Genomic DNA, 57,671 nt, shown 5'->3' with positions numbered 1-57,671 from the left:
CGGCAATAGGATTTCCATCTCCTCTTCGGTAAAGAATGGGGATGAATAAGCCCTTACACCAGCGTAAAACCAGTTTAAGTTTCCGGTCAGGGTGTTGATCTCCCCATTGTGCGCAATCATGCGGAATGGTTGAGCCAGTGACCATGAAGGGAAAGTATTGGTGGAGAACCTAGAGTGGACCAAGCCAAATGCCGATACCACACGCGGATCCCTCAGGTCTTCAAAATATGACCCTACCTGGTAAGTAGTTAATTGTCCTTTGTAAATTATGGTTTTGCAAGATAGAGAAGCGATGTAGAGTGGAAGGGGGTACTCTTGGTGAAGTTTGATTTTTTGGATGATTAAGCGTCTTAAGACAAATAATTTCCGTTCAAAATCTTCGGTGTTTGCCACCCCTGCCGGCCTGGAGATGAAGAACTGAACGATTTCTGGTTCTGCACCTAAGGCGGTTGGACCTATGCCTTCTCGATTTACCGGAACAGCTCGGAACCCCAATAGTTCCATGCCTCTTTCATTTGCAGCTTCGGCAATGACATCACGGCAGATACGGTTCATGCTCTCCTCCTTCGGGAGAAACAACATTCCTACTCCATAATATCCTGGTTCCTGAAGTTGGATGCCCAACTCAATACATTCTTCCCAAAGAAATTCATGAGGTAACTGGATCATGATCCCCGCGCCGTCGCCCGACTCTGGATCGCAACCACAAGCTCCACGGTGTTCCATGTTCTCTAACATGGTAAGTGCATCTTTAACCTGTTGATGTGACTTCTGACCCTTAATGTGGGCTACAAATCCAACACCACAGGCATCGTGCTCAAACGCTGGGTTGTAAAGTCCTTCTTGCTGCATTGTAATATGATAATTAGATAAAATAACAAACGAGTTTGCTAATATATGAATAAAAACATAAAATATTTGCAATAATGATAAAAAATAATCAAAAACGTTGAGGTTAATATAAATTTAACGCTGTTTGATAATTGAAATTGTATTTGTTTCGCCATTTGCTTATAAAAATGGAATATCATTCGTTACATTTGCTATTTGAACTAATAAATTATGTTGATCAAAGAAATTGAAATTTATAGGTTGAGTATTCCCATGGAACCCTTTGTCATTGCAACGGGAGTGATGGAGTTTGCTCAGAACACTTTTGTGAAGGTCATTTCGGATGAAGGCCTTTACGGAGTGGGTGAATGTTCTGCCTTTCCGATGATTGTTGGGGAAACGCAAAACACCTGTATCGCTGTGGCCCAGGATTTTGCAAAGATCTGGATCGGTAAGGATCCTTTGGCAATTGAAGAGCGATTGGCCGAACTACATCTGTACATTGCCAAGAATGCCACCATTAAATCGGCCTTTGATATGGCCCTTTATGACCTAGCTGCTAAGAAAGCAGGTGTGCCACTTTATCAATTCCTGGGTGGAAAGCCAAGAGAGATCGTAACGGATATTACCATTGGTATCGCTAGCCCGGAACAAATGGCGGCTAAAGCCAAGGACCTGCACGATCATGGTGCCGTTGCCTTAAAAGTGAAATTGGGCAAGAAACCTCAGGATGATATTGCCCGCATTAAAGCTATCCGACAAGCTGTTGGATTTGATATCCCTATCCGGATTGATGCCAACCAGGGCTGGAGCTATGAAGAGGCCATGGAAGCATTAAAAGGGCTTGAACCTTTGAAGATCCAATTCTGTGAACAGCCAATGCGTACCTATAACGATCATCTATTGCCCCAGTTGAGGTCTGAAACCATCGTTCTGATCATGGCTGATGAGTCTGTCTATGACCATCATGATGCAGAACGCCTATGCAGGACAGACAGTTGTGACTATATCAATATTAAGTTCTCCAAATCCTCGGGGATTGCGGAATCCTTAAAGATCCAGGCGGTTGCGCAAGAATTTGGTATCCCTTGTATGATCGGAGGCATGTTGGAAAGCCGTTTGGCACTTGCCGCTAAGACCCATTTTGCTTATGCTGCGCCTAACGTGAAATTCTTTGACCTGGATACCTGCATGGTAGGACATCTTGAGGATCCTGTTATTGGCGGAATTCAATATGATGGCTATTCCATCAAGATTACCGAAGGACCAGGTATAGCAGCGGATATTGACCCTGCATTCCTGGAGAAATGTGAAAAATGGACAATTTCCTAAAATCATACCGATATGCTGAATAATGACACCTGGAACCTAGGAACGAATGAGATCATCATATTGTTTATCCTGATCGTAATTGTCGTTTTTTTCTTTTGGCTTTTTTCCAAGCTGTTAAAGAGAAAATAACAAGCAAAATTCTATAAGAGAAAACAGCTCCAAAAAATTAAGGTTTGGAGCTGTTTTTCTTCTGACCAGCTCGGTCTGCAATCAACCTCTTTTCACAGGCCGATTTTTGCAGTTCAAATTCTAACCATTTTAGGGGTTTCATTCGAGACACATTCGAGACACATTCGAGAGATATTCGAGAATGCTTCGGAGATCGGAGCACATTGCTGGCTTCATCTTTGTGAACATTTTGCGAATTTTCGGAATATGTCTCGAATAAAACCAACTTAAGTCCTCGGAATTTCCATTGCTGGTTAGTATTAAAAATGCTTCAAATGTAATCGAAGGGATTACTGTTTGGGTCTGTCTCCACCTGCATGAGCCTTTGGATTGGTTATTTCATAGCCTCCAAGCCTAATTAAGAGCATTTTTTAACATTTGTTAAAAAACAGGCTTATAAGCCGAATTAACTGCTTTTTTGAATGCCTATCGAATGGATATTATTATAGCTTCCGCTCAAATTTCTTTGATTGCAGGAGATTCGGGGCGTTTAGCATGCATAGCGCTCAGTAATTCTTGAATAAATCAGTACCTTTGTGAACATTTATTTGAATATAAGATTATGAGTACACAAAGAGGTCCTATTTCTCAATTTATTGAGAAAAACTATCTTCACTTCAATGCCGCTTCCTTAGTTGATGCCGCAAAAGGTTATGAAACCCACCTAGCAGAAGGTGGTAAAATGTTGGTTTCACTAGCAGGTGCTATGAGTACTGCTGAGCTTGGAATTTCATTAGCTGAAATGATCCGTCAGGACAAAGTGGCTATCATTTCCTGTACTGGTGCAAATCTGGAAGAGGACGTGATGAACTTGGTAGCGCACTCACACTATAAACGTGTTCCTAACTACCGTGATCTTACTCCTCAAGACGAATGGGAATTGTTAGAAAACCATTACAACCGTGTTACTGACACCTGTATCCCTGAAGAAGAGGCTTTCAGAAGATTGCAAGTTCACCTTGAAAAGGTATGGAAAGATGCTGAAGCTGCTGGCGAACGCTATTTTCCACATGAATTCTTATACAAAGTAGTATTATCTGGCGTTTTGGAACAACACTATGAAATTGATCCAAAGAACTCTTGGATCTTGGCTGCTGCAGAAAAAAACATTCCTATCATCGTACCGGGATGGGAAGACTCCACAACAGGTAATATCTTTGCTTCATATGTCATCAAAGGTGAATTGAAAGCGCATACAGTGAAAACTGGTATCGAATACATGATCTATTTGACAGAATGGTACCGTGCTAACTCAGGTGGCAAAGGTGTAGGTTTCTTCCAGATCGGTGGTGGTATCGCTGGTGACTTCCCAATCTGTGTGGTTCCTATGATGTACCAAGATCTTGAATGGCATGATGTTCCTTTCTGGTCATACTTCTGCCAAATCTCGGATTCAACAACTTCTTATGGTTCCTATTCTGGTGCAGTGCCAAATGAGAAAATCACTTGGGGTAAATTGGATACCGAATCGCCTAAGTTTATTGTAGAATCGGATGCTACGATCGTGGCTCCATTGATTTTTGCTTGGGTATTAGGTCAATAAGATAATTACAACGGCGCAAGGAAATAGGATGGACAAGAACCTTACAACAGATAATCCAATAGCGATTCAGGCCTTGATGTCTGAAACGGTATTTGCTATCCCCGGTTCTGTCATGCCCATCGTAGAGACCCAAACCGTTGGCAACCAACATACATCTCCTCAGCAAGGGCATTTTGAAGCCTCTGCTGAGGAGTTTGTCTATCAAGGGGACAAGTCGACCGGCGTGCTGTTTATCCTGCGTTATCCGGACTATCCTTACTTCTCGCCACAGGCAGAAGAAGCATTTTTGAAAACCATCGGTGCCCTACAATTGAATGCGGATAATGTTGCGGTGCTGAATCTGGCAAACCCCCATAACCCAAATGAGTGGAAGCAGATCATGCAGTTTTTCCAACCCAAGAAAATTACGCTTTTAGGTGTGGAACCTACCTCCCTAAAGCTTCCAGAAATCGGCCATAACTCCTATATGCGCGGTAAGATCGCGACCGTGTTCAATACCTTCAGCTTTGAAGAGATGTTTGCTGATGTCCAGAAAAAGAAACTGTTCTGGAATGAGTTCAAGACCTTTATTCAATCCTAGTTTTTCCCATTTTTTCTTTCTTCCTTTCTTGATTGCTTAAATAGAATGCTATTTTTGAAGCTTAAATTTAGAGCTATGGAATTGGTATTTGCTACAAACAATGCGCATAAACTGGAAGAAGTACAACAGATGGTGGGAGGTAGGTTTGTCTTGAAATCATTGGCTGATATAGGTTGTGATGATGATATTCCTGAAACTGGAGTTACTTTTCAGGAGAATGCCCAACAAAAAACAGATTACCTATTCCAAAAGTATCAAGTGAATTGTTTCGGAGACGATTCGGGTTTAGAAATTGACGCCTTGAATGGGGAACCTGGGGTATATTCTGCCCGTTATTCAGGGTCTAGGGATATGGAAAAGAACATTGACCTGGTTTTGGAAAAGCTACAAGACCAAGAAAACCGCAGGGCAAGATTCAAAACGGTTATTTCCCTGTTCTTAAATGGAGAGCAGCATTTCTTTGAAGGTACTGTAGAGGGAAGGATCATTGCAAGTCGGACAGGAACGGAAGGCTTCGGTTATGATCCGATCTTTATTCCGGAGGGTTATGATCAGACCTTTGCGGAAATGAGTTTGGAAGAAAAAAACAAGATCAGTCATCGCTCGCAAGCCGTGGCAAAGTTGGTTGTTTTTTTAAACTCAAAAGAATAAATATTAATTATAAAATAATCGATGAATTACGGGTATGTTAAAAACCATGTTTTTTCACATGTTAACATACTTTTAACATAATTAAGCAACAAAATCTATTTTTGATGCAGAGTAGGCGGATAATTAGCGGATCCGCCTATTTTTTATGTCTTAATTAACAATTTTCTCATTGTTTAATTACCTAATCTTTTTATTGTGTTAATGTTACCTTAAATGTGCGGGGCTACTTTTACGGCAAAATATTAACCCACATTTCAATGAGATTAATTAAAGCTCCAAAGCTGTATTTAGCGGCTTTTTTGCTTGTAGGATTTCAAATCCCAAGCTCCCATAGTATGGGTGAGGTTCTATCCATTGTCCAGGACCAGGAGGTCTTTACGGGCAAAGTCATGGATGAATCTGCTCGCCCAATCCAAGGTGCCACTGTAAAGAATCTGAACGCTGGAATTTCTACCCAAACCGATGAAAATGGCCAGTTCAGTTTGCGGGCAGCTAAAGGAGAGTCCATCCAGATCAGCTCCATTGGTTATGACAGCAAAATCTTCGTCATTGCTGATCAGAACAATTTTACCCTGAATTCCAATTCCTCAAATCTGGAGGAACTGGTGGTCATCGGTTATGGCTCCCAAAAGAAAGTCAACCTTTCCGGAGCTGTTGATTATGTCAGTGGTAAAGAACTGGAGAGCCGTCCTATTGCCAACGTTTCCCAAGGATTGCAAGGTTTGGTGCCCAACTTAAATGTACAGTTCAATTCTGGTGCTCCTGGAGAGGCTGCAAAGATCAATATCCGTGGTATCACGTCCATCAATGGTGGGGACCCATTGATTTTATTGGACAACGTGCCTATCAGTTCGGCAGAACTGAACAGGATATCACCACAAGATATTGAATCCATGTCGGTGATCAAAGATGCTTCTGCTGCTGCGATTTACGGAGCTAGGGCATCCTTCGGGGTTATCTTGATTACCTCTAAATCAGGTAAAGGAGCCCTAAAAATCAACTATAGCAATAACTTTACCTGGAATACGCCGACAGTCATTCCAGATAAGATTACAGATCCCTACGTTTTCTCACGTTTATTGGAGACATCAACCGATAATACACCTTGGGATAACGTGAATTTCTCGGAGCAATATTATCAATATGCCAAGGAAAGGTCGGATAACCCTAGCATCGCTGATGTAAGGATTGACCCTAGTAACCCAAAACAATGGGAATATATGGGAAATAGAGATTGGACCCGTTATTTCCTGTCCGACTGGAACAATACCCATAACCATGACCTTTCGATTTCAGGATCCAGTGATAAGGTCAATTATTATATCAGTACGGGCTACAACCGTCAAAATTCTCCCATTAAAATCGCTGATGATTATTTTGATCGATACAGTATCCGATCCAAGGTAAACTATAAGCTGAACGATTACCTTTCTGTGGGTAATAATACGGTTATCGGATTGAACGAAAGGGTAAATCCATCCTTGTACAGTTCATCCAGTTCCATGGCTGAAATCTACCATGTTTTCCCAACGAGCACCTTGAAAAACCCGGATGGTAGTTGGGCGTATTCCGATGTGGATCGAAATGTTGGTGCAGGCCGTATTGCCGCCAAAATGGTCGATGGGGGACAGATGAGGACCAAACGCAATGACTTACAGTCTACATTCAATGCTGAATTGCGTTTGTTTGAAAACAAGTTTAAGATCAATGCAGACTATACGTTCCAAAGGAATACCAGGAACTTAAACAGATACACGACCAGATATAAAATTGGTTATGGTCCGGATGATATCCGTGAGGAAGGAATTTCATCAGCCTATCGTGAGGCGGGATTCTCTTACTATAATGTCTACAATATCTTTGGAACCTATAATCAGACCTTTGATAAACATCAGGTAACTGCCGTCCTAGGTTTCAACCAAGAGGATTATCGATGGGAAAATATCGTTGCAGAGAGACAAGGATTGATCTCTGATCTCTTCCCTACCGTGGCATTGGCAACCGGTACTGCTGAAGTAGGAGAGGAAATCGACAAGTATGCCCTGCGAGGAGCATTCTACCGCTTGAACTATATCTTTGATGATAAGTATATCTTGGAATTGAATGGTCGTTATGATGGTTCATCAAGATTTCCAAAGGCTAGCCGTTTCGGTTTCTTCCCGTCGGGGTCCGTAGCATGGTTGATCAACAAGGAGAACTTCTTGTCGGATGTCAATTGGTTAAGCCAATTGAAGGTAAGAGGTTCATATGGTGAATTAGGTAACCAGGCGGTATCCAACTTTGGTTATATCCCAACTATGGAGCCTTTTGAATCTCCATATTTGATCGGCGGCAAAGTGAATCCATCGATAAAAGCGCCAGGTTTAGTGTCTAATCATTATACATGGGAGAAGGTAAAAACCTACAACTTAGGTTTGGACTTTGGCTTTATGCAGAATAAGTTTAATGGTTCATTTGATATCTACCGTAGAAATACCATGGGCATGTTGACCTTCGGAAAGGAGCTTCCTAAGATCTTAGGGGTAAAGGAGCCGAATGAAAATGCGGCCGACCTGGCAACCAACGGCTGGGAATTGACCTTGTCCTATAATGATTCGAAAGATGTCTCGGGCTCAATCCTGAATTTCGGGGCCACTTTTGTGCTATCGGATTCCTACGCCAAGATTACCAAATTTGACAACCCGAACCAGAGAATTACCCAATTCTATAAGGGTATGGAACTGGGCGAAATCTGGGGATTGGAAAGCGATGGTTTCTTCCAAAATCAAGAAGAGATCAATAAGCTGGACCAAACCTCGATCATTCCATGGGGTGCCTTATCGATTGTTCCGGGATGGCCAAAGTTTGTCGATCAAGATGGTAATGGCAAAATTGAAAAAGGCTATGTATTGGGTGATACCAAGGACTTGAAAATTATTGGTAATTCTACCCCACGTTACAATTTTGGTCTGGACCTGAATGCCAGCTGGAAAGGATTTGATGTGCGGGCATTTTTACAAGGTATCGGGAAGCGAGATTATTATCCTCTGGATTACCTTTACTGGGGTGTTTACCAACAGCCTTATGGAAATATCTATTCCCATCTCTTGGATTTCTATCGTCCTAACAATGATTCTGATGCTGACCGTGCGAAACATTCCGCTTCCTATTTAGCCTTAGGTTTGGCAGACCAGAATCTGGATGCCAAATATCCTGTCCTTCAATCTTGGTTGGCGGATCTGAACTTAGGAACGCGTGTCAATGAGGCTCAGGGTGCTGCTATTCCACAGACACGATACTTATTGAACGCGGCATATTTGCGATTCAAGAATGTCACCATTGGCTACACCATTCCAAATCATTTGTTGGAAAGAGCTAAAGTGAAGAACCTTAGGGTTTATGTCAGTGCAGAAAACCTGATGGAATGGTCGGCAGTAAAGAGATATTTTGACCCCGAGGTTTTGAACATCAACACCTATACAGATCCAACCGTAGCAAGAACGAGGGAGGGTAATGGAGCCATGTATCCATTCCAACGTAGTTTTTCTGCTGGTCTACAATTAACCTTTTAAAATAATGAAACGATATATCAAATTAAGTTTATTGACTGCCTCCTTGCTTACGTTTGCAGGGTGTAATGACAGTTACCTTGACCGATTGCCTGAAACGATGGTGCAGAAGGAGAATTTTTTCAAGACGGAGTCCGATCTGGACATGTATGCCTTGAACCTCTATGATTTTCTGGACAACGGTTTTTATGAGCAGGATGCAACTACCGACAATGCGAGTACCACAGGTAATAAGGAGATCAAAAACATCATGCTCGGAACAGCTTCAGCAGCAAATATTACCGAAGGATGGAATTGGGAGAAGTTGAGAGATATCAACTTTATGTTGGAGAATCTTTCACAGGCGAAGATCTCAGAAGCGAAGCTGAAGCATTATGAAGGTTTAGCAAGATATTTTAGGGCTAGGTTCTATGTGAATAAAGTGCAGCGCTTTTCGGATGTGCCTTGGGTAGATAAGGTGGTTAAGGTGGAAGATCAGGCAGCTTTGTTTGGCAAAAGAGATCCTCGAGAATTGGTGGTGCAGAAAATCATGGAGGACTTTAAGTTTGCCTTTGAAAATGTGGAAGCAACCAAGGTTCCTGGAAAAGTGAATAAATGGGTGATCGGGCAGGAATATAGCCGCTTTGCCCTATTTGAAGGAACCTACCGTAAATACCATAAATACTTAGGCTTGGACAAGACCGTGGATAACTTCTTGACCATTGCATATCAAACTGCCGAAAACATCATGAGCAATGCTGGTTATGCTATTCATAACACAGGGAAGGCCGAGTCAGATTATGCCTCCTTGTATAATAATCCAAATCTTGAAAATAACAGCGAGGTAATTCTGGGTCGATTTTACGCCAACAATGTCATCAATCGTTCGGATTGGCCCGGGATGTTTGGGAATTATGAATACTATCCACTCCGGAATGTGGTACAGAGTTACCTGATGAAGGATGGTTCGATCTATACCAATAAGGCGGGTTATGAGAAGTTCTCCTTTGTGGAAGAGTTTAAGGATAGGGATCCTAGGCTGGCCCAAACCTATGCTGCACCCGGTTGGAACCTGGTATATGTCAGTACCTATTCGCAGGGGCCAGGTTTATATGTACAGCAATTGAGTAAGAACTTTTCGGGATATCACCAGATCAAGGGTTTCTTAAATACCAGTGTTCAGGAAGAGAGATACAATGTCGATATCCCACTTTACCGCTATGCAGAAGTCCTGTTGACCTTTGCAGAAGCTAAAGCCGAATTGGGAATCTTGAACAACCAAGCGGATTTAGATAAATCGGTAAACCTATTGCGAAAAAGAGCGGGTATGCCGGATATGACCTTGAACCCGGTGTTGGATACAAAAATGGCCAACGATTTCAAGGAGACTGCTGGACCTAACCAAAGTTTGATCCTGGAAATAAGAAGAGAACGTAGGGTGGAATTGGCATTTGAAGGATTCCGTTTCAATGATTTGATGCGCTGGAAAGCAGGTAAGCTTTTGGAAAGAAAACCACAGGGAATCTATTTCAAAGGATTGGGCAATCACGACGTGACGGGTGATGGAATTGCGGATATCAAATTGATCGGAGCCAGTGAATCCTTACCTGAGGTTAGAGAAAAGAACAGTTTAGGGGTCACCTTAAGATATTATAAGGTAGGCAGAATAGGACAGGATGTTTCTGTATTTTTAAGTGACGGAAATTCTGGATATATTGATGTCGTAGATAAGGTTGGTGGTTTTGAAGAACCTAAATATTATTATAGGCCCATTCCTAAAAACGATGCAGATATCAATACCAATCTCAAACAGATCTTTGGGTGGTAATATTATAAAAGAATCATTATGAAAAAAATCAGTTTGATCCTTGCTTGCCTTTGTAGTATCAGCTTGATCTATGCGCAAGCTCCGAAAGCTAAAAAAGCAATCGTCATCATCGTGGATGGTATTCCGGCGGATGTTAAGGAAAAGGTAAGTACGCCATTTATTGATGCCGTAAGCCAAATAGGTGGCTATACTCGTGCGACCATGGGCGGCGAGAAGTCGGGTTATTCCCAGACGCCTACCATTTCAGCGGTTTGCTATACCAGCATGATCACTGGAACCTGGGGTAACAAGCACAATGTTTGGGACAATGGTCTGGAAGACCCAAACTATAATTATTGGACCATGTTCAGGTTTCTGAAGAATGACCAGAAAGACAAGAAAATCGGGATTTATTCCACTTGGTTGGATAATAGGACAAAATTGATCGGTGAGGGCCTACCGCAGACCGAACATTTGAAGTTTGATTATCATTATGATGGTTATGAATTGGATACCGTTCGTTTTCCGCATGATAAACAATCAAAATATATCAACAATATTGATGAAGAAGTAGTGAAGGAAGCGAGCCAGAGCATCAGGAAAGATGCGCCTGATTTCAGTTGGGTCTATCTTCAGTACACCGATGATATCGGTCACCATTTTGGGGATAGTCCTGAAATGGAGAAGGCGGTACAGATAGCGGACCGTCAGGTGGGTGACCTATTTGCAGCAGTGCAATATAGAGAGCAGTATTATAATGAAGATTGGATGTTTGTCGTGATCACGGATCATGGTAGAGATGTGGCAACCGGTGAAAGCCATGGTGGTCAGACCGATCGTGAAAGGGGAATCTGGATAGCAACAAACAAAAAGGAGTTGAACAAGCATTTCTATGCGCATACACCTGAGATCGTTGATATTTTGCCTTCCATGGCAAGACATTTAGGTGTGAACATTTCCAAAGAGCAGCAATATGAATTGGATGGTGTGCCATTTGTAGGTGAAGTTTCCATTGCGCATCCAAAGGCTATGCTGAAAGATGATAGTTTGATACTCAGCTGGACCAGTCTTCAAAAAAATGATAAAGTGAAGATACTGGTATCAGGAACGAACAACTTCAAGCAGCAAGGCGTAAAGGGGAATGATAAGTATATTGATTTAGGTGAGTTTGAGCAAAGCTCAGGAGCAGTGAAAGTCAAATTGCCTAAGGAGTTGAAAGACAGCAAAATGTTGAAGGTAGTGTTTGAAGGGAAAGACAATACCTTGAACCGCTGGATCGTGAGATAATAAGTAAAAAGGATGATCAATAACAAGAAAGAGGCTGCATCATGCAGCCTCTTCTAATTTACTATTAACTTAATATTTATTATTTACTTACTCCAGGGTTGGTGATTGTTTCCCCTAGTGGAATTGGGAAAACATAACGCTCGTCAGAAGGTTGAACCAAACGGCCGGCACCTTCGGAATTGATTGGCATATTTCTACGCTGTAAGTCTGGTACACGTAGACCTTCACCCAAGAACTCAATTCTACGTTCTAATAAGATGGCATCTACCAAAGCCGCTTTGTTTGCAAAAGCAGGGAAGGTATAAGCCGCATCAGAACGATTACGAACCGCTTTCAATAAGGCCAAGGCTCTAGTTTGAGAACCCGCTTCTGCTTCAGCTTCTGCCAAGTTCAAGAGTACCTCTGAATATCTGATTGCAGGGATCCAGTCCAAATAAGGTGAAGCACTGGAGAACTTCGTTAAGATATTCAACTTGCCATCTGAAGATTTTCCGGTCAAATCTTTCTTACGTGCATCGGTTGCTGGCCAAGCAGCGTTCGAAAAGATACCATCTGCAGCCAATGAATACTCGATATTTCCTTCGTTGTAGTAATAACCCAATTGGTTTTGTGTTCCAGGGGCATTGTTAGCTTCAAAAGGGAAACTTAAGATACGCTCGTTGATCGTGAAGTTCGAAAATACATCGGTAATGGCAGGTGCCAATTGATGTTGGACACCAGAGCTAGCCTTGAATGGTGCTGCGGCACTTACGATTTTGTTTGCTTCCGAAATTACCTTTGCATAATCCTTCATGGCTAGATAGACACGGGTTTTGAAGGCAATAACGGTGTTTTTATGCGCACGGGTACTTTGAGATTCTGCATCTCCATAAGTAGCTGGTACCGCGGCTTCCGCTTCATTCAAATCTTTTAGGATCTGTGCATAGATGTCCTTTACAGGGCTTGCTGCTAAATCATTGTTATCGGAGTTTCTTTCTGCCAATAAACGCAGTGGAATTCCTCTAGAAATACCATTGTCCGCTGCATATGGCTTAGCAAATAACTGCACCAAGGAATAATAAGTCAGCGCACGGATGAATTTAACCTCCGCAATCAATTGAGTTTTCTTGTTGGCATCCAAGATATCGGTACCAATTGGCTCCACACCTTCCAAAAAGATATTGATGCGGTTGATGGTCAAATAACCTCTTACCCAAAAGTCTGAAACATAGCTGTCTGTTTCATCATTGGAGAATTGATAGGTCGAATAACCCGTTACGTTATTCTGTCTTTGATTGACAAATTCTTCCGAACGGATATCATTATAGATTAAGTAACGGCCGCCATAAAACTGACCATTCTTGATCGATGAATATATACCTACTACTTGAGATTCGATACGGTCTGCGCTAGAGAACACGAATTCACTAGGTATCGATAGTTCAGGGGATAGTTCCAAAAAGTCCTTTTTACAAGAGACGGTACTGAACAACAGTGGCGTTAGAACTAATAGCCCTGCTAATTTATTTTTGATTTTAAATCTTCTCATGACACAATTAATTAAAAGCCTAGATTAATACCGAAAGTGAATGTACGTCCATTAGGCATAGAGTTACGCTCTACCCCTGAGTTTAAGTTTCCATTACCATTGGAAGAGATCTCAGGGTCAACACCAGTGTATTTGGTGATCAAGAAAGCGTTGTTTACTGATGCATAGATCCTTAAGCTTGAAATACCTGAATTTCCAAAAATGGTTCCTGGAAGACGATAACCTAATGATGCAGTCTGTAACCTGATAAAGTCACCTTTTTCGATGTTCGATCCGATTGCGAAAGCAGAACCATTAGAAATGTTGTCACCATAGATTGCTCTTGGGATATCCGTGTTTCTATTCGTCGGGGTCCAAGCGTTCAACATGTCTACTGAGTTGTTCCAGATACGTTGGTCTCTTAAACCAGCTCTTGAACCATTGTAGATATAGTTACCTCCAGAGAAGGTGAAGTTAATGGTCGCATCAAAGCTTTTGTATTGGAAGTTGTTGTTGAAACCACCGAAGTAGGTAGGTAATGTGTTACCTGCTGCTACGGCATGACCTGCTACTGATCCAGCTTTTGTGCCGTCCATATAGCTGTATGAGTAGAAGCCTTCTGTGTTAGGCGCATTGTGTAAGTATTGGACTTTCTCACCATCCAGATTGACAAAGATTCTTCTACCGTTTTCTGGGTTGATTCCAGTGGTAGGCACGGCATAGATCTGTGCTGCAGATTTTCCAACTTCGGTGATACTTGTGGTTTCAAGTCCTGAAGTTGTTGCGATCAAAGGTCTGCCTTGGTTATCCAAAGCTGTTACCTCGTTTTTATTGGTAGAGAAGTTTAATGTCGTTGTCCATTTGAAATTCTCTTTTTCTACCGCTCTTACATTCAAGGCAAACTCAAATCCTCTGTTGTACATCGAACCGATGTTCATCAAGATGCTGTTACCTGGGATACCTTTTGAAGGAGTCTGCGGAACGGCAAGGATTAATCCATTGTGGTCTTTGTTGTAATAGTTAGCTTCTAAGGAAACTCTATTATTCCAGAATCCTAAATCTATACCGATGTTTGTTTGGTCTGCTGTCTCCCAAGTCAGTTCTCTGTTACCTGCTTGTGAGAATACCATACCACCTACATTTCCATATATTGCTGGATCATAAGTATCGAAAGATCCGTAAAGATTGGAGATAGCACTGTTACCTACGCGTCCCCAGCTTCCTCTTAATCTGAAATTAGAGAATACATTGCTTAAAGAACTTGATTTAAAGAATTCTTCTTCAGATACGGTCCATCCAGCAGATACACCACCGAAGTTACCCCATTTTCTACCTGGTGCTAATGATGATAGACCGTCACGTCTGAAGTTAGCCGTAAAGAAATATTTATTAGCATAGTTATAGTTCAGGGAAGTGAAGTAAGATTCCAAATTAAGTTCGCCAATTCCATTACCACCTGCATCGTTGGTTAAGTAGTTACCTTGGAATTGATCAAAGAAACCATCAGTTAGGTCATAGCGAACGGCACCCCAGTTCTCGATACGTGTACTTTGCGCTTCATGTCCTGCTAATGCTGTAAGGTTGTGGTTTCCAAAAGATTTGTTGTAAACCAAGGTGTTGAAAATTAGCCAGTTGTTGTTTTTCGCTTGGTTGTTGTAAGCATAACCATTGTAGCTATATCCATCACCATTGATTGGGTTCCAGAATTGTTGGTTGGTCGTATTTCTTAAATCCCAGTTGAAATTGTTGTTTAAGGTCAGTCCATCCAATAATTTAATTTCGGCACTCACATTTGCGAAGAAACGGCTAGTTTCTGAAGTGTTTTTGTCCAAATCTCTGATAGGAAGTGGGTTAGGGTAGTTTGGTGCTAAGATATTGGCTCCTTTTCCGATGGCACTACCTGAAACGTTGTAATCTCCATTAGGAAGGAATGCTGGAACGTTTGGTGCTTGTACCATGGCGATACGACCAAGACCTGAAGTATTGAAGGCAGCACCCGCAACTGAACCTGAGTTTGGTGATCTGTTGTCACTGTTGGTGAAAGTTAAGTTCGTTCCTAATTTGATCCAGTCATTTAGTCTGTGATCTAGGTTTGCTCTTACACCTTTACGTTTGAAGGTGTTATTGAACAAGATACCGTCTTGGTCAGATAAGTTACCTGAGAAGAAGTACTTGGTTTTTTCAGTACCACCACTTACACTTAAGTTGTGGTTGTGCGAGAATCCATCTCTATATACATAGTCGTACCAGCGTGTATCTACTGGATTGCCATTTTCGTCTAAAGTTGGGAAGAAACCACCACCTACTGGATAAGATCCTGTTGATAGTTTAGGGTTGATTTCCCTAGCATTTGCTATTGCACCATTTTTATGGGCAATATATTGAGCTGCGTTCAAAAGTTCAGGAAGACGCACGGCTTTGGAAGTTCCAAACCAGCCATCATAAGCAACTTTTGCAGCACCTGATTTACCTTTTTTCGTTGTGATTATCATCACCCCTGATGCACCACGTGATCCGTAAATAGCTGTTGAAGCAGCATCTTTTAAGATGTCGATGGATTCAATGTCCTCGGGGTTGATGTCCCCCAATGGGTTGTTTGCTGAAGAGTTTGCAGAAACGTCACCCGTAGCGATAGGAATACCATCCACAACGACCAATGGGAATGAGTTCAAGGAAAGTGAACTTAATCCGCGAACACGTACAACCGGAGGGTTGTTCAATACGCCTGAAGGCTGGATAATGTTTACCCCTGAAGCCTGTCCGGTAAGACCTTGTGTAAAACTTTGCAATGGTCTGTTGGCTACGGTTTCACCACCTACTTTTGCAGAAGATCCTGTAAAGTCTTTTTTCGATTGAACCAAGTAACCAGTTACCACCACCTCGTCCAAGGTCTCATCATCTGAGCCTAGTTCTACGTTGATTACCGATCTGCTTCCAACAGCGACTTGGAAAGTTTGGTAACCGATGTAAGTAAAGGATAGGGAACCATTGTTGTCAGGAACCGCGATGGAATACGTACCATCACCGCTGGTTTGAGTTGCCGCGGAAGTCCCAACAACTCGAACGGACACTCCAGAGATCGGAGCGCCATCTGCTGCAGACGTTACCTTACCGGTAACCTGCCGATTTTGTGCATAGGAACTGCCAATAAGCAGCACGCACAGCACAAGCATGCTAAGTAATCTTTGTTTCATGTGTTTGTTTAGTTAATATTAGTTAGTAAATAATGCCAAGCAGACCATAACTTACTGGTTTGCAAAGAATCTCTAGAATTTTCTCTGCGGCTTCAAGATGTTTAATAATTTCAACTAATCAAACGTGTGCATTCAAGAAAATAAAGTAAAAATTAGGAAAGTTTCATTTTTTGTTAATGTTTAATTAACAATAGCGTGGGTGTTGTTAATAATATAAATTGCTGGTTTTTATATTTTATCTATCAATGTGATTTATGGTTAATTAAGATAAATTGAGGAAATAATTTAAATCGACAAGGTTAAAATTATAATTAACGTAATAGTTTTTTAAAAAATTATTTAGAATAATGCTCTATTTTCCATTTTTTAATAGATTTAGGGTTCGATTGTAACAATAAGGTTGATATAGGGGGTTATTTTCGGGAGGGATTGAAAAAATTGTAATAGAATGTCTGATTGTTTAAAAAATCAGTTCAAATGCATGTGATTTGATTGTTTGTTTTCATTTTTTTGTTGCTGATTATTTTTGATTGATCGGAATTTCTTTTCGGTACTTGTAAACACCATAAAAAAGGCCGCCCGAAGGCAGCCTCTTTCCGAAGTAATTAATGAAATTTAATTGTTAACACCTGGATTTGTTATAGTCTCTATTAATGGAGTTGGGAAAATATATTCAGTATCTGTGGGTTGAATTAATTTTCCAGCTCCTTTTGACGGGATTGGCATATTCCTGCGCTGTAAATCTGGGACACGCCTACCTTCTCCCAAAAATTCTATCCTTCTTTCGAGAAGAATGGCTGCTACCAGCTCATCTTTATTTGAAAATGCAGGAAAATTATAGGCAGCATCTGAACGATTTCGAACTGCTTCTAGTAACGCCAATGATCTCGCTTGGGATCCAGCTTCAGCCTCTGCCTCTGCCAAGTTTAACAAGACCTCAGAATACCTGATGACAGGTATCCAATCTAAGAAAGGAGAGGTGTTGGAGAACTTGGTTAATAAATCGAGTTGATTATCTGATGACCTTCCTGTTAATTCACTCTTTCTATCATCAGAGGCTGGCCAGTTTGCATTTCCGAGAATGCCTGCTGGATCTAAAGAATATTCAATGTTTCCTTCATTGTAATAAAATCCCAATTGGTTTTGTGTGCCTGGGGCGTTATTGTTCTCAAATGGGAAGCTCAATATCCTTTCTGGGTTATAAAAGTTGGAGAAGACATCACTAATAGATGGAGATAACTTATGATTAACTCCTGAGCCTGCTGTAAATGGAGCAGCGGCGCTTACTATTTTGTTGGCTTCGGTAATGACTTTTGGATAATCTCTCATGGTCAAATACATTCTGGTCTTAAGAGCGATGACTGTGTTTCTGTGCACGCGTGTTGCCGTTGCTTCCTGATCTTGGTAATTTGCGGGTACTGCGGGTTCTGCTTCATTCAAGTCTTTCAATATTTGTGCATAGATATCCGCAACAGGACTTGCCTGTAGGTCATTGTTCTCGGAACTCCGTTCTGGCAGTAAACGCAATGGAATTCCTTTGGAAGCTCCATTGTCTGCTGCATATGGTTTTGCAAATAATTGCACCAAGGCTGCGTAGGTTAATGCACGGATGAACTTGACCTCGCCGATTAGCTGAGTCTTTTTTTCAGCAGAGATAATGTCTGTACCTACCGCTTCTATGCCTTCTAAAAAGATGTTAATCCGGTTGATCGTTAAATAACCAACAACCCAAAAGTTTGCTATATAGGAATCCGTTTCGTCATTTGTAAATTGATATACTGAATTACCGGTTACATTGTTGGGTTTTTCGATGCTGAATTCCTCTGAGCGGATATCATTATAAATTAATAACCGGCCTCCATAAAACTGACCGCTTTTTATGGTCGCATAAATACCGGTAACCTGTGACTCTATACGTTCTTCACTCGAAAACACAAACTCGCTCGGAATAGATAGTTCCGGAGAGAGGGTTAGAAAGTCCTTTTTGCACGAATATGTGCTGAATAATAGGGGGATTAGTACGAATAACCCCAAGTAATTATATTTTATTTTTAATCTTTTCATGACCGAAATTTTAAAAGCCTAAATTGATACCGAAAGTGAATGTCCGACCGTTTGAGATCGAGTTACGTTCTACACCTGAGGACAGGTTGTCATTACCATTGGTTGATATCTCAGGGTCGACACCGGTGTATTGCGTGATAAGGAATGCATTATTTACTGATGCATAAACCCTCAAGCTTGATATACCAGACTTACCGAAAACGGTAGCAGGCAGTCGGTAACCTAATGAAGCGGTTTGAAGCCTAATAAAATCTCCTTTTTCAATATTGGATTGGATTGCAAATGAAGAGCCGTTAGAAATATTGTCGCCGTATATTGGTCTTGGGATATCAGACCCTTTATTTTCAGGGGTCCACGCGTTTAGCATGTCCACGGAATTGTTCCAGATCCGTTGATCTCTTAAGCTTGCCTTCGATCCGTTGTAGATATAGTTACCTCCAGAGAATGTGAAGTTTAGCGTGGCGTCGAAATTCCAGAATTCAAAATTGTTGTTGAACCCTCCAAAATAGGTTGGGATGGTGTTTCCAAGTGCAATAGCTGATGTTGCTACGGAGCCAGCTTGAGTTCCATCGAGATAGGTATAGGCGAAATTTCCAGGAGTTCCTGGTGCACTATGTAGATATTGGACCTCTCTACCTTCCTTGTCTACGAATATCCGTCTGCCGTTTTCTGGATTGATTCCATTGGTTTGTACAGCGTAGATTTGAGCGGCGGATTTACCTACTTCGGTGATGTTTGTTACCTCTAGAGATGCTGTGGAGGCAATCAAAGGTCTGCCTTCGTTGTCTAATGCAGTGACTTCATTTTTATTGGTCGATACATTTAGTGTCGTTGTCCATCTGAACTTTTCCTTTTGGACTGCCCTGACGTTTAAAGCAAATTCAAATCCTCTGTTGTACATGGAGCCGATATTCATGAGGATGGAGTTTCCTGGGATACCTTTGGAAGGTGTCTGTGGAACGCTCAGGATTAAGTTATTGTGATTTTTGTTGTAATAACTTGCTTCTAAATTGATGCGATCGTTAAATAAACCCAAATTAAGTCCGAAGTTGGTCTGTTCGGATGTTTCCCAGCCCAACTCTTTGTTTCCCGCTTGGCTAAAGCTCATGGAACCAACGCTGCCGTAAATGGAAGGGGAGTAGATGTCAAATGATCCGTAAGCGTTAGGAAGGTTGCTATTTCCAACTCGGCCCCAGCTCGCATTTAATCTAAGGTTTGTAACGACATCAGCAATTGAGCTCGATTTGAAGAACTCTTCTTGGGAAATGGTCCAGCCTCCGGATACTCCTCCGAAATTACCCCATTTATTGCCCTCTGCCAAGGCTGATAAACCATCGCGTCTGAAGTTTGCGGTTAAATAATACCGATGTGCATAATTGTAGTTCAATGAAGTCAGATAAGATTGGATCCTGTTTTCTGAGATTCCATTTCCATTGGCAACATTGATTAGGTAATTACCTTGGTATTGGTCAAAGTAGTGATCTGAAAGGTCGTATCTTGCACCACCCCAAGATTCCCATCTTGTAGACTGAGCTTCTTGACCCGCTAATAACACAAGGTTATGGTTGCCAAATGACTTGTTATAAACCAAAGAGTTTAGAATTAACCAATTGTTGGTTTTAGCTTGTCTATTAAATGCAATACCGTTATAGGAATATCCGTCACCATTCAGTGGGTTCCAGAATTCGATGTCTTCTGTGTTTGCTAGATCCCAATTGAAATTGGTATTGAAGGATAGTCCGTCCATTAGGTTGATGGAAGTGTTGAAATTAGAGAAGAAACGATTGGATTCTGAAGTGTACCTGTCATTGTCTATGGAAGGCATTGGGTTAGAGAATGTAGGCGGTAGGTTGTTTTCTCCATAGCCAATTGTGTTTCCTGCTAAATAATAGTCGCCATTCGGTAAATAAGCCGGTAAATTTGGAAGCTGAGTTACGGCCAATCGACCAAGTCCTGAGGAGGCAAATGCAGACCCTGGTACTGAACCGGAATTCAAGGAATTATTTACGCCATTAGTGAAGTTGAAATTTCCTCCTACTTTTAGCCAGCTGATTAGTTTATGGTCAAAATTTGCACGAACTCCCTTTCTCTTAAAGCTATTTCTAACTAATATTCCGTTCTGATCAGACAAGTTTCCCGAGAAATAATAGGTTGTCCTATCATTTCCGCCTGATACATTAAGGTTATGGTTGTTAGAAAATCCGTTCTGGTAAATGTAGTCATACCAACGGGTGTCAATGGTGTTTCCATTTTCGTCTAACATAGGTGCAAAGCCAACCTGAGGTAAGTTTGCTGCTGCAAAAGTTGGATTTGACTCGTATACATTTGTGATGGCTTTGTTCTTGAAGGCAATATACTGTTCAGCGTTAAAGACTTCTGGTAACCTAACTGCCTTGGTTGAACCGAACCAGCCGTCGTAGCTGATTTTAGCCACACCTGATTTTCCTCTTTTGGTGGTGATCAGGAGTACGCCTGCCGCACCTCGGGATCCGTAAATTGCCGTAGAAGCCGCATCTTTTAAGATGTCCATGGTTTCGATATCTTCCGGATTGATGTCTGACAAAGGGTTGTTTGCAGCTGCGTTTGAGGAGGCATCTCCTGTAGAGATTGGTATTCCATCAACGACAACCAATGGAAATGAGTTTAGGGATAAGGAGCTTAGTCCTCGAACACGAACCACAGGTGGGTTGTTTAAAATACCACTAGGTTGGATAATGTTTACCCCTGTAGCCTGACCAGTTAGACCTTGGGTAAAACTTTGCAATGGACGGTCAGCAATAGCTTCTCCAGAGACCTTCGAGGTGGAACCTGTAAAGTCCCTTTTACTGGTAACCATGTAACCTGTTACCACAACTTCTTCCAAGCTCTCTTCATCTGGAAGTAATTGGACGTTGATCACGGACCTATTGCCAATTGATAGTTCGGCGCTTGAATATCCAATATAAGAAAAGGATAGGGAGCCATTGTTGTCAGGAACCTGAATGTTGTAGTTACCATCAGCAGCGGTCTGTGTGGAACTAGATGTTCCCGAGACTCTTACGGACACTCCTGCTATAGGAGATCCATTGCTGGCGGAGGTTACCTTTCCAGAAACCTGCCGATTTTGAGCATAAGTACTGCCAATAAGCAGCATGCTCAGCAAAAAAATGCCAAGTAATCTTTGTTTCATATATTTTGGTTTTAGTTAAAAATTAATCTGCATACAATATTATGTAGGTTAATATTTATTGGTCGTTATTTAAATGTCCTGTAAGGACTTATGAAATGAAGATGTTTAAAATATTTAATTTATCAAATGCTTAATTTTAAATTATTTAATAAAAATAAGCCTAAAAGGATATTTGATTTCTTTAATAATTATGATTATTAACCATGTACACTTTAATATTTCTAAAAATATTGCAATATTTTCCGCTAATTAAAACCTTTAGTTTAATAATGGAATGATAGGAGATAAAAAGAGTCGAATTATTTAAATCACAGCACTTGATGGCGTTTTTTATAGTTTTTGTGTTATAATTTCGCTTTAATTCAAAAATTAACTAATTAATACCATAAATGTAACATCGGGAAAAAATAATATGTTTTTTGAAGTTTTGGTTTTGTTTTTCAGGTATTTATATAGGAAAAGCAATACAATGGGGTGTAGGTTAATTATTTGGCAATAATAAGTGTGCTATGTTAGGAAAAAAGAAAGGAGAAAGAAATTCCTGATTATTTTTTGATTGTACTGTCTTGCTTTGCTTTAATTACCGAATCTGGTTGAACTTTCAAAGTGCTATCAGGCTTCAGTTTTAAGGTACTATCCGCTGGAGTAGCAGGTTTGCTTTGAGGCGTCAGCGTTGGTTTTGAGTCCTGAGTAGGAGCCAAAGGTTTCTTTTCTGAACTCGTTTTTGGAGTTGCAGTATTTCCATCGGCCTTTACATCGGGCTCAGATACAGTATCCACATTAGTGTTGCCATTCTCTCCAGGACTTCCTTTTTGATCGGTTACAGGGGCTGCTTTGGTCCTCTTGCGGTTCAACATATCTTCTACAGATTTCGGTCGATCCTCCGGCTTCCATTGGAATCCTGGTAATACCTCTATTTCTTGGGTGACTAACCTAAATGGATAGACTTTTTGGTCTACTTTACGGATAGATACATAGTCAATTACTTTCTTGCCCTCCATCTTGACCTTAATACGGCTACTTCGGTCATGGAACATCTCTGTAATCGTATTAGTTTTGTCATTGGTGGTAAAGACCAAGTTTTCCGCATTCCCGTCAACGAAAAGGCGGTCGATATTATTATTGGCAAAGAAGGCCGTGATTTTCCTTCCCTTAAGCTGGTTGAATTTCAAAGTATCCAACACCGCATTCACCATAAATGCATTGTCCTTTAATAGGGCATTGTCCATTTTATTATTCTTGATCTGCATATAGATGGTGTCAGCATTGATCTGTGATCCCTCTGACCAGATCATCGGGGAGCCCATAAATCGGAACATGGAGTCTACCATACCATAATAAACAGAGTCTGCTACAGCTTGTAAGTCAGATTTGAATACCCGCACATTATAATAGGCCTTCACAATTCTGGTTCTTGCCGTATCGGCGTAGATTTCGGTCGAGTCCTTCAATAATGTATCAGCAGTTTGGGCGGACTGCAGAGCTTTCCGCATCAGGCTATCTTGTTCTTGTCCCGTTGGCATGACGGCATTTCTACGCAATACGCTATCGGCCTTGCTAGTGGCTTGGATGGTTGCGGCATCCACAGGCTTTGGTTTTGCTGCAGGTTTATTGGCAGGTTTCTTTGCTCCCTGTTTATTGTCCGCAGGTTCTTTTTTAACAGGGCCAACTTTCGTCAATTCCTTCGTTCCCACATTGCCAACTTCGGTAGAATCACCGGTTTCAAATAGATCAACCTGATCGATGTCGCCATAATCCACTTCCGTAGTATCTTCCAGTTGGCCACCATCCCTATCTAGCTTAAGGTCCAGGGGTTTATAATCCCTGACAAATATGACTTTAGAAAATAAGGTGTCCGCGGTCATATAAGCTGTATCAATTTTACTTGTCTGTCGGACTGGAGGAGGGGCTATACTATCGGTTTCCACCGGTTTTATTGCCGCGTTTTTTAATTCCTCTTGTTTTTCCTTCTCTGCTTCTTCTATTTTCTCGCGTTCCTTCTCTTCTGCCTTTTCAAGTCTTCTTAATTCTCTTCTGGATAGGTTTTCCCGGTTCACAGTATCCACCTGTACAGAGTCTTGGGAATTATCCGTTGAATCAGTCCTGACCACATATTTGATCAATGGCTTATCGGTCATCAGGATAGATTGGTCGCTCTCTAGGTATTTTCCGTATTCCCCGCTGGCATAGAATTTATCTAAGGTATCTACAAACAATACATTTCGAAAAGCTTCACCAATACCTTTGTCTCTATCGTAAAACAAACTGTCGCCTTTTAAGAACCGGCTACCTTCCGTATAAAGATTGTTCTTGTTGAATTTTGCAACTCCAAAAGCCGTATTGTAGGTTCCTTTTTCTGTGTAAAGTTTTTCGCCTTTTCTACCATTGATGGTCGTTGGGCCAAAGAAAAAAGCATCTCTGTACATGGTATTATACTGCATGGAGTCAGTATAGATAATGGTGCTTTCATTTCTTACAACGACTTTGTTGTTGAAATAGGCATCCTTGGTATTTTCAAAGTAGTAAGCCCTTTGGGAAGTGATGGTGTCACCTTGCCCAACAATCCTACCGCCACCGGTATATGTTCCTTGCTGGCTTCTTAGGTTGTAAGTCAGGTAGTTGGTGGTCAGTGTACTCTGGTCATCGACCATTTTCACGTTTTTGGTCAAAACGGCATGTTGTGAAGATGCATCGTAATGAAGATGTGTACCTTGGATTACAGTACCCGAAGGCTGGGTAATCACGATATTTCCATGAGCTTCAAAGAACTCATTTCCAATATCATCTTTATAAAGGTCACCACTATCAGCAGCCAAGGTCGAACCCTTGTGCTCATACACCGCGTTGTAACTCCTTAATATTTTCTGATTTATAAATCTACTGCTGGATGAAGATACCAAGCGCATGGGGGCATTGTCCGCGCCAGCATTCACGGGTGTAAACTCGTCCTGTGCATAGGCAGACAGGCATATCATGCTTATTAATAGTACTAATAGGTATCTCACAAGCGCAAAAATATAGAATTAATTAGCAAAAAATTGTTAAACAATAAATTTTAATGCCTCTAACACAAGATTATTTATAATCTGTAATTTTGGACTATGTCAGTTTCAGAAAGATTAAAACAGTTTATCATCGAAAAGGAACTCCTTGACAGGAATGATAAGATTCTCTTGGCCGTCAGTGGCGGAAAGGATTCCATGTTGATGGCTAGGTTGTTTCATGATTTAAAGATGAACTGCATAATAGCCCATTGTAATTTTCAATTGCGCGGAGAGGAATCTGACAAGGATGAGGCATTAGTCGTAGATTATGCAAAAGAATTAGGATATCCAGTTTTTGTAAAGAAATTTGATACGGAAGATTATGCCACTCAACATAAAGTCTCTATTCAAATGGCTGCTCGGGAACTGCGATATCAATGGTTTGAGGAATTGCGGATCGAAGAAACTTGTCAAAAGATTGCCGTTGCACAGCATGCCAATGACCATCTGGAAACCATGTTGTTTAATTTAACACGATCAACCGGAATCCAAGGGCTTCTAGGTATACAAGCTAAGCGAGGGCTTATTATTCGCCCTATCCTTTTTCTTTCGGCCAATGAAGTCGCTCTTGAAGTGCAAAGCCTACAAGTCCCCTATAGAGATGACCAGTCCAATTTCTCAACCAAATATGCGAGGAACAAAATAAGGTTGGAGATCATTCCTAAGTTTAAGGAGATCCAACCAGACTTTGAAGCTATCCTAGAACAGAACATCAAACATTTTGAGGAAAGCCAACGCTTTGTCCAGAATCAGGTGGACGCTATCCGAAAGCTCATGTTCCGAAATGAAGGAAATCAAATAAAGATCCGACTTGAGGCCCTGCAAGTCCATGCAAGCGACCCCTTTCTCATCTTTGAACTATTCAGGCCTTATAATTTCCAGAGAAATGTAACCGATGATCTCATCACAGTCCTTAATAGGGGAATGGGACAGATATTTGAATCATCTAGTCATGAACTTCTCTTGGATCGAGATGAGTTAATCCTTAGGGAAAAGGTCATTGACAGTCCATTTACTATAACCATTGAAAACCTTCATGCTAAGGTGAATTATAACCACAAGGGCTTTTTCATTGTCGAATCGCAAGGAATGGAAATTGAGCGAGATGAAAACCAAGTCCAAGTCGATGCGGATTTGATCAAGTTTCCATTGGTATTAAGGCCTTGGCAAATAGGAGATACCTTTAAACCCTTGGGGATGGAAGGTTCAAAAAAGCTAAGTGATTATTTCATCCAGAAAAAGCTGAACCGCTTTCAAAAGGAGGAAGTCCCAATTTTGGTCAATGCCGATGGGCAATTGATTTGGATAGTGGGTATGCGCTTAGATAATCGCTTTAAAGTGACAGAAAATACAAAGAAAGTACTTACTTTAGTATACAAATAGCAAATATGGAAGAAGAACAAATCTTATTTCAAGAAAAACAATATCTAGGAAGGGATTGGACTTGGATTAGCGTACGATTGATCTTAGCATTGTTTTGCTTTGTTGCCTATTACATCAACTGGGAACATGTTGTCTCTCAACAACTGTTCTTTATCGTGGGGGTAGGAATCCTGATCGTTTCCATCATCATGCTCTACATGGTCAGTTATCGGACCACAGTTACCAAGACTCATATCATCTTAAGCGGACTCTGGACCACCAGTTTGGTGAAGATCGATCTTAACTCCATCAAGAAGATTGAAAAGGATAGGTATTCCACCTTCTTTTTTAACAACCCCGTTTATAACCTGCACAAGAATGGCAAAATCAGATTCTATTCAGGTGGTAAGGAAGCATTATGGCTTACAGATAACGACGGATTGGTTTATGTAATTGGTTCACAGCATCCTACCCAGCTTCTTCAGGCTGTTTTGAAAGCTAAAGCAGAAAAGTAAAAAAATGTTAACTGAGATTTACTTGACAATCTCTTAAACTTTCATTTCGATTATTTGTTAAATTTGATGAAAAGCATTTAAAAATGACATTTATATATTTCCTTATATCAGCAGTTATATTTTACTACCTATTTAAAATTGGTGTGCGTCTTCTGATGCCTTTCTTTATGAAGAAGGTGGCAGAGAAAATCATGAATGGCGCTCAAGGACAATATGCTAATCAAGGTCCAAATCAACAAAACTATAACGATCCTTTTTCACAGTTTAAGCAACAGCAACGTCCTGACGGAAAAGTTCGTGTGGAATATACTCCTCCGAAAGAAAACAATTCCAGAAAAGGTACGGAAACTGCAGGTGAGTTTATTGACTTTGAAGAGGTAAAATAAAGCATAGCCCGACGAAAAAGCATATCTTTGTGTTGCTATGTGGCTAAAACATCTATCCGTTTTAAATTTTAAGAACTACACTGAATCTTCATTAGATTTTCTGCCAGACACCAATGCCTTTACAGGGCAGAATGGTTCGGGGAAGACTAATCTATTGGATGCTATTCACTATCTATCACTTTGCAAATCCTATTTTAATCCCATTGACTCCCAGCATATCAAAAAAGGAGAGGATTGGTTTATGGTACAAGGGCAATTTGATAAGGAAACCGTATTGGATGCCGTTTCCTGTAGCATCAAAAGAAATCAGAAAAAGCAGTTCAAGAAGAACAAAAAAGAATACGGGCGTTTAGCCGATCATATTGGGCAGTTCCCTTTGGTCATGATCTCACCGAATGATAGCTTTATTATCATGGATGGGAGTGAGGAGCGAAGGAAGTTTGTCGATAATGTGATATCGCAAACCGACAATCAATACCTTGACATCCTGATTACCTACAACAGGATTCTATTGAACCGCAATATCATCCTAAAGAACATCCGTGAAACTGGCGTTTTTGACAAAGGACTACTTGAAGTTCTCAACCTACAGCTCGTGGAAGCCGGGGAAAAGATATTTTCACGCAGGCAGAAGTTTATGGAGGAGTTCCTTCCGGAATTTCGTCGCTACTATCAATTTCTTTCCGATGATGTCGAGCAGGTAGACCTAGTCTATGAATCTCAACTTCAAGACCAAGATTTCTTGGATCTTCTCAACAAGCATTTGGAAAAGGATAGGGCTTTGGAGCGCACGACTGTCGGGATTCACAAAGACGATCTACAGTTTAGCATCCATGAAGGGATGCCATTAAAGAAGTTTGGCTCCCAAGGGCAGCAAAAGTCTTTCTTGATCGCTCTGAAGTTAGCTCAATATGCTTTTCTGAAAAACAGGAAGCAATATAAGCCCCTCCTGTTGCTGGACGATATCTTTGATAAGCTGGATGAACAGCGGACCAAAAAACTGATGCAATTGGTGTCTGAAGACGAATTTGGACAGATCTTCCTGACTGATACGGACTCCGACAGAATAAGGAAAATATTTCAAGAAATAGGAAAGCCAATTCGTATCTTTGACATACAAGGAGGTCAGATCAATGGCGAAGTATAATGATGATGCATTTAGGAGAAGTGATGATGTAACCATCAAACAAGCAGTGGAGAAGTTATTGGATGTATACCGTCTCAGACGTAAATTCGATGAAACCTCAATTGTTACCGCCTGGCCTGAGCTTATTGGAAGTGCAATCGCCAACCGAACCCAACAGATTTATATTAGAGATAAGAAATTGTTTGTACGCGTAGAATCAGCGGTCATCAAGAATGAACTGGCCATGATGCGCAGACAGATTATCGGACGTGTCAATGAATACGTTGGAAAGGTGGTCATCGAAGAGTTCGTTATTCTTTAAGGCTTTTTACTCTTTATCTATAATATGAAATATTACCTGTCAGCATTGACAGGCTTTATCATCTGGGGAACATTCGCCTTGGTCTTGAAGCCTCTCAGTGACTATGGAGCCCTCGATATATTAATCCACCGTGTCCTATTTGCTTCAGTCTGCATACTATTGGCCTGTTTTATCTTCCGAAGAAAACAGACCCTAGCCAGTATACAATACCTTAAAACCAGCAATTCCACAGAAAGAAAACAACTCCTTGTCAATGTACTGGCAAGTGCCGTCCTCTTGGGGATGAACTGGTTCCTGTTTATTTATGTGATGAATGCAGTCAGCGTCAATGCAACTTCCTTGGCCTATCTCATTTGCCCCATATTGACAACCGTATTGGCCAGTATTTTCCTCAAGGAACGACTCAACAAAGGACAATGGTTTGCTGTAGGCCTCAGCATCGTTAGTTGTATCCTATTGGCTTATGGGCATTTTCTTGACCTTTTCTATAGCTTCATCATCGCACTTTCCTATGCAGGCTATCTTGTCCTTCAAAAGAATAAATTCAAGCTTGATAAATTCTTTACCCTGACCATCCATATTTTGGTCAGCACTATTTTATTGCTGCCAATCCTTTATGTTGTGGACAGCTCCGTTCCCAAGACCGATGAGTTTTATACCTATATCCTCATCATTGCCATTGGATATACCATTATTCCACTGTTCTTGAATATCTATGCCCTGAAGGGGCTAGACTCCTCTGTAGTGGGTATATTGCTGTACCTTAACCCGATCATCAGTTTCTTTCTGGCAGTTCTATATTACAAGGAGTCTATCAACACGGCCCAAATCATAGCCTTTGGGATGATATTTATAGCTGTAGTCATTTTTAATATTGCCTATATTTATGAAAGAAGACGTCAGACTCAACTTAAAATGGAAGGCTCATGAAATTTAAACAGCAGTTATTACAGATGTTCGAACTCTCTGATGAACAAGCCGAATTGATTATCTCCAGGTTTGTCCCCGAGGAGCTCAGTAAGAATGAATTGTTCCTGGAAACAGGAAAATCCTGTAAAAAGCTGAGTTTTATCGAAGAGGGTATCTGTAGGGTTTTCAAATGGACAGATAGCAAGGAAGTGACGCAATGGATCGGAGGTGATGGCTATTTTATCACGGATTTAGCTTCCTTCTTTTTCGACAACCCTTCCAACTGGTCGATTGAAGCATTGACACCTACCAAGCTATGGACCTTAAATAAGTCAGATTACCTCGATATACAGCAGTCCATACCCAATTGGAATGTGATCGAAAAAAGATTCATCGCGAAATGTTTTATGCAGATCGAGCATCGGGTATTCGATTTTATAGCTTTATCTGCCGAAGAACGCTATCAAAAGTATTTTGAACAGAATAAACAACTGTTCAATCAGGTTCCCTTACAATACATTGCCTCTGTATTGGGCATGAGCCCAGAAACCTTAAGCCGCATCCGGAATAAATTATCTTCTTGATAAATGTCAAGTGCTTCTGACTACCCCAAGGCTAACTTTGAGGTATGAAAGAACAGATAGAATCACAGATTATCATAAATGCTCCTGCAGAAGCTGTATGGGCTATATTGGCCGATTTCAAAGCTTATCCGGAATGGAGTCCTAGCATCGCTGAATTTTATGGAACCCCTCAAGTTGGCAAACGGACCCAGGTCCTGCTGACCCAACCAGGTGGTACCAGCATGAAAATGAATCCTATCTTTTTAAAGATAGAAAGCAATCAGGAACTTCGTTGGAAAGGAAAGCTTTTTATCAATGGGTTATTTGATGGCGAGCATTATTTTATCCTGAATAGGATTTCAAACGATCAAACACAGCTTATCCAAGGGGAAAAGTTTTCAGGCATACTGGTGTCACTCTTCAGGAAAATGATTCATGGAAATACCAAGAAGGGCTTTGAACTCTTCAATGCCGCCATTAAAGAAAGGGTGGAGTCTAGGCTATAGATATTGTTCTAGATCTCCTTTACCTTCACGGATGATTTCAAAGTCGCCTGAGGTCACATCAACAACTGTCGAAGGAACGTTGTCGCCATACCCACCGTCGATTACTAAATCTACCTTTTCCTCGAATTTCTCATAGATCAATTCAGGGTCGGTAGAATATTCGATGATCTCATCATCGTCATGGATGGAAGTAGTGACGATTGGGTTACCCAATTCCTTGACGATATCACGGACAATATTGTTGTCCGGAACACGGATACCTACAGTTTTCTTTTTAGAGCTCAACAGCTTAGGGACTTGGGAGCTCGCATTGAAGATAAAGGTAAATGGACCAGGCAATGCTTTTTTCAATACCCTAAAAACGGTGGTGTCAAAAGGTTTGGTATATTGAGAAATATCTGTCAGGTCATAACAGATAAAGGAAAGGTTAGCCTTGTCCGGTTTCAGTCCGCGGATAGAGCACACGCGCTCTATGGCCTTCTGGTTTGTAATGTCGCAACCAATACCATATACCGTATCTGTTGGATAGATAATCACGCCTCCTTTTCTTAATATCTCCACAGCCTCTTCGATAGCCTTTGGATTCGGATTGTCATTGTAGATTTTTAGTAACATGGATTAGTTTATTAAATTGTTTCAATATTACTGAATAAACAAAAACCGTCAAAATAATGTTTGTTTTGACGGTTTTTTAAATTTATCTAGTTTTTAAAACTCTGCGTTATTTGGTGTTCTTGGGAAAGGAATGACATCACGGATATTGGTCATTCCAGTGGTAAATAATACCAACCTTTCAAATCCAACTCCAAAGCCAGAGTGAGGAACCGAGCCAAAACGGCGGGTATCCAAGAACCACTCCATCTCTTCTGTAGGAATTCCAACCTCACCCATTCTGGTGATCAGTTTCTCCAAGTTTTCTTCACGTTGTGAACCGCCAACCATTTCACCGATTCCTGGGAACAAGATATCCATGGCGCGAACGGTTTGTCTTCCGTTAGCATCTACTGGGTTCTGTTTCATGTAGAAAGATTTGATCTCTCTTGGGTAATCAGTAAGGATGACAGGTTTTTTGAAATGCTTTTCAACCAAGAAACGCTCATGCTCCGACTGTAGATCGGCACCCCAACTTTCTATCAGGTATTTGAATTGTTTCTTCTGGTTAGGCTTGCTTCTCAACAAGATCTCGATGGCTTCCGTGTAAGTCACGCGCTCAAAATCATTGTTGATGACAAAGTTTAGTTTCTCGATCAGGTTCAATTCAGAGCGTTCGTTCTGAGGTTTAGATTTCTCTTCCTCCAATAAACGGTTGTTCAAGAATTCAATCTCTTCCGGACACTGCACCAAGGCATAACGGATAACATATTTCAATAGATCTTCAGCAAGATCCATGTTGTCTTCCAATTCATAGAAAGCCATTTCCGGCTCGATCATCCAGAATTCAGCCAAGTGACGTGTCGTATTGGAGTTTTCAGCTCTAAAAGTAGGGCCGAAGGTATAGATATTTCCAAAAGCCAATGCCGCCAACTCACCTTCAAGCTGTCCAGAAACAGTCAGGTTAGTAGATTTTCCGAAGAAATCTTCTTTAAAATCGACATCACCGTTTTCTGTACGTGGAATATTGTTCAGGTCCAAAGTTGTAACACGGAACATTTCCCCAGCACCTTCAGCATCCGAACCTGTAATGATTGGCGTATGCATATAAACGAAGTCACGTTCTTGGAAGAACTTGTTCACTGCAAATGCCAGGGCATTACGTACTTTGAAGATGGCGTTGAAAGTTCCGGTACGGAAACGCAAATGTGCAATCTCACGAAGGAATTCCAAGCTGTGTTTCTTCGGTTGCAAAGGGAATTTTTCAGGATCCGAGTCTCCAATGATAGAAACATCGGTTGCTTTGATCTCTACTTTCTGTCCTTTACCCAATGATTCTACCAAATTTCCTTTTACACGCACAGCCGCACCGGTAGTAATCCTTTTTAGGATTGCATCCGATGTGTTTTCAAAATCAATGACCGCTTGAATATTATTGATTGAAGATCCGTCATTGATAGCTATAAATTGATTGTTACGGAAGGTACGAACCCACCCTTTAACAATAACTTCTTTTCCGAAATCCTCTGATTTTAATAATTCTTTAATTCGTGTATGTTCCATTTTGTAGAAAAAATATTTTAATGGTCGCTTTATAGGCTTACAAAAATAGCCAAATAATTGATTTATGGTCTATTTTACCCAGCCTTTTTCAATAACTTCTTTTGCATGGTAGGTCAAGATCGATGTCGCTCCTGCTCGCTTGAAACTCATCAGGGTTTCCAAGATAACCTGCTCGCTCAACCAACCATTTGCGATGGCAGCTTTCAGCATGGCATATTCACCGGAAACATTGTAAGCTGCAATCGGTAGGTCAAAATTATCGCTCAACAACTTGATGACGTCCAAATATGGCAATCCTGGCTTTACCATCAAGAAGTCAGCTCCCTCTTGGGTATCCAACTGAGCTTCGATCAAGGCCTCCTTGCTGTTTGCAGGGTTCATCTGATAGGTTTTTTTATCGCCTTTTTTAGGGGCAGAACCTAAGGCATCACGGAAAGGACCATAATATGCCGATGCATATTTTGCCGTATAGGACATCAATGACACATTGCTGAATCCATTCTCGTCCAAAATATTACGTAGGTAACCAATTCTTCCGTCCATCATATCCGATGGAGCAATGATATCAGCACCACTTTCTGCATGTGCCAACGCCATTTTACCCAATACTTCTAAAGTTTCGTCGTTCAGGATCTCTCCATTTTCAACAATCCCATCATGACCATCAGAACTATAAGGGTCCATCGCCACATCGGTAACTACACAAGCTTCAGGGAAATTTTTCTTAACCGCTTCAATAGCTTTTAAGTATAATGTGCCTTTTCTGTAGCTTTCTGTAGCATATTTATCTTTTAGGGATTCTTCCACAGCTGGGAATAGATCGAAGGCTTTCAAGCCTAAATTCATACAGCTTTCTACCTCACGCAATAAATTATCGATCGAATAGCGGTAGATACCAGGCATGGAGGATACTTCAACTTTTTGGTTGTCTCCATCTACAATAAACAATGGGAAAATCAAGTTGGCAGCAAACAGATGGTTCTCTTGAACCATGTCGCGGATTACAGCTGATTTTCTGTTTCTTCTAGGACGGTGTAACATGTTTTTGTTTTTTTTATGTAAGAGCGAAGGGGGATAATTCCCCCTTCGCTATATTTTTTCTAATAATCCAATCCGAATACAGCTTCCGCCAATCCAATTTCGTCTGGCGTGAATGGAAGGGTATATTTTAAGCCTAATGCTTCAATAGCTTTGGCTGTAGAATAACCGATACAGATAATCTTTTGATCAGGATCCGCCAAGTTCTCCCGGAAATAAGCTTCCACATTGCTTGGGCTGGTAAAGATCAATACTTGGGCATTGCTCTTATCCACTTCTTCTTCGATTACCGATTCATAGATTGGCATATCGATGATTTTGGTATTTTCAGTCAATGCTTTCTGGATCGTTTGCAAAGAACCTTCAGCGCGTGGGATCAATACGGTCTGACCATCCACCAACTTCGCAAACTCCTGTGCTATTCCTTCCGTATCGATACCTAAGTTATCACCTGAAAAATCAGCAATACGGTTGAATTTGCGCAAAGTATCTTCCGAACCTCTTCCTAAGACACCGATCTTTGTTTTCTTCAGGATCCAAGGTTCCAATTTGAAGAAATGTTCAATGGCATTTTTGGAATTGAAGAAGATCCAATCTGCTCGCTTCAAAATGAAGGAATCTAATTTATTGATGGTAGGGAAAATGCGGATCAATGATCTGGCGTCTACCTGAATATCATGTTTCTTAAGGAAACGGGCTAAATACGAATTTTCAGCAAGATCCCTGGTGATAAATACCGAAGAAGGTAATTTTCTGTCCTTTTGGTATTTTGCGAAAATCTTCTCTGCCATTCCCTCTGTCGTCTCAGACTCCAAGAACACACGGTCAGGAAAGTCTTCGTTGGTATCAGCAATGGAAGTCCATGATTGGAATACGCCATCTTTCTTACGGCAATAGCTGCCTAGAGGTGCATGACAACCTGCATCGAACAAATTCAAAACTTTACGTTCTACTGAAATAGCTTCAGCTACCTCATTATCGTTGATCTGTTGTAAGATGTCAAACAGTTCTTGGTCACTTTCACGAATCTGTATGGCCAATACCCCTTGTGCAGGAGCAGGTACAACTTCTACAGGTGCGATCTCCTCCAAATGGAAATCCGAAAGCTCCATGTTGATCCTTGCAATCCCAGCCTTAGCCAATACAATGGCATCATATTTCTCATCACGTAATTTCTGAACACGTGTTTGAAGGTTTCCACGAAGATCTTCAAATTCGAGGTCCGGACGTAGAGATAGGAGTTGTGCTTTTCTTCTGTTAGAAGAGGTTCCAACCGATGCATTATGTTTTAAGGAAAGACGCTTGGTGATATCGACACAATCTTTGTGTATAATCAATAATTCCGATGGGTCTTCACGTTCTGAAACTGCCGCAATGATCAATCCTGGAGGATTTACCGTGGGTAAATCTTTATGTGAATGAACTGCCAGATCAATTTGGCCAGACAACAATTCTTCTTCTAACTCTTTTGTGAAGAATCCTTTTCCTTCAAGTTTGTCTAGTCTTAAATGCTGAACAATATCCCCTTGGGTTTTGATGATTTTTAATTCAGCTTCGATTGATATTTCGGCTAATCGATCCTTTACAAAGTTTGCTTGCCATAGTGCCAATTCACTTCCACGGGTACCGATAATTAGTTTTCTGTTCACGTTCAAAGATTTACAAATGAATAATCCGGAGGCAAATTTAAGGAAATAGCCTCTTAATTCTGATGATTTAATGTCAGAATCAGAATATTTTTAAGAAAATTTAATATTAATTGCTTTCTGATTCGGCAGATTTAACCAAGATCTCTTTCGCCATCACCATAGGAACTTTGATATATTTCTTTTCCATATAGTTGATGACCTTATTCAGCACTTCACGTGCTTGTGGGTCCAGTTGCTCAACTTCATTGGCAAATACTTCCGATAAAGCCATGGCTTTGATTTCCTTGATTTTCTCAGGAACCTCCTTCATAGCAACCTCAACGCGACGTTGTTTCAGGATCGGTAAGAATTCTTTGATGTTTTGCTCAATGATTTTTTCAGCATTATCCAGCTCTGCATAACGCTCTTGGATATTCTTCTCCGCGATCTGTTGCAAGCTGCTTACTTCGATGTAGTGGATTTGGTGTTTTGCAATCACAGCTGCATCAATATCATTTGGAATGGCTAAGTCAACAATTACCTTTTTATCCTCCTCACCATTCAATAAAGACTCGTAAAGATCTTCGTGGATAATGGCTTCAGGGGCACCCGTACAGGTAATCATCATATCAAATCCCTTTTTGTAATTCTTCAATTCGCTCAAAGGATAAACAGGCGCCTGCAATTCTTCAGCTAATGCCTGCGCATTGGCAACTGTTCTATTGAAAATAGTGAAATTACTGTACTTATGTTTTTTAAGGTATTTTGCTAAATTTTGGTTGGTCTCCCCAGATCCAATGACCAGGATCCTAGGGTTGTCCTTTAATTTCACCTCACGAAGCTTGCGATAAGCTAGGGATACTACCGAAATAGGATTGCGTGAAATGTTGGTGTAGGTATAGACTTCTTTTGCGGTTTTTACCAAGCGGTCCATCATCAGTCTCAGGAAATCTCCCGTAAACCCCGCCGCTTTACAACGGTCGTAAGCACGACGGATCTGAGCTAGGATTTCTTTTTCGCCAACTACCAAACTCTCCATGGAACATGAAGTGCGGAATAGGTGGTTCAAGGCGTCAAGACCTGAATATCTGTTGACCTGTCCCAAGTAACATTGCATACGCTCCGCTGGAACACAGAAATTCATGCTGTCTAAAAACTGCACTACAAAATCATCGTTCAACTCATGCGCTCCATAGAACACAAATTCCACACGGTTACAAGTACCGATATAGAATATCTCAGGAATGTCTAAATTGTTTTTTAGGTTAATAAGGCGGCTATCCAATTCTTCATTGCATATCACCAGATTCCCCAAATCTTTTAGATCGACATGTTTATGGGTAAACGCTATAACTTTTAAATTCTTCAAAGCCTAATTATTTCTCCAATAATTTTGTACTGCAAATGTAGATTAAAACAGCGTTGCTATTGTCAAGAATGTGTCAATACAGTTAATTTAGAACGATTATAAATAGTGTTAAAAACATGTTAACAATCTGATGTACAGTGTTATAGGTTTGTTAAAGCGCTAATATTGTGATGACAATCATTTCTAATGCGGATAATAAATGACATTAATTACAGTTTATACTTAACGATTATCGATAAATCATGCATTTTTTCTGCCTTTATTCAGTTTAAATCCCAAATTTTCTTTCCTAAATCCCGTCAAATGTTCATCTTTGAACTATAATTTTTATCATGAGAAGTTTAAACAAACCTTTGGCATTAATAGGATTTTTTGTGGTGTTTTTTTCTGCAATATTCTGCCCATTCCTGAAAGTTCCACTGCAGGCAAATTGGAATCTTTATCAAGTTGATACCGCCTTGTTCATGATCACAAATGGTTTGCTTGGCCTATGTGTCCTGCTTTTCTTTATGCGTAAATTAAGTCCCTTCCGGATTGCTGCCTGGGTGCTCATTGGATGGATAGTCCTTTCTTTTATATTGGTGTTTTTCCAGATCAACAATTACCTCGGCCTAAAATTAATCGATGGGCTTCTTTCCAAAACCCTTAATATCAAATGGGGCTGGGGAGTGTTGCTGTTCGGAGCCTTGTTGATTCTGTTTTCTGTAGGGAAGAAGAATCATAAGACAGTGGAAGATAGACAGTAGACATAAGACAGTAGACATAAGAATTTTTCATTCGCCTACCTGAATGGCATTGAATAGGTAAGATTTATTATTAGGCTTGAACGGATCAAGATCTTAGACCGAATAGGGGATAGAACCCCCAGCAGGGGATGAAATCTTTTTCTGCACATCTTCTTTTTGAAGGAAAATAGTTCGTTCGCTGTGCTCACGATGACAAAATCCTCGTAAAAAAAGAAATAGATTCTTCACTTCGCTCTGAATCCCTCTTATTACATTTCCAATTCTGAACGAATAGTAAAGAAACTGTACGGTTCACTAACCCTAGATTTTATCCCCCTTTATCGAAGGTAAAGAAACTGTACGTTGATATAAATCTTATCCTTTTTACCATTAAATCAGCATTTTTCAGAGAGTCTTCCTTTGTGCCAATTACAAGTTTGGTAGAATTGTGGTTCTAACCATTCATGCCCAGATTTATTTACCAGAAGATATTTCTAATCGCCATAAATCCCCAGCGGGGATGAATTATTTTAGCATGAAGGTATTGAACAATATAGGGTTAATGCAAAAACGATGTTCGATTAATCGAACATCGTTTTTGCGCTATCTCTAGGTTAACGCGCCATGTCTGCTAAAATAATGGAACCCCAAAAGGGGTTATATCTCTAAAATTAAAAAAATGGTTTACTGGCTAGTATGTTACGGACGTATGCAATACGCTCCTGTCAGATATGCCGAATATATACGGGAATTTTGATCTTGGTCTATCCTCCCATCCCTTCAATCCTGGTTCAACCCATTCGATATTCCCCTTCAACGACATAGGATAATGAATCAACCCCCTCTAATGCGCGAGGGTCTTATGTCTGATGTCTGATGTCTGATATCTATTGTCTCCTGTCTACCCCGGCCTATGCGAGATAAAATGCTGTTTCAATTTATCTAGCCCAATATTTTCCTCCACTTTGTCCAGTTCATAGATCCATGCCTTTTCTGGCAAAACTTCCAGATTCTCTTTTGAATTGATCAGATCAAGGGGTTTTACCTTGATTGACTTTTCGATGGGAGGGAACGCGTTGTGTTGTCTTCTCGAGGTCCTTAAGATCTGGAATTCCAGATTAGGCCATTTGTTGATGGCGGAGAAATTGCCTGTATAGAACTGGTTATATTCACGTGCAGGAACGATATTGGCGAATATCCCTGTTCTTTTGTTTCCTACAGATTCAGATACTGTAACCAACAATTCAAAGGAAGTCTCATTGACAAGAAAGAATTTGACCAATCCTTCGTTCTGTTCACCGGTCAGGGCTAAGTATATGCCCTTTTCGATAAATTTCCCCGTCTGAACCACCTGGGTTGGTTCCTCATCCTCCTCCATACGCATGTTGCCATGGACTAGTGTGATCTTATCTTGCATCACCGGAATCTCAAAGCCAGTGTCATCCGTCACCCCAACAAGTCCGTTGCTCAAAAAAGCGGTAATATGGCCTTCAATGGGTTCATCTACAAACCTGACTAAATCTCCTATTTTAAATTTCATCGTAAACTCTCAATAATATTAACAAAATTATGAATATCCTTTAAATCATTATAAAGGTGTATTCCTATCCTAATCCCGGTTCCACGGGGAAAACATTTCACGCCCATGTTCATCAGGTTTGGGTAAAGCTCCTGAGGGAGCTGCACATTTATCAAGGAAGAACGAACCGAGCGCTCTGCTATATAAGGTAGGATCAAATCCCTTTCCAATAACAGTCGGTATGCCTCATCCGATAGCTCCTTGATGTGTTGCTGTATATTTTCTAATCCTTGTGCTTTCAAGAAAGTTAGACTGCTCTTCAAAGTTCCATGGCTTAGGGTATCCTGATGACCAGGTTCAAAAAAGGTATCCAAGATGCTCTTGTGTTTCCACATTGCAACCTCAGGCAGTGGAACCTCAGCTTTCAGGTCTTCCAGCATCAGTTTCAAGCCATCGCTGATCAGCATAAAACCATTCCCAAATCCTGACAAGAGCCATTTATAACCAGAAGCCCCCAAGGCATCAATCCCCGAATCCTGAAAATTAAAAGGACCTGTTCCTAAAAATTGGGTACCATCAGCAATGATCCAGAGATTAGGGTATTCAGCCTTTATCCTTTTGATAAAATCTAAGTCTATCATCAGTCCTGATATGTACTGCACCAAGCTCAGGGTCAAAACGTCCGGATTGTGCTTCTCAATAGCTTTTTGAAGCTCATCGTCCACATTCGCCGATACAGCAACAGAGGTATGTTTCAATTTTCTGTTGACTATGGGATATTGTAGGGATGGGTATTCATCTTCCAGGACCAAATAGCTCAGGTCCTTGGGCAGCAGGTCCACCAAGGTGGAAAATCCAAATGAGAAATTAGGGGTCAAGAAGGTGTTCGCTGCTTTTGTTCCGAAAAAATCCGCAACGGTCTCCCGAACTCCATTGATAAACTCCGGCTGTTCATCCCTTAGATTAGAATTGATATCAAAGAATTCCTGCTCCCAGGTCTTCCTCCAATCCAAGGTTACCTTCGGCAACAATCCATTGCCAGGTGTGTTGAGATAAACAACATCATTTGGAAGGTTAAAGTGTTCCTTCAAAGTCATAAGGCAAAATTTCTTGTTCGTCTAGAATGGATAAATATTCATGTTGACTGATCATTTCTGCCCCCATTTTGCGCAAATGATCTGAGGGGATCTGACAATCGATTAATTCAAGCCCAAAATTTTTAGCTAAGTGAAATAATGCAACCTTTGATGCGTTTGGGGCCAAGGAGAACATACTCTCTCCGCAGAAAACATGGCCAATTTTTACGCCATATAGTCCACCCACCAAAGTATCATCTTGCCAAACTTCCACGCTATGTGCATAGCCTTCTTCATGCAACTGTAGATAGGCTTTCTGCATATCTGAAACGATCCAGGTCCCATCCTGATCCTTTCTAGGGATATCGGCACAGGTCTCGATGACAGCTTTAAAATCCGTATCAAAGCTAACTTTAAATCTGTTTGACCTGATGACCTGCTTCAAGCTTTTGGAAACCTTCATTTCTGAAGGCCTTAAAACAAACCTTTCCAATGGTGCATACCATAAAATTGGACTGTCCTCATTGTACCATGGAAAGATGCCGTTTTCATACGCCAACATCAATCTATCAACACTGAGGTCGCCACCAATTGCCAGAAGTCCGTCTTCATCGGCTCGGGAAGGGTGGGGGAAAACCAATCTGTTTTCATCCAACAAGTACGGCATGCTATAGCGATTTGCCTATTCAGGCTGTCTTGGTTCCTTGCTGATCTCATCAAAGATCTTGTCCATATGTTCAACGTATTCGTTGGTATCATCTAGGAAGAATTCCAACTGTGGAACGATGCGGGCTTGGTTCTTGATCCGTGCTCCCAATTTATAGCGTATCTCGTTAGTCTTTGATTTGATGCTATCGATGTCTGCCTTGGCAGTTTTGGTGTTCAAGAAGCTCAAATAAACCCTAGCTATGGCCAAGTCAGGAGTGACACGTACCCTGGTAACGGTAATAAAAGCACCGGGAGCCCAAGAGTTGCCCTCACGTTGAAACATTTCTGCAAGATCTTGTTGTATTACTCCAGCAAATCGTTGTTGTCTTTTACTTTCTGTTCCCATCTTTTGATTTGATTGCGGAAAGCTGCATTGCATTTCCTCTTACAAATATAGGGCTTTTCTATAAACTAGTATATGTTTGGAAGAACCTTTGGCGATCAAGCGAAGGAGGTGTTTTGAGTGCTATTTTTGAACCAGGATGTGGCTCGACTCCGCTCGCCAACCGGGGATGGGAGGATCTTTTGAAAGCATTCCAAGGCCAATCCCATCGCACAGGGCAACGGCATTCTAATCATTTTTCCGCTACTGGAAATGAGCCGGAGACTAAAGGGCTTCCCGCGGAAAGATCTTGTTTGTTTTGAGAAACCCACAGCGTGGATGAAATATTTGTAGAATTTGATTGATTGAATTGGCCAACCCTTAGCGGAGGTGAAATGTTTTTTAATAGGTCTTTCGGGTCACCCTGAGGGTATCCTGAAGGGTCTCGGAACTTTCCACAATCATTTGAAATAGTTTCCTCATCTTTCGATTACGGAATAACAGCGGCTCTAAATAAAATTAAAAAATAGATTCTTCGCGTTGCTCTGAACCCCTCTTTAGCGTATTTCCATTTCTGAACATCTCGTGAAGAATCTGAACGGTTCTTCTTCCTAAAGCCTTGTCATCCCTTGCCGAAGGTAAAGGAGCTGTAAGCCAACACAATACATGATGTTTTTGATTTTGAAATCTTGCATGATGAGATACTTCGGATGAACCTCAGCATGAAAAAAAACCTTAACTTGTCGACGTAGTCCAGCGGGAATGAAATCAATGAGGAAAGATGGACTGTAAACGGCCAACCCTAACGGGGCTGGAATATTTTTCAGCAAATCTTCCAGCTTGGAAGAAAGGTAGAAGATATATTTGAGCCATCATATTGACCTCATTCGAGACACATTCCGAAATTTCGCAAAATGTACCGTATCCAGTCCATGGATTTCCCGAATATGTCTCGAATGAAAGCAAGTTTTCACCCGAATATTGCATTCGAAAATATTGGCGAAAAAAGGCATAAAAAAAGACTTGTCGTGGGCATGGTGACAAGTCTTTAATCAAAATTAGTTTATAATTGGATAGAATAATTCTTTTCGTAGTTTTAAGACTTTCCGGTCTATCATGTTTAGTAATTTGTAGTTGGCTATTAAACGTGAGTGGAAGCTCACTTATTAATATCATTCATTCCCCTTTACATCACAAACATAGAGCTTTAATTACGATGTGACAAGATGTTTTTTAAAAAAAAGTAAGTGATTACTTAATTGACAAAAGCTATTTTTTGTCCTATTTCTTCATGATTTATTCATCGTTTCTTAATAAATTAAATTCAAAAATTGTGAACCTATCGAAAGATAAATGCTTGTTTTTTAGTGTGCTAAAACGGAAAAGCTTTAACAAAATTTAACATTTTGTTTTTGGAGGAAATCCTAGCGATGTTGTTCAAAAATTAACCAAAAATGCACAGAAAATTCATGCATTTTCCTAAAAAAATTATTGAATGTCAAAAAAAATAATTGGCTGAAATGGATAAATGATTGTAATAATTCTGGAAATTACTAATCAGGCCAGTCCCTTGTTGCCTTGCATTTTCCCTATATATTGGTACTTTTGTTCGACAAGATTTTGAACATGAAGATTTGGCAAAAAAATATTGATGTAGATTCCTTTGTGGAAACCTTTACCGTAGGACAAGACCGTGAAATGGACATGAACCTGGCAGCCGCCGATGTTCTTGGTTCTTTGGCCCATACCAAAATGCTGAACAGCATTGGATTGATGACCGACCAAGACTTGGAGGATGTGCAAAAAGAACTCAAGAATATCTACAGAGAAATTTTGGCCGGAAATTTCAAAATTGAGGACAGCGTCGAAGATGTGCATTCCCAAGTAGAAATGATGCTGACCGAACGCATCGGTGAGGCCGGGAAAAAGATTCATTCTGGCCGTTCCAGAAATGACCAAGTCTTAGTGGACCTAAAATTATATTTCAGGTCTGAAATCGAGAGCATCTTTAAGAATACGGAAGAACTGTTCGATCAGTTGATCAGCCTAAGCAATCAATACAAATCGGTACTGATGCCGGGCTATACGCACCTTCAGATTGCCATGCCATCTTCCTTTGGGTTATGGTTTGGAGCCTATGCAGAAAGCCTAGTGGATGATCTGCAACTGTTGAAAGCGGCTTGGAATGTCTGCAACAAAAACCCATTGGGTTCAGCGGCGGGCTATGGCTCATCTTTTCCCTTGAACAGAACGATGACGACCAACTTGCTTGGCTTTGAGGACCTTAACTACAATGTGGTCTATGCTCAGATGGGCAGGGGGAAAACCGAACGGATCTTGGCACAGGCCATGAGTTCGATTGCAGCGACCTTGGCAAAATTTGCCATGGATGTTACCCTTTTTATCAATCAGAATTTTGGGTTTATCTCCTTTCCGGCACACCTGACAACAGGTTCTTCTATTATGCCACACAAAAAGAATCCCGATGTGTTCGAATTGATCCGCTCGCGTTGCAATAAGATCCAGGCATTGCCAAATGAAATTGCCATGATGACCACCAACCTTCCCGTTGGATACCATCGTGACCTGCAGCTGTTAAAAGAAAACCTTTTTCCTGCATTCCAATCCCTGAATGATTGCTTGGCTATCGCTAAATATATGTTGGAGAATATTTCGATCAAGGATAATATCCTGGATGATCCGAAATATGATTATTTATTCTCGGTTGAAGTCGTAAATAATGAAGTGTTGAACGGAGTTCCGTTCCGCGAAGCCTACCGCAAAATCGGTCTGGATATCGAAGAAGGAAAATTCCAGCCAGCAAAAGAAGTTAACCATACCCATGAAGGAAGTATCGGCAACCTTTGCAATGACCAGATCCAAAGAATGTTTGAAGAAGTGAAAGCTGATTTTGGCTTTGAAAAAGTAGATGCTGCCTTGGAAAGCCTTTTGGCGCAGTAAATAAGAGACATAAGACACAAGCCATAAGACATTAGACCTGAACAGGTTTAATGTCTTTTTTTTGTTAAATACTTTCTTTAAGGGGGTAATAATAAAGTTGGGTTATCCTGATTCAGTAAAAAAAGAAGACGCCAGTAGGTCTTATGTCTTGTGTCTATTGTCTTATATCTCTTAAAAAGTCTTAAGACTTTTTTATACAGAACTTATATCTTGTTTCGCTTTCGAAAACATCTCCTGGATTCAGTTTCACCGAAGGGAATTTTTCTTGGTTTGGACTATCGGGATAATGTTGGGTTTCAAAGCAAAGCCCTCCATAGCGTAGGTACTTTTTGCCGGATTTCCCTTGGTCATCGTCGAGGAAGTTTCCGCTGTAGAGGTGCAGGCTCGGTTCGGTGCTGAAAACCTGGAGTTCTATGCCGGACTCTTTTGAGAAGGCTTTGGCAATGGGTTCGCTGATGGGTTGTTTATTGATGAAGCTATGGTCATAACCATTGGCGATCTGGATCTGTTCCTCTGGGCTATTGATATCTGTTGCCAAAAGTTTGGGTTGGCGGAAGTCGAAAGCAGTTCCTTCTACTGGATAGATATCACCCGTTGGGATCTGGTTTTCATTGAGCGGTAGAAACTCATCCGAAATAATGCTGATTTCATGGTTCAAGGTATCACCGTTTCCTTCACCATTTAAATTAAAATAAGCATGGTTGGTCAAGTTGAGGACCGTAGGGGCATTTGTGGTAGCCCTATACTTAATAATGATTTCATTCTCATTGCTCAACTCATAGGAGACGGTTGTCTTTAGTTCACCGGGGAAGCCTTCCTCTCCATCTGGGGAAACATAATAGAAATCGACTAATTTATTGAAGCTCACCTGTCTGTCCCATACACGGTTGTGGAAACCGTCGACTCCTCCATGCAGGCAGTTGCTGCCATTGTTCTGTGCTAAGCTGTATTCCTTTCCATCGATGGAGAATTTACCGTTGGCAATACGGTTGCAGAATCTGCCAACTGTAGCTCCATGATAAAACTGCTTTGCCTGAAGGTAACCTTGAATGCTGTCAAACCCTAATATCACATCGATCAGGTCACCATTTTTGTCGGGAACCAATGCACTTACCAGTCTAGCGCCATAATCGGTCAATGCGATTTGCATTCCAGCTCGGTTGGTAAGGGTGATAAGATGGGTGTTTTTACCATTCAATTTACCTTCAAAGTCTTTAGGAAGAGGGAGTTTATAAGTCGTCATTATGTTTTAATTGCTTCTGTTAAAGATAATAATAAAGGGGGGCGTTCCAAAGAACTAAGGAAAAGGAATGGTAAATACCTGTTCATTGACGTTCTTTTGGTTCCCAGCGATTCATTTATTATTTATTTTTTAGTTCATAATCGTATTTTAAAAATCGATGAGATTTTATTATTTTGTTGGAAATCAGTGTTATGTTTAAGGTTTCGTTATTATTTCTTGCTGTCGGAATTTTGGTTCTTGCCTTTGCGGTATTTGTGCCGGCAAAGGACTCCTCCATTACGATAAATACCTACGATACCTTCTTTATTATCTCCTCTATTTCGCTTTTTAAGTTTTTAGGTTTACTGGGGCTGATTTTTGCCGGTTTATACTATTTTACGGAGCAGATGCTCTATTCCAAAACTTGGAGCATCATGCATTTGATCAGTTTCTTATGTCTCATTGTTAATTTATGGACCTGGGGATTTGTGGAAAGGGTTTATTTTGGGAATATTGAATCCCAGGTTTCCGGTAAAGCCTCAAACCTGGCTGAGGTAGAGCGGTTTTACAAGATCCAACAGTTTTACGTAGGCTCCTTTATTATGTTGCTGGTCATGCAATTTGTGTATGTCCTGAATCTGTTGTTTGGAATGATGACGAGAAATAGGAGCAGTGAGGATCTGGACTGATAATTACCTATACCAACGAATTATTAGCTGTATAATTGAGGACTAATCCATCTACATAGGGTCCTTGAAATTTTTAAAATGGTATATTTGCCAATCAAAATCTGAGATTTTACATGAATTGGAAACAACTGATATCGGCAAAGCGCTGGGGCTATGAAAGTCGTGCGAACAATGATCAATTTGATGCTCGTTCTGAATTTCAGCGGGATTATGATCGTTTGATCTTTTCTTCACCATTTCGTAGGCTTCAGAACAAGACGCAGGTATTCCCTTTGCCGGGAGCTGTTTTTGTTCACAACCGCTTGACCCATAGCTTGGAGGTTGCATCGGTAGGAAGATCCTTAGGGCGTTTGTTTTACAACATGTTGAAACAGGAGAATCCTAATATTGATGAAGAAGCACCTTTTTTACAGGAGGTAGGGAATATTGTGTCGGCAGCATGTCTGTCTCATGATTTAGGGAACCCTGCATTTGGACACTCTGGGGAAGCTGCCATTTCCACCTTCTTTACCGAAGGGAAAGGGCAGAAGTACAAAGAGATGGTCAGCAAAGAGCAGTGGGAAGATTTGATTCATTTTGAAGGAAATGCCAATGCCTTACGGATTTTGACCCATGCATACAATGGGAAAGACCCCAAGGGATTTGCATTGACCTATACGAGCTTGGCTTCCATCGTTAAATATCCATGTTTAGCAATTGATGGACATGTGAAAGGCTCTCACCATAGAAAGAAATATGGCTTTTTCGATTCTGAAAAATCGAGTTTTGAAAAGATAGCCTTGGAATTAGGATTGGAAAGGGACCCTTCAAATCCTAATGGCTATTTGCGCCATCCATTGGTTTACCTGGTTGAGGCAGCTGATGATATCTGTTATAATATCATTGACCTGGAGGATGCCCATCACCTGAAGATCCTGTCGTACAAGGAAGTGGAGGAATTGCTCCTGCCGCTTTGTGCTGGGGAAGATTTAAGGGAGAGATTGGATTCACTGGCTGATACCGCAAGTCGGGTTTCATTATTGAGGGCAAAAGCTATCAACACCCTGATTTGGGCCTGTGCAAAGGTTTTTGTAGAAAACCAAGAGCAATTCTTGAAGGGTACCTTTGAGAAACCGCTGATGGATGCGCTGGATCCGGAAATCGTGCAGCATATGAAGGTAATCTCGAAGATTTCCGTTGCACGTATTTACAATGCACCTACGGTGGTGCAGATTGAAATCGCAGGTTTCAAGGTGATGAATGCTTTATTGGAAGAGTTTGTGCCAGCCTATCTGAAGTCTAACAAATCCATGTTTGACAAAAAGTTGGTGGCGATGATTCCTGAGCAGTTCCATACGGAAAAGGATGATACCTATTCCAAGATCCGTGCTGTCCTTGATTTTGTTTCCGGGATGACGGATGTATATGCAGTGGAACTGTACCGTAAGATCCAAGGGATTTCTATAGCTTCCTTGGAATAAAAATTTCATTTTTCGTTAGATTTAAGATGTGATATGGCTTTCGATTGAAGGCCAATATAAAGTATTGAATGAAAGTAGTAATAGCTGAAAAACCTTCTGTAGCGAGAGATTTGGCCAGGGTGATGGGCGCGAAAGAGGTTAAGGATGGATATATTTCGGGGAATGGCTATGCCTTTACTTATGCATTTGGCCATTTGGTGCAACTGTGTACTCCGCAAGCCTATGGCTTCCATAATTGGTCCATTTCCAACTTGCCGATCATTCCCGAGCAATTTGCCTTGGAGGTGAAGAAAGTCAAGAGAGATGGCAAACAAATGGATGATTTGGGTGCCTTGAAGCAATTGAATACAATTAAGGCTTTGTTGGCCCAAGCCGAAGAGATCATCGTGGCAACGGATGCTGGGCGAGAAGGAGAATTGATTTTCAGGAATATCTATTATTACTTGAGGTCCAATGTGCCTTTTAAAAGGCTGTGGATTTCCTCGCAGACGGATAAAGCCATCAAAGAAGGTTTTGCCAACCTGAAGGAGGGTGTAGAATACGACAGTTTATATATGTCGGCCAGGTCAAGATCTGAATCGGATTGGTTGATCGGTATCAATGCAACCCAAGCATTGACCTTAGCTGCAGGGAATAGAGGGCTCCTATCTTTAGGTAGGGTGCAGACCCCAACCCTTGCGATGATCTGTTCGCGATATCTGGAGAACAAAGATTTTAAGCCTCAAGCTTTCTATAAAATACAGGCCGGTTTTGAAAAAGAGGGCATTCAGTTTAAAGCTACTTCGAATAAAATCGATAAGAAGGAAGTGGCCGAGGAAACTGTTGCCAAACTACAGATTGGGATGCAGGCGATGGTCAAGAATGTAGAGGCCAAGGAAACGAAGGAGCAACCTCCGCTGTTATTTGATTTGACTTCCCTTCAGCAGGATGCCAATAAGAAATATGGCTATTCAGCAGACCAAACCTTGAGTATTGCCCAAACTTTATATGAGAAAAAAGTAATTACCTATCCACGTACAGGTTCCAGGTATATCGGTGAAGATGTTTTTGAAAAAATTGAGGAACTATTCCAGCATTTAGCGGATACCGCACAGGAACAGATTGCCGTCATCAGTAAGAACCTGATAGGCGCCAAGCTGAACAAGCGATCGGTCGACGATAAAAAGGTGACGGATCACCATGCCTTATTGGTAACCGATGAAAAACCGGGTCCAATGCCTATGGACCAGCAGAACATCTACAATATGATTGCTAAACGTATGGTAGAAAGTTTCTCGGAGGTCTGTCTAAAGGATATCACGACAGTGACAATTGACGCTGCGGGGGTGGAATTGATTGCCAAAGGAACCGTGATCAGGCAATATGGTTGGCGATTATCTGCAGATCAGGTTGAATTACCAGATGAGGATAAAAATACGGATGACCAAGACAATGAAAATGCCCAGTTACCAAAATTGAGCATAGAGGAAATGCTTGAAGTATTGACCTTGGACTTAGCTGAGCGATTTACCAAAGCAAGACCTATCCATACGGAAGCCTCCTTGTTGAAGGCAATGGAAACATCGGGCAAGGAAATCGAGGATGAGGAGATGCGCCAAGCCATGAAAGACTGTGGTTTGGGTACACCGGCAACCCGTGCTGCAACCATTGAGACCTTGTTTCAACGGGATTATATCAAAAGGGACAAGAAAAAATTGATCCCTACGGAGAAAGGTCTTTCGGTTTATTTCCTGATCAAGGATCGCTCCATTGCGAAAGTTACCCTGACAGGTAAATGGGAGCAGAAGCTTGAAGAAATGCGAGCGAACAAGGTGAGCTATGATGTGTTCATGAAACATATCAAAGATTATACGGAAAAGATCACGAAAGAGCTTTTGCAATTGCGGGTAGCCATTGCCCATGAGGAACTGAAACCTTTGCAAAAAGGAAAGATCAAATGCCCTAAATGTAAGGCTGGTCAGGTCCAACTGTATGATAAGGTTGCCCAGTGTGACCATTATGCGAGGGGATGTGACTTTAAGATTTGGCGTACGCTAAATGGTGTTTTCCTCGATGAAAAGGAGATGAAGAACCTGTTGGAGAAAGGGAGAACTTCGGTGCTAAAAGGACTGAAGGGACAGGATGGGCAGGTTGTTTCCGCGCCTTTGCTTTTCGAAAACTTTAAAGTAAATATTGGTTGATTTCCTTAACTTAGATAGATGGACACTATCTATGTTTTCTCTGGTTTAGGAGCGGATCGTCGGGTCTTTGAAAAACTTGATTTTTCAGGGATGCAGGTGGTTTATGTGGACTGGTTAAAACCAAGACCTGCAGAAGCGTTGGAAAGTTATGTGTTCAGGCTTGCCGAGCATTATCAAATCCCCAAACAGGGAGCAAATGTACTGGGACTTTCTTTTGGTGGAATGTGCATTGCTGAGCTCTCAAAATACTATGATTTCAAGAAAACCATTTTAATTTCTTCGGCGAAGACCAAGGATGAATTGCCGAAGGTCTTGGGCGTTTCCAAATTCCTTTCTCTGCACAAATTGTTTTCTGGAAACCAATCGAGATTTGCGAATTCCAAAGTTCTGTATTGGCTCTTTGGACTGAAGTAGGATGAAGAACAATTCCTATTTGATACGATGTTGGCAGATACAGATCCGGACTTTCAAAAATGGGCCGTGGACAAGATCGTCAATTGGGAGAACAGTCATGTTCCTGTTAACTGTCTGCATATCCATGGTGATAAAGATCGATTGATCCCAATCCAGAACGTAGACTATAGCATTCGGGTAAAAGGGGGCGGGCATTTTATGGTGTGGAATAAAGCTGCTGAACTCAATTTTCCCATTCGAAATTTTCTCCTTTAATTGTGCTGATTTCCTCAAAGTCATGTTGCGGTCAATTGTAGCAGCATGGTTTTCCATCTATGAGTTTTGTGTTACCTTTGCAGCTTATGGCAAATAAACTCTATAATCCCTTTTTGGATTTTAAATTTGATAACAAAACTTGCTTCTTGTCAGGAAAAGCATTGGAGTCGGAAGATGAAAAGATTCAGGTATTCCCTGTTTGGATGATGCGCATCTTTGATTTGGAAGATAAGCCGTTTAAGTTGTTGGATGAGAGTTTGGTGACTTACAAGCAGTTGCAATTGCCATGTTCGGCTGAGGTGGCGGCAGTCATCGCAGGGGTAGAGAAAAAGGTGGAGGATGCAGTGAACATTGGCTATACGGCCTTAAAAGAGCTGGATCAGCTGACCCTTTTTCAATGGGTTGGTAAAATCCTGTACGGTGTGGTGTTCAACGAGATCCAAGTAGGGATTAGACAGGCTTTCCTTTCCGGAGAGCAGTTGAATTTTTCCCAAGCATTGGTACATAAGTTCAAGAACCTGCATTTTATGTTGCAATCGCTGATCACTCCGATGGAGTTTGAACATAAAAACCCCTTTACCATTTTAGTGTTGCCTGTTGACAGTACCCCAGAAACCTTTATGTACCGAGATGAGATCAATACTTTGATCTTTTCGATCCGTATGAAGGATTTTGCCATCATTGCGACCATGCAAGATAATGGTGTGCATGAAATCTATCATGATGAGGTTTTAGCAAAAATAAAGGGGAGGGTTTTGCACCCTGTTCAATTTGAAGAGATCTGTGCTCGTTTTTTCTATTCTGCTTATTTATTTAACAGATTGCCCGAATACACCTATATGGAAGTTCCAGAGAAGGTTTTCGTGGAGCCAATGCCTTTGAATGATTGGACTCTCAAACCAATTTTTGATCAATGGACGGTTAAAACCTATGGACAGGTATTGGAAAGTTTTTGGAAGCCCTGGGGCTATACTTTATTTGAAATCATCAAGGACCCTGAGAACCCTATGAGTTTTATTACGGATGATCAAGGTGAGTTTATTTCTGATATTGATCTAGCAAAGTAATTTCTATTATTCTTGAATTTTTCTTACCTTTTAGGTGTTGATTTTAAGATCCTTATGAAGACATTTCTCACGTTCGTTATCCTATTTCTATCTGCTTTTGGGAGCTTAAAGGCCCAAAATGAAGTGATTGTGGACAGCAGTGTCGTGCGGGAAGTGGATGTTATTCCTCAGTTTGTTGGCGGAGCTATAGGATGGCAACGCTTTTTGGAAAATAACTTAAACCTATCCGGTGTTTTCAGGGATATGGACAGCACTGAATATGTGAAGTATGGTCTCCGTCAAACTGCCATCTTGGAATTTACAGTCTGTGAAGATGGAGAATTATGCGATATCGACATCGTCAACAAGTCCAAAATCAGTCCTTCATTTGCGCGAGAAACCATGCGCCTCATCAAGAAATCCCCGAAATGGAAAGCAGCCATAAAGGATGATAAGCCAGTCCGCACTCGGATTAGGCAGCCGATCGTTGCAATCCTAGATGAATACTAATCCTAGCTAAAACTTATTAGCATATTCCTAATAATAATATTGTAGTAATAGTTAAATTACTGTAAAGGCATCTTTACATTAATTATTGCACTTTGTCATTTATTTTATTGGTAATTTTTTAATAAATATTAAATTTGACAAACCAAATTATGAAATTACCGCATATGAAACGACCTCCAATTTGATGGTTAATTCTTCTCTAGAATTAATCTATCATGAAAATTAGCACCTAAATTATTTCACTTATGAAACTAACCACTTGTCCAAAAAATTGGACAAAACCATTGCTGTTTACCAGTAAATGGACATTAATGGGCTTTACATGCCTGTCGTTATTTGTGTGTCCCGAGCATACATTTGCGCGAATAAATAGCGACGTAATTTCTTTTCAGGAAGAAATTGAAATTAAGGGGAAAATTACTGACAAGAATGGTGCTCCCATCGCTGGGGTATCCATTACCATCAAGGGCAAAAGCATCAGTACATCAACAGATGCCAATGGAAATTTCACTTTCCGAGTTCCAAGAAATTCCGTTTTGGTAATGACTTCAATGGGGTACAGCTCAATTGAGCATGTCGTATTGAATTCCAATCCAATCAATTTGACGATGACAGAGTCCAATGAGGAATTGGATGAGGTCGTTGTAATCGGTTATGGAACGCAAAGCCGTAAGGAGACGACCGGAAGTTTAACATCTGTAAAAGGGGATGATGTGGGGAACTTGCCCGTTCAGAGTTTTGATGCTTCCTTGGCCGGTAGATCATCTGGGGTTCAAGTGAATACCAGTTCAGGTGTTCTGAATCAAGCTCCAGTGTTCAAGATTAGAGGAACTAACTCTCTATCATTAAGTACCTATCCTTTGGTCGTGATCGATGGGGTTCCAGCCTTCAATGATAATGACGATTCAGGACCAAGTTATGCGGCTTCCAATCCATTATCTGCAATCAATCCAGCCGATATTGAGAGTATAGATATCGCTAAGGATGCTGCTGCAACCAGTATTTATGGTTCGCGAGCTGCCAACGGGGTGGTATTTATCACTACTAAAAAAGGGAAAAGAGGTTCTGCCAAAGTTAATTATGAAGGTTGGTTGGGTTATACAACCGCTAACCGTTTGCCGGAGTTGTTGAATGCTGCCCAATATGTGGAAATCAAGAACGAAGCATTGAGGAACGACGGGACCTTTAATGACACTAAAAACTTTTACGGGTTGAGTAAGGATGCTAATGGAAATACCATTGACACGCGCTGGTATGATTACATCTATCAAACCGGAACTTCCCATTCACATAACATCAATATTTCTGGAGCAACAGAGAAAACCAATTATTTTGGTTCTGCAGCATATACCGATCAAGAGGGTATCTTCCAGAAAAATGGTTTCAATAGAAAGTCAGCGATGTTCAATATTGACAATACGACTACCGATTGGTTAAAGTTGGGCGTTAAGTTGAACTATGTCAATGAAAACAACTTGGCGGCAATGTCTACCGGTGCAGGTGGCCAAGGTGGTTTTCAGTCTTCTTCATCTTCTGGTGCGATGGCGCGGTTAGCATTGATTTCAGCGCCTATCATCGGTCCGTATAACAATGACGGAAGTTTTAACGTGACTTCAAATGGTTTCTTGGGATTAATGGACAATACAGGACATTTGAATCAATCAAGACTAGGTTTCTACAATCCAGTGATTTCATTGCTGAACAATTATTCAAATAATACAGGAAATAATGTGCAATCCAATGCCTATGTGCAGATTAAACCCTTGAAATGGATTACCTATAAATCTGTTTATGGAATCGATTATAGAAACGTAGATTATAACAATTATTATTCACCACTTTCGGGAGAAGGATTAGCTAGCAACGGTTCTGCAAGTAGTGTAAGTTCGAAACGCCAGCGTTGGGTTTGGACAAATACATTGACATTCGACCGGAACTATGATAAACATAGCTTTAATCTATTGTTAGGTCAAGAACAACAAAGAACGACAGGTTCTATGTTTGGTTTGCAAAGAACTGGCCAGACGGATCCATACTACACTAATATACAGGGTGGTTGGCAAAACGTTTTTGACTATAGAACTGATAACCAAGAAATCAATAACTATCTTTTCTCCTTGTTTTCCCGTTTGCAATATGACTATCAAAAGAAGTACTTCTTTACTGCCAACTTAAGACAGGATGAATATTCTGCTTTAGGACTGAACAATAAGAAAGGTACATTTTGGGGAGTTTCCGGTGGATGGGACATTGCTAAGGAAGCTTTTTGGTCAGCGAGTTCATGGGGACAAAAGATCAATGCCTTTAAGTTGAGAAGCAGTTATGGTAAAGTGGGTAATGTGGGTGGACTTGGAGACTTTGGAGCGATCAATACTTATTCTGCCACCTTATATGGAGGTCAACCGGGTTTAACCTATTCGGTAACTGGAAACCCTGACCTTAAATGGGAAACCAGTAAGAAATTTGATATAGGGTTGGATTTTGCCTTATTCAATTCAGCTATCACAGGGGAGATCGGTTATTACAAAAACTCTATCGACGGTTTGATCTTCGCGGTGCCACTACCTCCTTCAGTTGGTATTCCTAATGGTACTTCAAACAGTATTCTGCAGAACGTTGGTGAAATGTATAATAGAGGGTTTGAATTTACTATTGGAGGTGCACCAGTCCGTAAAGAGGATTTCAGATGGAATAGCTCATTTAACCTAACTACCAACCATAATGAAGTATTGACATTGGCGAATGGCGTGCCGAGTATCATTTCAGGTTCTTTGGATGGGATGACGATTACTTTACCTGGACAACCTGCCGGTATGCTCTATGCTATTGAAACTGCTGGTGTGGACCCTGAGACAGGAAGAAGGATCTTCATTGATGGCGATGGCAAGAAAGTATTCTATCAACAGAATGTTTCAGGGATCAATGCTGTCAAATACCAATGGGAATATGAGGATGGCACCAGAGCTAGAGCTATTACTCCGTCTGATGATGCTAAACCATATAAACCAACCGCTCCTAAGTTGTTTGGGGGATGGACCAACAGCTTTAACTATAAAGGTGTTGACCTGACAGTGTTATTGACCTACCAATTGGGGGGCTATATGATGAATGGTAACCAAGGAACTATGCGTGACCTACGGTTCTGGAACAATTCAGCGGATATGATGCGTAGATGGCAGAATCCAGGGGACCAGACCGATATTCCAAGGGTTGTAAATAACGACAATGTGTCCAATGGTAATACATTGCCTTTAATACATAATATTTCTTCGACAGATTACTTGCGCTTAAAGAATGTGATGCTTTCCTACACGATACCAAATACTTTGGTGAGCAAAATGAAGCTGAATAACATTCGTGTTTATGTCAGTGGCCAAAACCTAGCATTATGGACCAAGTACACTGGGTATGACCCAGATGTTACTACCAATGGTAACAATGCAATCAGACAAGGTATTGACAAGAACCAAGCACCAAATGCAAGGACATTCACATTTGGATTAAACGTTGGATTTTAAGGACAATTAAAAACTTATCACAATGAAATCGAGTAAATCTATCATATTATGTGCAACTGGACTGACCTTATTATTTAGCAGTTGTAGGAAAGAAGAGTGGTTGAATCCACAACCCAAAACATTGATCACCGATGTTACCGCGTTTAGTACACCAGAGCGTATTCTGAGTCAAGTTAATGGCTTGTATGCAAGCATGAAGGCTTCAAGCTACCTAGGGAGTTGGTACATATTGATTTCTGATGTCAGGACGGGTGAATTTCACTGTAGCAACATGAATGCTGCTACGGGTGCCACCATGTATTCCATGTTACCCCAGACCACAACCTCCGATGTCAATGATATTTGGGTGGCGACCTATGCGACAATCAACAAACTGAACGTTTTCTTGGATGGCTTAGATAATGGTGGTGATGCGGTATTGGATGCTGCAACAGCAAATAGCTACCGTGCAGAGGCACGACTGATCCGCGGCATGACCTATTATTATCTTTTGCAATTTTATGCAAGGCCATATTGGGATGGCAATGGTAGCAAACCAGGACTTCCGCTCCGTTTGAAAGGAAATACAGGACCAGGGAATTATGATTTGGAGCGAAGTACTGTTGCAGATACCTATAAACAAGTATTGGCAGACTTGGATTTTGCTGAACAAAACCTGCCAGCGAATTATACCTCAGCGTTCCTAAATACTACCAGAGCCCATAAAAACACGGCCATTGCTCTAAAAACGAGAATTTACCTGAGCATGAGGGATTATGCCAAGGTAATCGCTGAAGCAAATAAGATTGTTCCTGCTTCAGCACCTTTCAGTGCAGGAACTGGGGTAGCCAATAAATTGGAAGGTAATTTTGAAGATCTCTTTAAGTCTCCTTACACTTCTTCGGAGTCGATTTTTTCAATGCCATTTACAAATAATGATGCTCCCGGAAGTGCCCTGTCCAGATATTATTTGCCAGGTACAGGTGACGGCGGTACATCTACCAGTAATGGTGCTGGTGAATATTCCCTGAATAAAGTGGAGGGAATCTATGCTTCAGCGGAATGGTTGGGTACTGATGCCCGAAGGAAATTGACCAAAACAGGAACAAAGACGGGGAAAGCATGGTTAACGAAGTTTAATCAAGCATCTCCTTATATCGATTATATTCCAGTAATCCGATATTCTGAGGTTTTGTTGAACCTTTCGGAGGCTTTGGCTAGATCCTCCAATACCGTAGATGCCCGCTCATTAGCATTATTGAACGCGGTATATGGCCGCTCCAATCAAGGGGCATCCCTAACTGCAGGGTCATTTGCCAATATAACCGCATATTTAAATAGAATCATCGAAGAACGTAGGATTGAATTCCTAGGTGAAGGAATCCGTAATGGTGACTTGATGCGTTTGGGGTTAACCATTCCAGCGAAATCACAGCATGCCATTGCTGCCGTGCCGACCGATGATCCTGCTTATATTCTACCGATTCCAAGTAATGAATTGATATTGAATAATTTAATGGATAATAACTAAAATAAATAATGTATGAATGATTATAAAATTAAGACGATTAGTTTCATAGCTTTCATGTTCATCTTTGGAGATCTATGGGCGCAGAGTTTAGCGCCCGTAATCCCAAGGGGGCCGCAATACAGTAAAAACAAGGCCATCGAAACATTGAAACTTGATACGTCAGTAGTGTCTAACAATTCAGCCATCATTCCTGAAGTGGTAGAAACCAAGCATGTAGCCAAACTGAGGTCTGGTAGTATTGAGTATAAAGCCCAGTCAGGCTATATACAGTTGAAAGATGAAGACGGCAATCCCAAAGGGAATGTTTTCTTTATCGCGTATGTTGCAACCAACCGGAAAGACCGGCCGGTTACTTTTGCATTTAATGGAGGTCCAGGTTCGGCCTCTGTTTGGGTTAATATGGGATTCATGGGGCCTAAGCGACCTAATTTGACGGAAGCTGGAGATGCCGTTTATCCATATAGCTACGGAGATAATCCGGAGACCTGGTTGGATAAGACGGATCTTGTATTCATTGATCCGATCTCTACAGGTTACAGCCGTGCTGTAAAAGGGGAAGATCCCAAACAGTTTCATGGTTTTGTGGAGGATGTGCAGTCGGTAGCCGACTTCATCAGGTTGTATGTAACCAAGAATGAACGCTGGAATTCCAAGAAGTATATCATGGGCGAAAGTTATGGAACGCCAAGGGCAGCCGGTCTTGTTCAATATTTACAGAACCGATACAGTATGTATTTTGATGGAGTCATTATGTTGAGTTCTATATTAAATATGCAGACGGCAAGGTTTGAGATCGGGAATGACCTGCCTTATCATCTGTTTTTGCCAACCTATACGGCAACAGCCTATTACCATAAACAATTAGAACCTAGCTTACAGAGCAACTTGAGAGCGACATTGGATGAAGTTGAAAAATTTGCTAACAACGAATATATCTTGACACTGAATAAAGGAACTGATTTAACAGAGCCAGA

43 protein-coding genes (2 of these 43 running past the window's edge) are annotated in these 57,671 nt (G+C 41.0%); 27 read left to right on the top strand and 16 right to left on the bottom strand.

Going from position 1 to position 57,671, the window contains the following annotated elements; genetic code table 11:
• A protein-coding gene (gltB, locus tag ACWICE_RS01610; protein WP_454297498.1) for a glutamate synthase large subunit crosses the window boundary here: on the bottom strand, positions 1–852 show its 5' end (the start). It extends 3,648 nt beyond the left edge of the window; only the first 852 of its 4,500 coding nucleotides appear in the window; it begins with the start codon at positions 850–852; its stop codon lies beyond the left edge, outside the window.
• 210 nt (positions 853–1,062) lie between these two features.
• On the opposite strand from gltB, the gene ACWICE_RS01605 reads away from it, so the two are divergent.
• The 7 genes from ACWICE_RS01605 (at position 1,063) to ACWICE_RS01575 (ending at position 11,726) form a co-directional block, all read left to right on the top strand.
• Complete coding sequence (locus ACWICE_RS01605) at positions 1,063–2,163, top strand: mandelate racemase/muconate lactonizing enzyme family protein (RefSeq protein ID WP_454297497.1); 1,101 nt, start codon at positions 1,063–1,065, stop codon at positions 2,161–2,163.
• A 730-nt stretch (positions 2,164–2,893) separates the two neighbouring features.
• Complete coding sequence (locus ACWICE_RS01600) at positions 2,894–3,874, top strand: deoxyhypusine synthase family protein (RefSeq protein ID WP_185211243.1); 981 nt, start codon at positions 2,894–2,896, stop codon at positions 3,872–3,874.
• A gap of 28 nt (positions 3,875–3,902) precedes the next feature.
• Positions 3,903–4,454, top strand: coding sequence for a hypothetical protein (locus ACWICE_RS01595; protein ID WP_185215932.1), 552 nt, complete (start codon positions 3,903–3,905; stop codon positions 4,452–4,454).
• Positions 4,455–4,529: 75 nt separating this feature from the next.
• Positions 4,530–5,105: a non-canonical purine NTP diphosphatase gene (locus tag ACWICE_RS01590; RefSeq protein ID WP_454297496.1), complete on the top strand. Its 576-nt coding sequence runs from the start codon at positions 4,530–4,532 to the stop codon at positions 5,103–5,105.
• Positions 5,106–5,362: 257 nt separating this feature from the next.
• On the top strand, positions 5,363–8,656 hold the full coding sequence (locus ACWICE_RS01585; RefSeq protein ID WP_454297495.1) for a SusC/RagA family TonB-linked outer membrane protein: 3,294 nt from the start codon (positions 5,363–5,365) through the stop codon (positions 8,654–8,656).
• A 4-nt stretch (positions 8,657–8,660) separates the two neighbouring features.
• Positions 8,661–10,460: a RagB/SusD family nutrient uptake outer membrane protein gene (locus ACWICE_RS01580; RefSeq protein ID WP_454297494.1), complete on the top strand. Its 1,800-nt coding sequence runs from the start codon at positions 8,661–8,663 to the stop codon at positions 10,458–10,460.
• Between the two features lie 18 nt (positions 10,461–10,478).
• On the top strand, positions 10,479–11,726 hold the full coding sequence (locus ACWICE_RS01575) for an alkaline phosphatase family protein (RefSeq protein WP_454290712.1): 1,248 nt from the start codon (positions 10,479–10,481) through the stop codon (positions 11,724–11,726).
• Between the two features lie 79 nt (positions 11,727–11,805).
• On the opposite strand, the gene ACWICE_RS01570 is transcribed toward ACWICE_RS01575, so the two are convergent.
• The 5 genes from ACWICE_RS01570 to ACWICE_RS01550 all read right to left on the bottom strand — a co-directional run bounded on the left by ACWICE_RS01570 (position 11,806) and on the right by ACWICE_RS01550 (position 24,665).
• A complete protein-coding gene (locus tag ACWICE_RS01570) occupies positions 11,806–13,254 on the bottom strand; it encodes a RagB/SusD family nutrient uptake outer membrane protein (RefSeq protein ID WP_185215935.1) in 1,449 nt (482 codons plus the stop codon).
• An 11-nt stretch (positions 13,255–13,265) separates the two neighbouring features.
• Entirely contained in the window at positions 13,266–16,427 is a 3,162-nt protein-coding gene (locus ACWICE_RS01565; protein ID WP_454297493.1) for a SusC/RagA family TonB-linked outer membrane protein, read from the bottom strand.
• Positions 16,428–17,042: 615 nt separating this feature from the next.
• Positions 17,043–18,491, bottom strand: coding sequence for a RagB/SusD family nutrient uptake outer membrane protein (locus ACWICE_RS01560; protein ID WP_454297492.1), 1,449 nt, complete (start codon positions 18,489–18,491; stop codon positions 17,043–17,045).
• Positions 18,492–18,501: 10 nt separating this feature from the next.
• On the bottom strand, positions 18,502–21,660 hold the full coding sequence (locus ACWICE_RS01555; RefSeq protein ID WP_454297491.1) for a SusC/RagA family TonB-linked outer membrane protein: 3,159 nt from the start codon (positions 21,658–21,660) through the stop codon (positions 18,502–18,504).
• Positions 21,661–22,205: 545 nt separating this feature from the next.
• A complete protein-coding gene (locus tag ACWICE_RS01550) occupies positions 22,206–24,665 on the bottom strand; it encodes an OstA-like protein (RefSeq protein ID WP_454297490.1) in 2,460 nt (819 codons plus the stop codon).
• 96 nt (positions 24,666–24,761) lie between these two features.
• Between ACWICE_RS01550 and tilS the strand changes: the two genes are divergently transcribed.
• The 8 genes from tilS (at position 24,762) to ACWICE_RS01510 (ending at position 30,393) form a co-directional block, all read left to right on the top strand.
• Complete coding sequence (tilS, locus tag ACWICE_RS01545) at positions 24,762–26,087, top strand: tRNA lysidine(34) synthetase TilS (protein ID WP_454297489.1); 1,326 nt, start codon at positions 24,762–24,764, stop codon at positions 26,085–26,087.
• A 5-nt stretch (positions 26,088–26,092) separates the two neighbouring features.
• Positions 26,093–26,581, top strand: coding sequence for a hypothetical protein (locus tag ACWICE_RS01540; RefSeq protein ID WP_185211233.1), 489 nt, complete (start codon positions 26,093–26,095; stop codon positions 26,579–26,581).
• Between the two features lie 83 nt (positions 26,582–26,664).
• Entirely contained in the window at positions 26,665–26,967 is a 303-nt protein-coding gene (locus ACWICE_RS01535; RefSeq protein ID WP_185211232.1) for a DUF4834 family protein, read from the top strand.
• Positions 26,968–27,004: 37 nt separating this feature from the next.
• Positions 27,005–28,114, top strand: a complete 1,110-nt coding sequence (recF, locus tag ACWICE_RS01530; protein ID WP_185211231.1) for a DNA replication/repair protein RecF — start codon at positions 27,005–27,007, stop codon at positions 28,112–28,114.
• Positions 28,101–28,415 carry a DUF721 domain-containing protein gene (locus ACWICE_RS01525; protein ID WP_093101548.1) on the top strand — a complete coding sequence of 105 codons (315 nt, stop codon included), beginning with the start codon at positions 28,101–28,103 and terminating at the stop codon, positions 28,413–28,415. The genes recF and ACWICE_RS01525 overlap by 14 nt, the downstream gene beginning before the upstream one ends.
• Positions 28,416–28,439: 24 nt before the next feature.
• The gene (locus tag ACWICE_RS01520) at positions 28,440–29,345 is read left to right on the top strand and encodes an EamA family transporter (RefSeq protein WP_185215940.1); all 906 of its coding nucleotides are present in this window, start codon (positions 28,440–28,442) and stop codon (positions 29,343–29,345) included.
• A complete protein-coding gene (locus ACWICE_RS01515) occupies positions 29,342–29,908 on the top strand; it encodes a Crp/Fnr family transcriptional regulator (protein WP_454297488.1) in 567 nt (188 codons plus the stop codon). Before ACWICE_RS01520 ends, ACWICE_RS01515 begins: the two co-directional genes overlap by 4 nt.
• A gap of 44 nt (positions 29,909–29,952) precedes the next feature.
• Positions 29,953–30,393, top strand: coding sequence for an SRPBCC family protein (locus ACWICE_RS01510; protein ID WP_454297487.1), 441 nt, complete (start codon positions 29,953–29,955; stop codon positions 30,391–30,393).
• On the opposite strand, the gene ACWICE_RS01505 is transcribed toward ACWICE_RS01510, so the two are convergent.
• The 5 genes from ACWICE_RS01505 to hemA all read right to left on the bottom strand — a co-directional run bounded on the left by ACWICE_RS01505 (position 30,388) and on the right by hemA (position 36,582).
• Positions 30,388–31,008: an L-threonylcarbamoyladenylate synthase gene (locus tag ACWICE_RS01505; RefSeq protein WP_093101542.1), complete on the bottom strand. Its 621-nt coding sequence runs from the start codon at positions 31,006–31,008 to the stop codon at positions 30,388–30,390. The genes ACWICE_RS01510 and ACWICE_RS01505 overlap by 6 nt on opposite strands.
• 93 nt (positions 31,009–31,101) lie before the next feature.
• Entirely contained in the window at positions 31,102–32,547 is a 1,446-nt protein-coding gene (gene asnS, locus ACWICE_RS01500; protein WP_454297486.1) for an asparagine--tRNA ligase, read from the bottom strand.
• Between the two features lie 69 nt (positions 32,548–32,616).
• The gene (gene hemB / locus ACWICE_RS01495; protein ID WP_093101539.1) at positions 32,617–33,588 is read right to left on the bottom strand and encodes a porphobilinogen synthase; all 972 of its coding nucleotides are present in this window, start codon (positions 33,586–33,588) and stop codon (positions 32,617–32,619) included.
• Between the two features lie 59 nt (positions 33,589–33,647).
• The gene (gene hemC, locus ACWICE_RS01490) at positions 33,648–35,234 is read right to left on the bottom strand and encodes a hydroxymethylbilane synthase (RefSeq protein WP_454297485.1); all 1,587 of its coding nucleotides are present in this window, start codon (positions 35,232–35,234) and stop codon (positions 33,648–33,650) included.
• A gap of 106 nt (positions 35,235–35,340) precedes the next feature.
• Positions 35,341–36,582: a glutamyl-tRNA reductase gene (hemA, locus tag ACWICE_RS01485; protein ID WP_093101537.1), complete on the bottom strand. Its 1,242-nt coding sequence runs from the start codon at positions 36,580–36,582 to the stop codon at positions 35,341–35,343.
• Between the two features lie 332 nt (positions 36,583–36,914).
• Between hemA and ACWICE_RS01480 the strand changes: the two genes are divergently transcribed.
• Positions 36,915–37,328: a hypothetical protein gene (locus ACWICE_RS01480; protein ID WP_185211225.1), complete on the top strand. Its 414-nt coding sequence runs from the start codon at positions 36,915–36,917 to the stop codon at positions 37,326–37,328.
• Positions 37,329–38,208: 880 nt separating this feature from the next.
• On the opposite strand, the gene ACWICE_RS01475 is transcribed toward ACWICE_RS01480, so the two are convergent.
• Genes ACWICE_RS01475 through rbfA form a run of 4 tightly spaced genes read right to left on the bottom strand, consistent with a single transcriptional unit; the run spans position 38,209 to position 40,956 of the window.
• Complete coding sequence (locus ACWICE_RS01475) at positions 38,209–38,847, bottom strand: hypothetical protein (RefSeq protein WP_454297484.1); 639 nt, start codon at positions 38,845–38,847, stop codon at positions 38,209–38,211.
• Positions 38,844–39,923, bottom strand: a complete 1,080-nt coding sequence (locus ACWICE_RS01470; RefSeq protein WP_454297483.1) for an aminotransferase class V-fold PLP-dependent enzyme — start codon at positions 39,921–39,923, stop codon at positions 38,844–38,846. Before ACWICE_RS01470 ends, ACWICE_RS01475 begins: the two co-directional genes overlap by 4 nt.
• Positions 39,901–40,569 (bottom strand): leucyl/phenylalanyl-tRNA--protein transferase, encoded by a 669-nt coding sequence (gene aat / locus ACWICE_RS01465; RefSeq protein ID WP_454297482.1) that lies wholly within the window; start codon positions 40,567–40,569, stop codon positions 39,901–39,903. Before aat ends, ACWICE_RS01470 begins: the two co-directional genes overlap by 23 nt.
• 15 nt (positions 40,570–40,584) lie before the next feature.
• Positions 40,585–40,956: a 30S ribosome-binding factor RbfA gene (rbfA, locus tag ACWICE_RS01460; protein WP_185211221.1), complete on the bottom strand. Its 372-nt coding sequence runs from the start codon at positions 40,954–40,956 to the stop codon at positions 40,585–40,587.
• Between the two features lie 1,602 nt (positions 40,957–42,558).
• Here rbfA and argH point away from each other — a divergent pair.
• Positions 42,559–43,893, top strand: coding sequence for an argininosuccinate lyase (gene argH / locus ACWICE_RS01455; protein WP_454297481.1), 1,335 nt, complete (start codon positions 42,559–42,561; stop codon positions 43,891–43,893).
• 181 nt (positions 43,894–44,074) lie between these two features.
• Here argH and ACWICE_RS01450 read toward each other — a convergent pair whose 3' ends face one another.
• Positions 44,075–45,136, bottom strand: coding sequence for an aldose epimerase family protein (locus tag ACWICE_RS01450; RefSeq protein WP_454297480.1), 1,062 nt, complete (start codon positions 45,134–45,136; stop codon positions 44,075–44,077).
• 191 nt (positions 45,137–45,327) lie between these two features.
• On the opposite strand from ACWICE_RS01450, the gene ACWICE_RS01445 reads away from it, so the two are divergent.
• From ACWICE_RS01445 to ACWICE_RS01400, 10 genes are all read left to right on the top strand, one after another.
• Entirely contained in the window at positions 45,328–45,804 is a 477-nt protein-coding gene (locus ACWICE_RS01445; protein WP_185215946.1) for a hypothetical protein, read from the top strand.
• Between the two features lie 113 nt (positions 45,805–45,917).
• The gene (locus ACWICE_RS01440) at positions 45,918–47,264 is read left to right on the top strand and encodes a deoxyguanosinetriphosphate triphosphohydrolase (RefSeq protein ID WP_454297479.1); all 1,347 of its coding nucleotides are present in this window, start codon (positions 45,918–45,920) and stop codon (positions 47,262–47,264) included.
• A gap of 68 nt (positions 47,265–47,332) precedes the next feature.
• On the top strand, positions 47,333–49,444 hold the full coding sequence (locus ACWICE_RS01435) for a DNA topoisomerase 3 (RefSeq protein ID WP_454297478.1): 2,112 nt from the start codon (positions 47,333–47,335) through the stop codon (positions 49,442–49,444).
• An 18-nt stretch (positions 49,445–49,462) separates the two neighbouring features.
• Positions 49,463–49,858, top strand: coding sequence for an alpha/beta hydrolase (locus ACWICE_RS01430; RefSeq protein ID WP_454297477.1), 396 nt, complete (start codon positions 49,463–49,465; stop codon positions 49,856–49,858).
• A 27-nt stretch (positions 49,859–49,885) separates the two neighbouring features.
• The gene (locus tag ACWICE_RS01425; RefSeq protein ID WP_454297476.1) at positions 49,886–50,113 is read left to right on the top strand and encodes an alpha/beta fold hydrolase; all 228 of its coding nucleotides are present in this window, start codon (positions 49,886–49,888) and stop codon (positions 50,111–50,113) included.
• A gap of 86 nt (positions 50,114–50,199) precedes the next feature.
• Positions 50,200–51,180 (top strand): hypothetical protein, encoded by a 981-nt coding sequence (locus ACWICE_RS01420; RefSeq protein ID WP_454290725.1) that lies wholly within the window; start codon positions 50,200–50,202, stop codon positions 51,178–51,180.
• A gap of 54 nt (positions 51,181–51,234) precedes the next feature.
• On the top strand, positions 51,235–51,669 hold the full coding sequence (locus ACWICE_RS01415) for an energy transducer TonB (RefSeq protein ID WP_185215950.1): 435 nt from the start codon (positions 51,235–51,237) through the stop codon (positions 51,667–51,669).
• A 245-nt stretch (positions 51,670–51,914) separates the two neighbouring features.
• The gene (locus tag ACWICE_RS01410; protein ID WP_454297475.1) at positions 51,915–55,187 is read left to right on the top strand and encodes a SusC/RagA family TonB-linked outer membrane protein; all 3,273 of its coding nucleotides are present in this window, start codon (positions 51,915–51,917) and stop codon (positions 55,185–55,187) included.
• A 22-nt stretch (positions 55,188–55,209) separates the two neighbouring features.
• Positions 55,210–56,697 (top strand): RagB/SusD family nutrient uptake outer membrane protein, encoded by a 1,488-nt coding sequence (locus tag ACWICE_RS01405; RefSeq protein ID WP_454297474.1) that lies wholly within the window; start codon positions 55,210–55,212, stop codon positions 56,695–56,697.
• A gap of 12 nt (positions 56,698–56,709) precedes the next feature.
• On the top strand, positions 56,710–57,671 hold the 5' portion of the coding sequence (locus ACWICE_RS01400; RefSeq protein ID WP_454297473.1) for a S10 family peptidase. 592 nt of this gene lie beyond the right edge of the window; the window shows 962 of its 1,554 coding nt (coding positions 1–962); it begins with the start codon at positions 56,710–56,712; its stop codon lies off the right edge, out of view.

This window comes from Sphingobacterium sp. NPDC055346, assembly GCF_053645235.1.
This window is presented reverse-complemented; position numbering and strand designations above follow the sequence as displayed.

Excerpts from the sequence above, each read along its gene's own strand:
- ACWICE_RS01560 (WP_454297492.1), bottom strand. The coding sequence starts at position 18,491 with ATGAAAAGATTAAAAATAAAATATAATTACTTGGGGTTATTCGTACTA.
- ACWICE_RS01435 (WP_454297478.1), top strand. The coding sequence starts at position 47,333 with ATGAAAGTAGTAATAGCTGAAAAACCTTCTGTAGCGAGAGATTTGGCC.
- ACWICE_RS01510 (WP_454297487.1), top strand. The coding sequence starts at position 29,953 with ATGAAAGAACAGATAGAATCACAGATTATCATAAATGCTCCTGCAGAA.
- ACWICE_RS01420 (WP_454290725.1), top strand. The coding sequence starts at position 50,200 with ATGGCAAATAAACTCTATAATCCCTTTTTGGATTTTAAATTTGATAAC.
- ACWICE_RS01425 (WP_454297476.1), top strand. The coding sequence starts at position 49,886 with ATGTTGGCAGATACAGATCCGGACTTTCAAAAATGGGCCGTGGACAAG.
- ACWICE_RS01600 (WP_185211243.1), top strand. The coding sequence starts at position 2,894 with ATGAGTACACAAAGAGGTCCTATTTCTCAATTTATTGAGAAAAACTAT.
- ACWICE_RS01595 (WP_185215932.1), top strand. The coding sequence starts at position 3,903 with ATGGACAAGAACCTTACAACAGATAATCCAATAGCGATTCAGGCCTTG.
- ACWICE_RS01475 (WP_454297484.1), bottom strand. The coding sequence starts at position 38,847 with ATGAAATTTAAAATAGGAGATTTAGTCAGGTTTGTAGATGAACCCATT.
- ACWICE_RS01540 (WP_185211233.1), top strand. The coding sequence starts at position 26,093 with ATGGAAGAAGAACAAATCTTATTTCAAGAAAAACAATATCTAGGAAGG.
- ACWICE_RS01445 (WP_185215946.1), top strand. The coding sequence starts at position 45,328 with ATGTTTAAGGTTTCGTTATTATTTCTTGCTGTCGGAATTTTGGTTCTT.
- argH (WP_454297481.1), top strand. The coding sequence starts at position 42,559 with ATGAAGATTTGGCAAAAAAATATTGATGTAGATTCCTTTGTGGAAACC.
- ACWICE_RS01520 (WP_185215940.1), top strand. The coding sequence starts at position 28,440 with ATGAAATATTACCTGTCAGCATTGACAGGCTTTATCATCTGGGGAACA.
- aat (WP_454297482.1), bottom strand. The coding sequence starts at position 40,569 with ATGCCGTACTTGTTGGATGAAAACAGATTGGTTTTCCCCCACCCTTCC.
- ACWICE_RS01555 (WP_454297491.1), bottom strand. The coding sequence starts at position 21,660 with ATGAAACAAAGATTACTTGGCATTTTTTTGCTGAGCATGCTGCTTATT.
- ACWICE_RS01570 (WP_185215935.1), bottom strand. The coding sequence starts at position 13,254 with ATGAGAAGATTTAAAATCAAAAATAAATTAGCAGGGCTATTAGTTCTA.
- ACWICE_RS01450 (WP_454297480.1), bottom strand. The coding sequence starts at position 45,136 with ATGACGACTTATAAACTCCCTCTTCCTAAAGACTTTGAAGGTAAATTG.
- ACWICE_RS01505 (WP_093101542.1), bottom strand. The coding sequence starts at position 31,008 with ATGTTACTAAAAATCTACAATGACAATCCGAATCCAAAGGCTATCGAA.
- ACWICE_RS01405 (WP_454297474.1), top strand. The coding sequence starts at position 55,210 with ATGAAATCGAGTAAATCTATCATATTATGTGCAACTGGACTGACCTTA.
- ACWICE_RS01440 (WP_454297479.1), top strand. The coding sequence starts at position 45,918 with ATGAATTGGAAACAACTGATATCGGCAAAGCGCTGGGGCTATGAAAGT.
- ACWICE_RS01525 (WP_093101548.1), top strand. The coding sequence starts at position 28,101 with ATGGCGAAGTATAATGATGATGCATTTAGGAGAAGTGATGATGTAACC.
- rbfA (WP_185211221.1), bottom strand. The coding sequence starts at position 40,956 with ATGGGAACAGAAAGTAAAAGACAACAACGATTTGCTGGAGTAATACAA.
- recF (WP_185211231.1), top strand. The coding sequence starts at position 27,005 with ATGTGGCTAAAACATCTATCCGTTTTAAATTTTAAGAACTACACTGAA.
- tilS (WP_454297489.1), top strand. The coding sequence starts at position 24,762 with ATGTCAGTTTCAGAAAGATTAAAACAGTTTATCATCGAAAAGGAACTC.
- ACWICE_RS01580 (WP_454297494.1), top strand. The coding sequence starts at position 8,661 with ATGAAACGATATATCAAATTAAGTTTATTGACTGCCTCCTTGCTTACG.
- ACWICE_RS01515 (WP_454297488.1), top strand. The coding sequence starts at position 29,342 with ATGAAATTTAAACAGCAGTTATTACAGATGTTCGAACTCTCTGATGAA.
- ACWICE_RS01480 (WP_185211225.1), top strand. The coding sequence starts at position 36,915 with ATGAGAAGTTTAAACAAACCTTTGGCATTAATAGGATTTTTTGTGGTG.
- ACWICE_RS01585 (WP_454297495.1), top strand. The coding sequence starts at position 5,363 with ATGAGATTAATTAAAGCTCCAAAGCTGTATTTAGCGGCTTTTTTGCTT.
- ACWICE_RS01410 (WP_454297475.1), top strand. The coding sequence starts at position 51,915 with ATGAAACTAACCACTTGTCCAAAAAATTGGACAAAACCATTGCTGTTT.
- ACWICE_RS01590 (WP_454297496.1), top strand. The coding sequence starts at position 4,530 with ATGGAATTGGTATTTGCTACAAACAATGCGCATAAACTGGAAGAAGTA.
- hemB (WP_093101539.1), bottom strand. The coding sequence starts at position 33,588 with ATGTTACACCGTCCTAGAAGAAACAGAAAATCAGCTGTAATCCGCGAC.
- asnS (WP_454297486.1), bottom strand. The coding sequence starts at position 32,547 with ATGGAACATACACGAATTAAAGAATTATTAAAATCAGAGGATTTCGGA.
- ACWICE_RS01535 (WP_185211232.1), top strand. The coding sequence starts at position 26,665 with ATGACATTTATATATTTCCTTATATCAGCAGTTATATTTTACTACCTA.
- ACWICE_RS01430 (WP_454297477.1), top strand. The coding sequence starts at position 49,463 with ATGGACACTATCTATGTTTTCTCTGGTTTAGGAGCGGATCGTCGGGTC.
- ACWICE_RS01415 (WP_185215950.1), top strand. The coding sequence starts at position 51,235 with ATGAAGACATTTCTCACGTTCGTTATCCTATTTCTATCTGCTTTTGGG.
- ACWICE_RS01575 (WP_454290712.1), top strand. The coding sequence starts at position 10,479 with ATGAAAAAAATCAGTTTGATCCTTGCTTGCCTTTGTAGTATCAGCTTG.
- ACWICE_RS01565 (WP_454297493.1), bottom strand. The coding sequence starts at position 16,427 with ATGAAACAAAGATTACTTAGCATGCTTGTGCTGTGCGTGCTGCTTATT.
- ACWICE_RS01605 (WP_454297497.1), top strand. The coding sequence starts at position 1,063 with ATGTTGATCAAAGAAATTGAAATTTATAGGTTGAGTATTCCCATGGAA.
- ACWICE_RS01470 (WP_454297483.1), bottom strand. The coding sequence starts at position 39,923 with ATGACTTTGAAGGAACACTTTAACCTTCCAAATGATGTTGTTTATCTC.